Below are 57,671 nucleotides of genomic sequence, written 5' to 3'. Positions count from 1 at the left end.
CATCTTTTCCCTGCTCCAAAACTTCCTGAACCTCTGGACGGTCCATGTGGCTCCCCAAGCTATGTGGATCTTCCTTCGTATCTGCAACAACATGCCCAGACTGATCAATCACCGTAATCCGAGCGTCAATTTTATCCTCGAGCGGTTTCAAATCTGCCTGAATTTTATCTGCATTCTGATCCAAGTCTATATCTTCCAACTTTGTCGTTGTCAGCAAAATTTGAGCATCATCCTGTAATTGGCTTTCCTTCATATTTAAATAAACACTCTTCATCAACTCTCCTGAAAAAAAGCCGACAATCACCATGACAATAAAAAATAAGATAAAAAAAGACAGTCCTATTTTCAGCCATAATTTTTTCATGATTTCACGTTCTCCATCTTATAGCCAAAACCACGAATCGTCTTGATATAGCGTGGTTGCTTCGTATCTGCCTCAATTTTATCGCGTAAATGACTCACATGAACATCCACAATTCGCGTCTCACCAATATAATCATAATTCCAAACCGCATCTAGCAACTGATCCCGCGAGAAAACTTTGCCTCGATGATTCGCCAAATATACCAACAACTCAAATTCTTTCGGCGTCAAATCCAGCAATTCGTCCCGCAAATACACCTCGTAACTCTCCGTCAAAATTTTCAGCTCACCAATCTGTAACGCCCTCTCTTTCTGGGCATCCTCTGGTTCCACATCTGCCGCTTTCCCTGCACTCCTTCGCAAAATGGCCTTAATTCGCGCCACTACTTCACGCGGGCTAAACGGTTTCGTCAAATAATCATCCGCACCAAGCTCCAGACCAATAATTTTATCCAATTCGTCATCTTTTGCCGTTAACATCAAAATCGGCGTCTCCACCTTATCTTGACGTAACTGTTTACAAACCTCAATCCCGTCCATTTCCGGTAACATCAAATCGAGTACAATCAAATCCGGTTTTTCTGACAAAGCAAGTTCATATCCGGTTCTGCCATCTTCCGCCGTCACTACATCAAAGCCAGCCTTTTCAATGTTAAATTGCAGTAAAGTTACAATAGAAGACTCATCATCTACTACTAAAATCTTGGTCAATGCTCTTTCCTCCCCATTCATAACACGCGGCCTTTACAATCCTGCCACAGCTTTGTTACGTACTTTCCTACTAAAATATAGCACGATTTCAGCTTTATCGGTTAGAATACGATCACTCTTAACACAATCTTAAAATTCAGGGTTAGCAAACTACCCATCTCTATCGTAAAAGTTCCACTCTGATACTCTCAAGCAAGTTACTTTATTCTACCATGAATAGTCCAAGTTCGAATGAATCTTCTTCGTAGAGCGCGGTTTGGACAATTCGTGGCTCACCTTTGTTGTCGCGGACTTTTAGTTTGCAGTAAGCTCGGTTTTCGTTTAAAGCTTCGTATAAGTCTTCACGATTTAAGACAGCCTTCCCGTTTACTTCCATAATAACTTCCCCTGCTAAAATTTCCATCCGACTTGCTGGTGTATGCTCCCTTGCCCCCAAAACCATAATGCCGTCTTTTTGTGGCGTAAACTTGAATGCTGCACTTTGCTCTTCGTTACGATGACGGTAGGAAACCCATAGACGACCGCCTATTGCTACTACAAATGCAAGCAAACTAACAACTGGAATCACAATACTTACAACACCTAGAAGTGCGATTAAGATTGATAAACTTGTTACCCGAATTGCAATTTTATGGGTCGCTTCGGCTGGTAATTGTGACTGAATTTGTTGCTGAAAGCCTATAACAATCGGTAATATCATAACTGAAAACGTCTGGTTCCCAATTTGAAAAATCGGCCACCAATCAAAGAGTGCTGCAAAACCTTGTCCTGGAACAAAGCAAAGTAACGGTAATAGCCATAATCGACGTAAACGAAATGCTCCAATCAATTTCCCACGCCCACTTTTTCGAAGCATTGGGGAAGCTTGAGACGCTCCCGAAAACTGAATCAAAAAAGCTTCCACTGCAAGCAATAGCGCCAATACAAACACAAGCGCAATCATGAAATTATCAATATATAAATCCCTAATTGGTAGCATCCGATTCTCAAACGGCGCTAGTGACCAATCAAAATAATACACTGCATAAAAAACCAAGCTCGTAATACCAATTGTATACGCCGTCGAAGCCATTCTGAACAATCCAATCAACAACAAGACAATTAGTACAACATTAAAAATCGCAATCCAACCAATTGTCAAAGAAAATCCTACAAAGCCCACCACAATCGATATAGCCAGCCCAAAAACAATCCCCAACCCAAAGAAGCCTTTTAGCTCTTGCCAGGGTGAATGTATCCGAACGCGAAACGATTTTCGCTCCCACTTGGTACGACTAAACCCTGCAAGAATCGTGATTAATATCGAGACGTATAACGCAGGTTGTACCAGTATACTGCCAATTCCTTTTACAATTTCTACTATGATTGTTTCCATCCCATTCACCTCTTATAGTATCGGGGAGAGTAACCGCGACACCGCCTCTTTTACTTTAATCCAAAATGAGCGCTCAGCATAAATTTCCTCCGTCAGCTGGTAAGATTTCAAAATATCCTGCAAGAAAATGTCCTCCAATTTCTGTGCAATCTTCTTCTCATACATAAACGCATTCACTTCAAAATTCAATCTAAAACTCCGAAAATCCATATTTGCGGTTCCTACAGAGGCGATTTCCCCATCCACGACCATTGTTTTTGCATGAATAAATCCATTGTCATAAATATAAACTTTCGCACCACTTTCAATCAATTCCCCACAATAACTCGTCGTTGCACGATAAACAAACGCGTGATCTGGCTTATTAGGAATCATCAAACGCACGTCCACACCAGAGAGCGACGCAATTTTCAACGCTTCCAGCAAGCTCGCATCTGGAATTATATAAGGTGATTGCAGATAAATCGATTTCTTCGCTGAGTTTATCATCTTAATATAACCGTTCTTAATCTGTTGCCATTCCGAATCTGGTCCGCTTGAAACAATCTGCATACTCGTCTGCCCTTTTCCATGAAAACTAGGAAAATAACGCGTTTGATAATCTAATTTTTGACTAGTCGACGAAGCCGAATTCCAGTCCATAATATAACGCGTCTGCATAGCAAAAACAGCTTTTCCACGAACCCGGAGATGTGTATCGCGCCAATATCCAAAACTATCATCAAGTCCAAGATATTCATCCCCGACATTAAATCCACCAATGTATCCAATTTCCCCATCGATAATCGCCAACTTACGATGGTTTCGATAGTTCAATCGGAAATTTATCAATGGTAGCTTCGAAGGAAAGAACGGCCACACTTTCACGCCACTTTGCTTCAATTTATTCCAAAAAGCTTTCTTCGTTGTTCGGCAGCCCATCGCGTCATAAAGCACACGCACATCTAGTCCCTCGTTCGCCTTTTTAATTAGCGCCTCCTGTAAACGGTGTCCCAGCATATCCGAATGAATAATATAATAAATCAAATGAATGTGATTCTTCGCCTTTGCAATATCTCGTATCAATGCATCAAACTTCTCATGACCATCCGTAAAAATAGTCACTTCATTATCCTGCGTCAAAATCGCGCCGTCATTCACTAGAAGTAAATAAATTAAATCCCGATGTTTCGCCACATTCCGATCGCTAAATGGAAACTCTTGCTGCCTAATCATATTAATCTGATTATCGGTTGACTCCCGCAGCCCAATTTTCTCCTGTCCCTTCCAGTCAAAAATTTTGCGATGTGAGAGCTTCCGGCCAAATATTAAGTATATAACAAACCCCAAAACAGGTATGAAAGTAAGTACAAGTAGCCAAGCCCATGTTGCCGAGGTGTCTCTTCGTTCTAGAAACACCATCACAGCGGCAAAAAACAGATTGATTACTAGTAAAACAATCAGTAATCCCGCAATAATCCCCATAATGAACCTCCCAATAATAATGTACCTTTTAATCATATCATAAATCAGGAGTGAAGTATTGCCTCAATATCAACAAAAAGCTCGACTAACCGTTACTGGCTAATCGAGCTTGATTTTAAATATAAGGAGATGGATCTACAGGAACACCATTTTTGTGTATTTCAAAGTGGAGATGTTGGCCTGTTGATTGCCCAGTTGAGCCCATCATTCCAATACCTTGCCCTTGAGAAACACTTTGCCCGGCAACAACCTGTAAGCTACCTGCTCTCATATGACCGTACAGTGTTTGATAGCCATTGCCGTGATCAATTTCAACAACATATCCATAGCCACCATAACCGCTACCTGGAGCACCAAAACCAGAGAAAACAACCGTTCCGCCTGCTGCCGCATAAATTGGTACGCTCCCGCCAGCCGCAATATCTTGTCCTTTATGCGACTCGTGTTGGCCTGTGACAGGATTCGTTCTATCACTAAATCCAGATGTAAGAATTCCAGCAGCTGGCTTAATGAACATACCAGTTTGAGAACCCGCACTAATAGACGGAATAGAAACTGTTGTCGGCTCTTCTTGTGGTGCTGCTGCAGCTGTTTCTGTCCGCGTCACCGCTTTAGATCTTGCTTTTGCCGCAGCTTCTTTGGCAGCAACTTCTCTTGCAGCGCGTTCTGCACTTGCTTTGCGGGCCGCTTCTAATTGTAATTGTGCTTGACGATTTTTTTCCGCTTGAATGTTTCCAGCTATTGTTTGTTCATTCGCTGCTAACTGGCCTTGTTGTGCTAATAAATCATTCTTTTGTTGCTGCGTTAAATCTTTTTCCGCTGCAATAGCCAAGATTAGCTCATCTTTTTGGCTTTTTTGACTCTCTAGGTTATTTTTAGAAAGCGCGATTTCATTAGATAATTTCTTTAAGTTCGCTAGTTTTGTTTCCGTTTGCTTTTGCTTCGAGTTCAAAGCATCTTCATCTTTTCGCTGATCCGTCATAATATCTTTATCCGCGTTGACAAGCGTAGATACTAATGTCGCTCGATCAATAAAATCACTAAAACTATCCGAATCTAAAAGAACATTCATATATTCTTGACCATTTCCGTTTATTTGGATAGCACGTGCGCGATCCTTCAATAAATTAAGGCGGTCTTCAATACTTTTTTGCAACACGGTGATTTCATTCTTTAATTTACTAACTTCTGCATTAGTCACCGATACTTCTTGTTGCTGTTTTTGTAGCTTCTTATTGGTTTCCGTTATACTTTTGACTAGGCTTTCTAGCTCTGCCGCAGTTGTTTGTTGTTTTCTTTCTAGAACAGATACATCATGATCCTTCTCATCAATATGGCTATCTATATTAGAACGTTGTTGCTGAATCGCTTGTTGTTGTTTTTGTAGTTCATTTAAATCAGCAGCCTTTGCATTAGTTGGAACGAAAGTAAAAAGTCCAGCTGCTACAGTAATTGCAAGGCCATTCGCAAGTAATTTCTTATATGTCATACATTATTTCCTCCTAAATCAAATTCATATATTACTATTTTTACCATATCTCAAGTTAGAAAAAAAGCACCCTCGTAAATAACTATACAAAGGTACTTTTCTATTTTCAAAAATTTTTAATATCATTCAAAATTAGAAGTTAGCTACACGGCCGAAACCTACAAGAGATTGTGCCCAGAAGCCACTTGAAAGGCTATCAATTTTAACGCCATCGTTTTGAGCGTTAATCATTTTGCCTCCACCAATATAAATACCAACGTGAGCAATTCCGCTACCATAGCTGAAGAATACTAAGTCACCAGGTTTTGCTTGGCTTGAGCTAATTTTTGTAGATGCTGCATATTGTGCACCGGAAGTTCTTGGAAGAGATATTCCTGCTGCACGGAATGAATAAGAAGTGAACCCAGAGCAGTCAAATGAACCTGGTCCAGTTGCTCCTAGAGAATATGGTTTACCTAATTGTGCATACGCAGTTGAAATCATTGCATCATATCCAGAACCTGTTGGTGTGGCAATGCTATTGTTTGTAGAACTAGAAGTATTTGATGATGATTTTTTCGCTGACGTATTACTCTCTGATTTAGAGCTATCATCATTTGAATTTGAAGAAGATGCTACTGATGATGAAGATTCAGATGTATTTGATGATGACTCTGTTTTAGTTTCTGTAGCTGCAATCGGTTGAACAGTTGTAGCTTCTTTCGCTGCCGCTGCACGAGCTGCTGCTGCCGCTGCTTCTCTATCACGTTGTGCAACTAAAGTAGATTTCTCTTGTTCTGTTGTTGCTTGTTGTGCTGCTAATTGAGCTACAACAGCTTCTTTCTCAGCTTTTTGGGCTTCGATTTTATTTTGTTGCTCTTCATAACTTGCAATTGCTTTTTGTTGTTTCTCTTGCTCTTTTTTCACAGAAGCAGATTTTGATTTCAAAGCATCTTCATCTTTTTGCTGTTCGTCAAGAATTGCTTTATCAGAATCAACAATTGTGTTTACTGCAGATACGCGATCTACTAAATCACTGAAATTACTAGCTCCTAAAACAACATCAAGGTAAACATTCGAGTTTGAGTTTACTTGCATAGAACGTGCGCGCTCTTTGAGAACTGCTTCACGCTCTTTAATACGTGCATTAATAGCTGCGATATCAGCATTTAATTTCTTTAATTGTTCTGCTGACTTGTTAAAGCTTGCTTGTAGTTCTTTCGATTTCGCTTGCGCTGATTCTAGTTTAGTCACTAACGATGACAAATCAGCTTGTAAATCAGCTTTCTTAGATTTAAGGTCGTTTAGCTTTGCGTCCTTTTGTTGAATATCTGTGTTAACATCCGCAAATGCATTCGTTGTAAAAACTGGTGATAAACTGATTACAGCTGCCATTGACGCAGCGATTAAAGTATTTTTTTTCAAAAGATTTTACCTCCTAAAAAGCTCCCTAGGCTTTTCTTTCATTAAATTTTTTATTATTTTTTAGAATGCGTTCATTTCTCTGATACGCATTTAGTTGTTATACTTTCAAGAATCTACGGATGGAAATTGCACTTCCCCATATGCCAATCAACACTCCGATAGCAATGATTAATCCTGCTATCTCATACATAAATGGAGTTGGCGTCAACAGAGAAAGATTTGTGCCTTCACCAAGTTTCGGATTGACGAAATTGTAAGTGTTAATATAACCTACAAACGTTAATGCTACTGGAACAATAGATCCTAACAGACCTAGCCAAGCACCTTCTAACACGAACGGCCACCGGATAAACCAGTTTGTCGCTCCTACCAATTTCATAATCTCAATCTCGGTTCGACGCGAGTAAATCGCAATCTTAATCGTATTGGAAATCAAGAACATGGCTGTTAACAAAAGGCCAGCACTTAATATGATACCAGCATATCGTCCCCATTTCAAGACATTAAACAATTTATCTACTGTTTTTTCTCCATAGTTCACTTTTGCGACATATTTCATTTTCTGAATCTCGGTTGCAACTTTCGCCGTTTCGCTCGGCTCCTTCGCTTGAACAATGAACACATCGTAAAGTGGATTATCCTGTTCGAATAACTCGAAATCTTTACCATATGTAGAGACTAACTTCTCCATTTGCTCATCTTTTGAAGAAAATGTGACGCTATCTACGCCACTCAGTTGCTCAATGTTGCCCTTTAGCTCATCCTGTTGATCTTTTGTAGCAGTCAATTGAATATGCACGTTAATCTCAACGTCATTTTCTACATCATCTGCTAACTTGTTCATGTTCATCATAATTGCGAAGAACACACTTACCAAAATCAAAGTTACTGTTACCGCACTAGCTGCAGCAAACGTCATCCAACCATTTCGATAAAGACTCTTAAAACTTTCTTTAAAGTGTCTACCTACTGTTCTAAATTTCATAGCCATAATCTCCTTGCTGTTCATCACGAACGATTCTACCGTTTTCAATAGCAATAACACGATGTTTCAGAGTATTAACAATCTCTTTATTGTGTGTCGCCATAACGATTGTCGTTCCGCGATTACTTATTTCTTCAAGGATATTCATGATTTCCCATGAAGTATCAGGATCGAGGTTTCCGGTTGGTTCATCTGCAATTAAAACCTTTGGCATATTGGCTATCGAGCGAGCAATCGAAATACGTTGTTGCTCCCCGCCAGATAACTCATCTGGTAGCATTCTGACTTTGTGTTTCAGATTAACTAGGTCTAACACTTCCATAACACGGTTCTTGATGACTTTGGGATCTTCTTCTACCACTTCCATCGCATAAGCAATGTTTTCATAAACTGTTTTGCTTGGAAGCAATTTGAAATCCTGAAAGACAACGCCAACGTGCCTTCTTAAAAATGGTACTTCACGATTTTTCATACTGAGTAAGTCGAACTTATCAACATTAATCGTTCCCTTGGTCGCCCGCTCTTCTCTGTAAATCATCTTAATAAAAGTAGATTTACCTGCACCACTTGGACCTACGACATAAACGAATTCTCCCTGATCGATCCGAATATTCAATCCGTTCGCGGCTGTAATGCCATTGGGATACTTCTTATACACATCTTCCATAACAATCATATTATCACCTAACTATGCCTTTCTTAAATCAAGTTCGAATAATATAACATGTAAGGTAAGCCCAGATTATGCAGTGAAGATACACCATTTCTATTGAAGTGTGTAAAGTCACAACGCATAATACCATTATAACATCTCAATTTTTCAGGTTCGGGTTAATTACATTACAGTTATATTTCAACCAATGACAAGTTTTATTTTATTCGCAACATACTTATTTACATCTATTTAAATCGACGAAAATCTCATAACTTCTAGCTTTGTAAAAAGACCATAAAAAAACGTGCCACGCTTCCTGCACTGTTTTTGCTACTCTCCTATTGTACCGCGTTTTCCAGTGAATTAATATTACAGGGATATTAAAAATAGTTACAGCGAAATCAATTGGAATAGACCGCTTTTAATATGTAAAGAACCTCTCAAAAACACTTAGTTACTATCTTGTTACACAACTGTTATACAAAAATAGGGTATAGTCCAAACTGTATTATAAAAAAAGCAACATCAACGTAACTAAGTCAATGCTGCTTCTACACTGTATTACTAAATATTAAAGCCTTCCCCCATAACCTCACTTGCACTCATCACAACGACAAATGCGTTCGAATCAATTTCTTTTATGACCCCTTTAAGACGGGAAAATTCTGACTGGGCAATGACACACAATAAAATCTGCCTGTCATCCTCTGTATACCCACCTTTTGCTGATAAACGTGTAATACCTCGATCAATTTGGAATAGGATCGCTTGACGTATTTCATCTTGCTTTTCCGATATAATGAGTACCGTTTTCGACTGATTAAGCCCTACTTGAACGAGGTCAATCGTCTTACTTGTCGCAAACAGACCAATTAAAGCATATAATCCCGATTCGATATCAAAGACAAACATAGCCGCAATAACGACAAACCCATCAATTAAAGCAACACAAATACCTAACGACAAATTCGTAAACTTGTGCAAAATTTGTGCTATAACATCTGTACCTCCTGTGGATGCTTTCCCTCGAAAAACGACTCCGAGGCCTATACCAACAAGAACACCTCCAAAAAGAGCTGCAACAAGAGGTTCATGCGTCCAAACTGTCCAATCTGAAGTTAAATAAACAAACAATGGCATAATCATTGTACCAACAAATGTCTTAATCCCAAACTGATAACCTAGGAAAAATACCCCAGCAAAAAATAACGGAATATTAAATGACCATTGAATATATGCTGGTGTCCATCCGGTTAAATAGTTAATAATCGTACTAATTCCACTCACACCACCAGAAGCAACATGGTTGGGTAACAATAGTACATTAAAAGCTAGCGCGATAATGAAAGCACCTAAAATAACATAGACGTACTCCATCACTTTTGCTAATTTAGGTGACAGTTTGCGTCGTTTGACTGGCTTTATTTCGTTCATTTTGCCACCTTAATCAATCCGTGAACGCAGATATCCATTGATAAATTCATCAATATCGCCATCCATCACTGCTTGGGTATTTCCGGTTTCAACATTTGTACGGTGATCTTTTACCATCGAATATGGGTGGAATACATAGGAGCGTATTTGACTTCCCCAGCCAATCTCTTTTTGTTCTCCACGAAGTTCGGCAAGCTCTTTTTCTTTTTCTTCTTGTTCTTTTTGGTATAGTTTTGCTTTTAACATTTTCATTGCCTGATCGCGGTTTTTTAATTGGGAGCGTTCAGATTGGCATGTGACAACAATCCCTGTCGGAATGTGTGTCATACGGACAGCTGAATCGGTCGTATTAATATGCTGACCGCCTGCTCCGGTCGCACGATACGTATCAATTTTCAAATCTTCTGGACGAACTTCAATTTCGATATCCTCGTCCATTTCTGGCATCACATCACACGATACGAAGGATGTATGGCGACGTCCTGAAGAATCAAATGGAGAAATACGAACGAGGCGATGAACACCTTTTTCTGCTTTTAAATAGCCATATGCATTATGTCCTTTAATGAGCAATGTCACGCTCTTAATCCCGGCTTCGTCTCCTGCTTGATAATCAAGCGTTTCGACTTTGAAATCCTTCTTATCAGCCCACCTCTGATACATCCGTAAGAGCATAGAACCCCAATCTTGTGACTCTGTTCCACCCGCACCTGGATGCAATTCCAAAATTGCGTTATTTTTATCGTAAGGCTCACTTAACATTAATTTCAGTTCGAAATCTGTTAACTTCGCCATAAAATTCGTTAATTCTGTTTCTAATTCGCTTTGCAATTCTTCATCTGCTTCTTCACGCAAAAGCTCTAAACTGAGTTCTAGATTTTCTTGCTCTTTTTCTAACTCATGAAACGCGTTATACGTATCTTTGTAACCATTCGCTTCATTGATGACCTTCTGTGCCGCTTGCTGGTCATTCCAAAATTCTGGATCCAGCATTTGATCCTCTAACTCAGCAATTCGAACTTCTATGCTGTCTAAGTCAAAGAGACCCCCTAAAGTCTTTGATTTGTTGGGCTGTTTTCTCTAGTTCATTGCGAATTTCAGCTAATTCCATTCTGAACACCTCTTTTTCATTTTTCATGCAAATAATGCATCTTTAATAATATAGCATACTTGGCTGAAAACTGCGATTAGTATCTTGACGGCATACAAAAAAACCAGAAAAATTCTGGTTTCAGCGTGTCGACAAACGTTCATCTTCGTCGTTAAAGTCTGCGCGCCGTTGCTCACATACCCAAGTATGCTCCGTGCCAGTGCTCAACTTTGCCTAGGATCTAAGCATTTGTCGACACGCTGAGGTTCGGCGAATAGTTTACGAAAAGTGTTTTTCAACATTCTGAAACCAGAAAAATTCTGGTCTTTGGTTTTCTTATTTTTCTTTACCGTGACAATTTTTATACTTTTCGCCGCTTCCACATGGACATGGATCGTTACGACCGATGTGTTGATCTTTATGAACTGGCTGTTTCTTAGCAACCGGCTTACCTTCATTCGGATCAATAGCATCACCTTTAGCCACTTGTTCTCGCTCAAGGTTTTGACGAATTTCTGCTTTCATGATGTAACGAGCAACCTCTTCATCAATCGAGCTAATCATCGCTTCAAACATTTCAAAGCCTTCTGATTGGTATTCGCGTAAAGGATCAATTTGACCGTAAGCACGTAAATGGATACCATCACGTAAATGATCCATCGCATCGATATGATCTACCCATTTCGTGTCTACTACACGTAGTAATACTACTTTTTGGAACTCATTAAATTCTTCTTCTGGAAGCAATGTTTCCTTTTCATTGTAGGCTTCATTCACTTTTTCCAAAATAAAATCTTGAATATCATTCGTTTCCATATTTTTGATGTCGTCCACACTGATTACGTCTTCTGGAAGCAAGTTCGCCTCTGCAAAATCAATAATCCCTTGTAAATTCCATTCATCGCGATCTTCTTGTCTCGGAGCATTTGATTGCACAACATAGTTCACAACGTTTTGAATCATTGGCTCGATGACAGAACGCAGGTTATTCTCAGCTGTAATAACCGCATAACGCTGTTTATAAATAACTTCACGTTGTTGGCGCAAAACATCATCATATTGAAGTACTTGTTTACGAGAATCAAAGTTGTTTCCTTCAACACGTTTTTGAGCGGACTCAACAGCACGGCTAACCATTTTACTCTGAATAGCTTCGTCGTCCATTCCAAAACGTTCCATCATCGCCTTCATATTATCAGAACCGAAACGTTTCATAAGTTCATCTTCCATAGAAAGATAGAATTGCGTCACACCTGGATCTCCTTGACGACCAGCACGACCACGCAACTGATTATCGATACGTCTAGATTCATGACGCTCTGTACCAATAACAGCTAATCCGCCTGCTTCAATTGCACCTTCACCAAGTTTAATATCGGTACCACGACCCGCCATATTTGTCGCGATAGTGACAGAGCCTTTTTCACCAGCAAATTGGATAATATCTGCTTCTTTTTCATGTTGTTTCGCATTTAGAACACTATGTGGTACGCCTTTACGTTTTAATTTGTTAGAAATCACCTCAGAAGTTTCAATTGCAACGGTACCAACCAATACTGGCTGTCCATTTGCATAACGTTCTGCAATATCTTCTACCACAGCATTAAATTTTGCATCAATTGATGTGTAGATTAAATCGGCACGGTCATCACGAATAATTGGTTTATTCGTTGGTATTTCGATAACGCGCATATTGTAAATATCACGGAATTCTTCTTCTTCCGTTTTCGCTGTACCAGTCATACCAGACAATTTCTTATACATACGGAAATAGTTCTGGAATGTTATCGTCGCCATTGTTTGCGATTCATTTTGAATAGTAACGCCTTCTTTTGCTTCAAGTGCTTGGTGCAACCCTTCACTGAAACGACGCCCTTTCATAATACGACCAGTAAATTGGTCAACAATTAAGACTTCATCGTCCTGTACAACATAGTCCACATCTAGATGCATCGTATAATTTGCTTTCAAAGCTTGCGCAATATGGTGCAATAGCGTTGAACTTTCGATATCAAATAAGTTCTCGACATCGAAGTACTTCTCTCCTTTTGTCATACCCTCTTCAGTCATATATACCGATTTAGTCTTAATATCAACTGTATAGTCTTTCTCAACTGTCAATGTTTCCACAAACGAATTAGCGCGAACATACAGAATAGTCGATTTCTCTGCTTGACCAGAAATAATAAGCGGTGTTCTTGCCTCATCGACCAATATAGAATCGACCTCATCAATTACCGCATAAGAAAGCGGGCGCTGTACCATTTGCTCTTTATAAACAACCATATTATCACGTAAATAGTCAAATCCAAGTTCATTGTTTGTGCTGTACGTAATATCAGCAGCATAAGCTTCACGCTTTTCTTCACTGGAAAGGACATTCAAATTTAGCCCAACAGAAAGACCGAGGAAATTATATAAAACTCCCATCTCTTCTGCATCACGTTGCGATAAATACTCATTGACTGTAACAACGTGAACACCATTTCCAGAAAGTGCATTTAAATAAACCGGCAGTGTCGCTGTTAAAGTTTTACCTTCACCTGTTCTCATTTCTGCGATATTACCTTCATGTAGCACAATACCACCCATTAATTGAACACGGAACGGGAACATACCTAACGCACGCTTTGCTCCTTCACGCGCAACAGCAAACGCCTCTACCAAAAGGGAATCCAATGTTTCCCCATTCTGAAAACGTTCTTTAAATTCTTCTGTTTTCGCACGTATCTCATCATCAGAGAGCTTAGCTGTTGCTTCTGCCAATGCCTCAATCTGATCTGCTTTCTTTTCTAGATACTTAATATCTTTTTTACCAGATTCAAATATCTTTTTCAATAAACCTGCCATGATCTTATTCTCCTCTACTGTTTCTATACTTTCCCTGAAGTTTGAAATCGTCGCGCTCTTCCCATTTTCTGACGCAACTGCCTTATCACAGGCACACTAGTCAATTCTACCATCTTTCGCCTGCCTTTTACAACCTGTTTTCCTGTGAACATTTCGACGCATTTCCTTTGATTCTTTATAAAAGCCTAAGCTATGCGCTTTATCTAAATAAAAAAATAATATCTTTCATTCAATTCTAATCATTCACTTTTTTATTTCTAATTTGAAATTGACAACAAAAGCCGAGATCCCCTTATTTTGGATCCCGGCTTTTAGAGGACGAGTCTAAGTTAATTCGTTTCAATCAAACCGTATTTGCCATCTTTACGACGATACACGATGTTTGTTCCATCGGACTCTGCATCTGTGTAAACAAAGAAACTATGGCCTAATAAATTCATTTGAAGTACGGCTTCCTCACTATCCATTGGTTTCAATGAGAATTCCTTTGTGCGAACAATGTCTAATTCACTATCATTCTCAAATTCATCTGGTGCAGCACTACCGTTTACTTCTGCAAAAGCGAAATAATCATGCTCGGCACCTTTATCTCGGAATTTGCGATTCACTTTTGTTTTGTGTTTACGGATTTGTCTTTCTAATTTATCTACAATTAAATCAATACTTGCATATAAATCCCCGCTCGTTTCTTCAGCACGTAATACTAAATTTTTGAGAGGAATGGTCACTTCAACCTTTGCGTTTTTATCAGAATAAACTTTAAGATTCACATGAACATTAGCATCTGGAGCCTCGCTGAAATAGCGCTCTAATTTGTCGATTTTCTTTTCAACATACTCTCTAATCGGCTCTGTTACTTCAATGTTTTCGCCACGAATGTTATACTTTAGCATAGCAATTCCTCCTTTGAAATAAAACAAATCATACTTTACAAGAAGTGAATGACTCCTTAGATACAGTCTACGTTATAATGTAGCATTTTGCAAACATTTACACGGAGCAAAATTACTATTATCCTAGCGTTTACATAGTCTGTAAGTATGACGCTGTTACTCTATTCATTCCACAAATCTTCAAATACAAACCTAAAATGATTGAAAATTTCGCTTTAACGAAAAATAGTAAGGGAAGATACGCTTTTGGCACCCGCTTCCATGAGTGCATCTGCTGCTAAATGCATGGTTGTTCCCGTTGTATAAATATCATCCACTAGCAATATTTCTTTGGAGTCGATTTGCCCTTTATTTTCTACAAAAAAGAATTGCTCTTGCCCTATTCGTTCCTTTCGATTTTTTTTAGATTGTTTCTCTGTATGTTTTCTTGTTAACGTTATTTCAAATGGGATACCGGCTAGGCGCAACAACCCCTCTGTTTGATTAAATCCACGCTCTTTTCTTCGCTCTGAACTGATAGGAAGCGGTATTGTGACGTCCTTCTTTATCAATCCCCATTGTTTCTGTAACTGTTCTGAAAAAGCTCCGGCAATAGCATAATCACCTCTGTATTTGTAAAGAGTCATCAGCTCTTTTGCGAATTCATTGTACGTGTAACAAGCAATATTTTTTTGTAAATTATTCACTTCCATATCCCACTTTTGGCAATCTGCACAAATCACTAGTTGTTCAAAGCTATCCATCGACCTACCACAGCCTTGGCAAGTGACTCCATAAATTCTGTCCAATCTGGATTCACAGGTAGAACAAATAGCCCGTTTTCTTTCTGTGATTAATAGACTGCTCCAAGAAATATTGGTTAATATCTCTCTGCCACACACTAAGCATCTACTCCTCATCTAGTAACCCCTGACGCTTCCCAAGCTTATTCATCATTTTTATTTGCGAAATAGCTAATGCCATATTTTTAGAAACACCATTATGAAAAAATAGTACATCCCCTCTTGGATATTCAATTTTCCTTCCAGCTCGACCAGATATTTGTACAAGCGCAGATTCTGTAAAAATCCTTCCCTCACTTCCAAAAACGCCAACCTGTACATTGGTAAATGTAACTCCACGTTCAAGAATAGTGGTACTACATAGCAACCGTATAGTTCCGTCACGCATTTGTTGTACCTTCTCCTTCCTCTCCGAATCAGCAGAATGAACGGTTAGTAGTGGTCCAAAACCCATTTTTTCAAGTATTATAGCCACTTGTAGCATTACTTTAATTTCCGGGAAAAATAACAATACTGGACACCCTTCGCTTAATTTTTGTTTTATCCACCGAGTTGTTATTTTCGAAACATTCCCCTTTTGCAAGCCTTTTTTCCAATCACCTATCCATACCTTCTTCGGAACAGGTAGTTGTTTGCGATGATACCTAGCTGGAACTTTCACAAAATTCCGCATTCCTCTATCGCATTCTTTTTGCCACTTCCTGTCCGGTGTCGCTGTGATGAAAATAGAGCAACCTGTACTCAATTGCGCTTTTTGAACCGCATATTCTAAAAATGGATCTTTGGCATATGGAAACGCATCTACTTCATCTATAAAAACAACATCAAACGCCTCATAGAACCTCACTAGTTGGTGTGTTGTTGCAACTACAAAACGCTCTCCATTGTATACACCTGCTGAGTCCCCATATAAACAAACCATGCCCACATCAGGAAACACTTGTTGCAGGCGAGGGAATAACTCTAAACAAACATCAACTCTTGGAGAAGCAACACACAGACGCCCACCGTTTATTAGAACCTCATTCATGCCCTTAAACATCATCTCTGTCTTACCTGAACCAGCGACTGCCCATAAAAGTAAATCTTCCTTGTCTTTAACAGCCTGATGGACCTTATCAGATGCTGCTCTTTGACCTAGTGATAATTCGCCTTTCCAAGCTAAATACGTACTTCTCTGATTCCTAGTACTTGTCGTACTAGGTGAAAAAAATAGTTTGCTGCACTCCGTTATTTTCCCCATTAGAATACAATTTCTACAATATAAACATTCCTCTGTATTACAGCGACTACATGGAGATCTAAAAAACAGTTCCTCTCTATTATTACCACATCTAAAACATAATTTCTTATTTTCAGTAACTCGTATAGCCTCAACAAACTGCATATTATCAGTGTCTGTTAGTTCTTCTTCTATGAACAATCGTCCTTCTATTTTTTTCTGCAATATATTCACCTCGTACATCTATTTATACACGAAATAAAAAAAGTTGCCAGTTACTACATTTCGATTTTCATGCTTTATTCTGTTGTTATTAACGCATATAATAAGCTAATATTCGTCTTTTCACCTTAAATCCATCCTTTTTGTAGCTCTTTTGAACTTTTTTATGCTTTTTATTTTTATTTAGATTTAGAGTATACTACAAAAAAACCTCCTAATTAGGAGGCTACAGCGTGTCGACAAACGCTCATTTTCGTTGTTAAAAACTCCGTTCCAGTGCTCACGTACTCCAGTACGCTCCGCGCTGGTACTCGCTTTTGCCTAGAAACTAAGCATTTGTCGACACGCTGAGGTTTTGCGGAAAATCATGTGAAGTAGTTTTTCTACAGTCTGAAACCTCCTAATTAGGAGGCTGAAGAAGGAGTTTGAATAGGGCAGGGCACTAACTAAGTAGGCCGGTGTCGAGTACTATATATGCGGCCTTACTTTGAACACTCATCGTCGATTAATTAAGGTTATATCCCAATTTCTATTTAATTGTCCATACCAGAGCAAGCGAGCCTTCTCCAAGGTGTGTCGCAATAACTGGACCGAAATAACTAATTTTAAAATCTATATGAGGATGAGCTGCCTGCAACTCCGCTTTCCATGTTTCTGCCTTTTCGTAACAATTGCCATGGACAATATAAGCTTGTTGCGCCTGACCATTTTCCACAGCCTCTGCTAAAAGCCCATCAATCCTGCGAAAAGCTTTTTTCTGTGTCCTGATTTTCTCGAATAAGACAATCTTTTTCTCCTCAAAATGAAGAATGGGTTTAATTTGAAGAACACTGCCAATAATGGCCTGTGCATTAGAGAGCCTGCCGCCTCTTGCAAGGTGGTTCAAATCGTCTACAATAAAATAAGCACCCATAGCATCTCGCATAGCATCTAACTGTTTCAAAACGGCCTCTAATTTCTCTCCTGAGGCTACTAATTCGGCAGCCTTTTCTACTAACATTCCCATAGCCATGCAAGCAATTTCTGAATCATAAGCTACTACTTGAACGCCTTCAACTATATTCCCAGCTGAAACAGCATTTTGATATGTGCCACTAATACCACTGCTCAGATGGATACTAATAATAGTATCGAATCCCTTATCACGCAATTTCTCATACAAAATCATGAAATCGCCTGGCGCTGGCTGAGAAGTCGTTGGAAATGTTTTTGATGCATTTGCAATACTATAGAAATTATTTTCATCAATGTCCCTGTTCTCCACGTAGGACTGTCCATCAACTGTGACCGAAAGAGCCACACTATGAATATCAAACTTATCGATTACTGCTTGGGGTAAATAAGCAGTACTGTCCGTCACGATAGCGATTTTTTCCCCCATAAAGTCACCTCTAATTTAACGATTTTATCTAATGAATACCCAACCATTTTTGATTGCAGTAACAACGGCCTGCGTACGATCATTTACTTTCATTTTTTGCAGAATACTACTTACGTGATTTTTAACAGTCTTTTCACTGATGAAAAGGGTTTCGCCAATACCACGATTACTCTTGCCATCCGTCAATAGTTGAAGAACTTCACATTCTCTGTGCGTGAGAATATGTAAAGGCATCTTGACCTCTGGCTGTTGATAACCGTAAGCACCTTGAGCGTTATTAGTGCTAGCTAAATGACGATATTCGCGCACTAATTTAATCGCTGCTTTAGGATGTATATAGGCTCCACCATCTTCTACTGTTTTAATAGCATCTACGAGATCCTTAGCATCCATCTCTTTCAATAAATACCCCACTGCCCCAGCACGCAAAGCTTCTGTAACAAACTCATCTGTATCATGAATAGTTAAAACCACTACTTTAATGCTAGGAAATTGTCTAACCAACATTTCTGTAGCGTCCAAGCCGTTTACTGTAGGCATATTTATATCCATAAGTACGATATCCGGTCGATATTCGCGCACCTTAGCAACAATGTTTTTTCCATTTTCCGCTTCAGCAACTACTTCAAATGAATCTTCTAATTCTAAAATGCGTTTTATACCTTCACGAAATAATTGATGATCATCTACAATCATGATTTTTACAGTCATAATGAGAAATCCTCCTTTAAAATTGTTATTTTTATATTCGTTCCCATTTTTTATCCCTTTAGTAGCTCAAAAGACTACTTAAAACAATCTATCGACTATATTACTATAGCTCTCTCTGTATCATTTCATGCTTTTCTAGAAGCCATTGTTATTTGCTTTGTTTTGTAGGGCTAAGCGTTCCATAAAAATGCCTAGGCGATAAAAGATTTATCTATCAAAAGTAACAATGGAATTCATTATACCATGAATTTGCTCCCACTTCACCTTTCAAATGTGCTACAAACTCATTTTCTAACTATACATACATTCATTTTTCCGTTAAACTTGTGAAAGAAGGTGACTAAATTAACTATTGGAGGCCTATATGCTAGAAAACTATTTAACAATCAGAGAAGCTGGGCAACACGAAATAATTATTGAGAAATCTAGATTTATTTGTTCTATCATTCGTGCAACTGATGAACAAACAGCTCAAAAATTTGTAACAAATGTAAAGAAATTACATTGGAACGCTAGTCATAATTGTTCCGCCTACCTCATCGGTGAACGTGATCAATATCAGAAAGCAAACGATGATGGGGAACCTAGTGGTACAGCCGGTGTTCCTATGCTGGAAGTTTTAAAAAAGAAACGACTAAAAAACGTAGCTGTTGTTGTTACAAGATATTTCGGTGGTGTTAAGCTCGGATCTGGCGGCCTGGTTCGTGCATATGGTACTGCTGTGAGTGAAACTTGTAATACACTGGGGATTGTTGAACGCTCACTCGCCATGATTATTTCATGCACTCTTGATTATTCATCGCATGCAAAGTTTGGAAATGCGCTAGAAAAAGAAGGGTATCAAATCTCAAACACTACATTCACTGATAAAGTTGTTCTTGACGTGTACGTTGACAGTGCTGACGTAGTTTTGTTCCAAGAATGGGCCATAAACTTGACAAATGGACAAGTTCAGCTACAAAAAAATGGACAAGAATATCGTGAAAAGGATGTCATTTAGATGCTAGTAGATGAACTAAGACTACTACCAACCGAATTTGAAACAGCACACACAAAAAACCAAATGATGACTTGTGATGATGCTCCTCAAATGCTAAAAATATGGTCTGATGATGATGTGACACGCTTTATGAATATTGAAACATTCACCACAATCAACCAAGCTCGTGAAATTATCTCAGCTATACTTCAAGAAGAAACAGCAAATAGGTATGTTATTTTTTATAAAGAAAACAGTGAATTAATAGGTTCTTGCGGAATTAATGAGCTGTGCATAGAAAATATGACTGCTGAAATAGGATATGAGTTGAAGAAAAGCCATTGGGGGTTAGGTATAATGACCGAAATTCTTCAAACATTTGTACACATAATCCAAACTACGACTAACATTCAAGCGTTGAAAGCAAAAGTCGATCCGGAGAACATTGCTTCTATAAGATTATTAGAAAAATTAAGATTTGATTTTGATGAGACGGCAACCGAGTTCGATATGAATACCAAGACGCTAAAAAATATAAAAGTATACAGCCGTGGAATAATTTAACTAAATCGCCATTACATACGACTTATTTTGCCTTATTTTTGATGATTTTAATGTTCATTTACGTCCCTCTTAGGTATAATAGAAAAAAGTGCATTTATTTTTGCAATGTTCTTTACTATAACTTTAAAGCAAACGTAAATTTACTGTAACAAACCAGATTTCTTATCATGGTACAATTGCATCTATTGCATATGCAAATACTTTACTTCGGGATTTAGCTAGAAATTTAATTATAAGGAGAAATAATTCATGCCTATAAACAAAAGCCCAGCTCCAAGAAGCGCAAAGTATAAACGGCGCCGGTTGGTACTTTTTTCAGTCTTGATTCCATTGATGCTAATCGTACTTGCGTGTGCTGGATATGCTACATATTTGTTCAGTTCAGCAAAGCTTGCCGTAGATAGTTCCTATGATAATGTGAGAAGTGGAGAAGCCTCATCACTACGAAATAAGGATGTCGACCCCATCAAAGATAGTTTTTCATTCCTGATCATCGGTGTAGATGACAGTACGAAACGACAAGCGAACAATGGGGGTAGCCCACGTAGCGATGCACTGATACTAGCAACGTTAAATGTTAAAGATAACAAACTTGATATGACAAGCATACCTCGTGATTCTTATGTCCACATAGAAAGTAAAGACGGTAAGACAGATAGATACACAAAAATAAATGCTGCACATGCTTACGGTGGACCAGAGTTAACTATGAAAACAGTGGAAGATTTATTTCAAGTTCCAGTTGATTATTATGTTCGTTTTAATTTTGACGCTTTCCTAGAAATAGTTGATGCTCTTGACGGAGTCGATGTAGACGTACCTGTCGACTTTACAGAACAAAACTCGAAAGACCAAGCAGGAAAGATTACCTTGAAAAAAGGAAAGCAAAAATTGGATGGAGAACAAGCATTAGCACTCTCAAGAACACGCCATATTGATAATGATATCGAACGTGGCAAAAGACAGCAACTTGTCATGAAAGCCATTATTGACAAAGCTACCTCCATAGGCTCTATCAATAAGTACTCCGACGTGATTAAAGCGGTTGGAGATAATATGAAAACAAACATGACTTTTTCACAAATGCTTTCCATTGCTAAATATGGAATGACAAACGATATCGATATGCAGTCTCTCGCACTTAAAGGGGCAGACGCACCGCAAGACGGCGTATACTACTACCAGCTAGATGAGAATTCTGTACAAAGTGTGGCTAATGAGTTCGCCGGACAACTTCAAGGTGTCAACAAACCTTTTCCAAGTGCAATGCCATATAACGAGGAAAACTAAACATAAAGGCGCTAAATACTAGGATTTATCTAGTGTTTAGCGCCTTTATTATGGTCGTTTCCTTCTTATTTTTGATAGTATATTCAAAATCGGACGATGGTTCTCTCCAATTAAACCAATAAACTCTACAATAACCTCTATACACAAGACTAGCAGTACTAATAAAATAACCGCTCCCCAGGTAGTAGAAAATGAAAATACAAATCCAGTGATAGAGAACAAAATCGCCATACAATAAATGAGCAATACGGTCTGCCTTTGGGAAAAGCCTAATGCCATAAGACGATGATGAATATGTGACCTATCTGCCATTGAAATCGGTGTTCGTGCTTTTAATCTCCTTACGATTGCAAAAAAAGTATCGGAAAGTGGAACGCCTAGAATAATTAGAGGAACCAGTATAGATATAAAAGTTACATTTTTAAAACCCATCAATGACAGAACAGCAATCATGTACCCTAAAAATAATGATCCTGTATCCCCCATAAAAATCGTTGCTGGCGGGAAATTATATACAAGAAACGCTAAGATACAAGCAATTAGCATGAACGCTACTGGTGCTACAAATATGTCTTGAAGTAGCAAGGCCATACCAGCAATAGTCAATAGCGCAATAATCGAAACCCCTCCAGCAAGGCCATCCAAGCCATCAATAAGGTTTAACGCATTCACAATAGCAACAATCCAAATAAGTGTAATTGGAATTGCCCAAGCCCCAAAATAAAGCGGCCCCATAAAAGGTATATTGATAAATTCAATCGTTATCTGCCCCCACAATACCACACAAAGCGCTGCGCTAATTTGGCCGACAAGCTTCCAACGAGGTGACAATTCAATGATATCATCAATAAATCCAGTTATCACAATAATCATCGCACCTATATAGACTGGTAAAAAGCCACTTTTGTCAACAGCTAACAATAACATACCTACAGTAAACGCGAAAAAAATGGCTAATCCGCCTAGTGTTGGTGTGATTTTAGTATGAATATGCCGTTCACGAGGCTCATCAACAGCATTTATATAAAAGGCAAATTTGCGAACTAACGGGATAATCAAAATTCCTATTAGAAAACAAATAATCATAATCCATATCTGCAAATTAATTTCAGCTCCATCCTTTAGTTTAAAACGATGTATTCCCGTCGTTTACAATAGGATTCTAGACTTTTTTCGTCTATATCCACTCCAATCCCTGCACGCTTCGGAGTCGTTATTTTACCATTGCTACTCTCGAATTCTTCTGTGATAATATCTTTCTCGAAGTAACGATTAGAAGCTGATATATCTCCTGGAAAACTAAACTCTACTCTCGATGCTAAAGCAATATTGTGTGCTCGACCAATCCCTGCTTCAAACATTCCCCCACACCAAGCGACCATATCATTTTCATTGCAGAACATAGCAATCTTAATCGCTTCTGTGAGTCCACCAACGCGAGCTATTTTAACATTAATCGCTCTGGCACTATTCAGCTTAGAAGCTTGGATGACATCGGCTAATGAACGAATATTTTCGTCTAAACAAATTGGTGTTTGGAGTTGTTTTTGTAACCAAGCATGATCCACTAAATCGTTCACACCAAAAGGCTGTTCTAGCATTGCCAGCTCATATTTGTCCATTTGTTTGAGAACTGCAATATCCTCTCTCCTATAGGCGGAATTAGCATCTACCATCAACAGAAGATCCGGAAATTCATCTCGAATTCGCTTTACAAAGTCTACATCAAAGCCCGGTTTAACTTTCAACTTAACTCTTGAGTAGCCCTCATTCACATAACTACTAACCGTTTGCAACAGCTCATCAGGATTCTCCTTGATGCCTACACTAACACCAACTGAAACATCACTTATTTTACCACCTAAGTACGTAGCTAAAGGCTGGTCAGACATTTTTGCAAAAATATCCCAAACAGCTGTTTCTATAGCGGCCTTTGCCATCTCATTTCCACGAATCGATTGAAAAATTTGATTTACCTTATTTGGTTCTTGAAGCTCAAAATTTTGGAGCAGTGGTAGTAAATGCTCTTTGATTATTAAAACCGCTGTTGCAGTAGTTTCCTCTGTATACCAAGGAGTTGCGAAGGCATCCAACTCACCATATCCCTCTATACCATCGTTTGAGACGAGTTTTATAATGCATAGGTGTTTATCCTTCATAACTCCATAACTAGTCTTAAACGTCTCCTTAAGAGGCATAACAAGATAGTATAGGGTAGCGCTTCTAATAATCATATGAAAATCACCCGTGCCTTCTTTGTTTTTTCATCGCTAACATAAAACGTGGAATCGCTAATGCGCGTTTCCATCGGCTAGGTTGTGATAATATTCGGTATAACCACTCCAAGTTAAACCTCACCCAAAAATCAGGAGCTCGCTTCGTACACCCCGAAAGAACATCGAAACTACCACCAACTCCCATAAATATACCTTTATCAAATTTATCTAAGTGAGTTGATATCCATCGTTCTTGCCGAGGAAAACCTAATGCCAAAAACACAAAATCCGCCTGCTTTACTAAAATATCCTCAGCAATCGCCTCCGAATCAGAAGCGGTAAAATAACCATCACGAGCACCGACAACCTCGATACCCTTATATTTAAATTTCACATGTTCAATTAACTTATCTATAATATTTGGCTTAGCCCCAACAAAATATACGCTCATATTCATTTCATTCGCCTTTTCGAGAAGTCCTAGCATTGTATCATAGCCAGTTACTCTTCCTTTAAGCGGCTTCCCAATACTCTTTGCAGCCTTAACCACTCCAATACCATCTGCAACAATATAATCTGCCTGCTGAATCGCTCGGTTAAATTCCAGATCTTGTTGCGCATGCATTACTATTTCAGGATTAGCCGTCACAATAAATCTCCGCTCTTTATTTACAGCAGCATCAATCAATTCATCCACAAAAGCATTCTGAGAAACATTGTAAAATGGAATACCTAAAATCTCAACAGTCCGTTTCATATGTTCACTCCTATATTTCTCATATCTCTAAGTTTATCATAAATATTCGATTCTTCCTATGCTAAATTATATATTCTCCCACCACTTCATTTATGTACCTACTAGGAAAGCGCAAAAATTCGCGATTGATAAATATCAACCGCGAATTCATAAAATTTCTATTTAGTTTAGAATCTGAACTTTTACAGTTTTAACGCCCCAATTATAACATGCTTGTACGCTGTCTAAATGAACATCAATTTTATGACCTTTAATAGCTCCACCTGTATCAGCAGCAATCGCTTCTCCGTATCCTTCTACGTAAACTTTAGAACCTAGAGGGATGACGGATGGGTCAACAGCTATAACTCTTGGATTATCATTTAAATCAATTCCAGAAGCTGTAATATGCCCCATACCTGGTTCAGCCTTACTATATGCTGTAGCAGTAACAGTTACTTCCTTCGCTACACTTCTAGACGAACTCTTATTTGAGCTTTGTGTTTGCTTACTTGGAGTACTAGTTGTTGCCTTCTGTTGTTTTTGTGGTGCTTTCTCTTGAACTGCTGATGCATCGGATTTAGTTTCTTGCTTTGGTGCAACAGAATCAGAAGTTGTTTCTTTAGACTGAGTACTACCGATATTCAAAGTCTCACCCGCAATAATTAAATCTGACGATAAAGAATTCCAAGATTTTAACTGAGCAACTGTGACATTATTATCTAGAGCAATCTTGCTTAGCGTATCACCGGGTACAATTTTGTATGTACCTGTAGTTGTTTTAGGAGTTTGGTTAACTGTCACTTCTAGTTTTTGATTTGGGAAAATAATGTTTGAGCTTAAATCATTAATTTTCTTCAATTGACCTATGGAGATGTTATTCTCATTCGAAATTTTCCATAGTGAGTCTCCTGGTTGAACCGTATATTCTGCTGCACTAACTTGAGTGGATCCAATCCCAGCTAGGACGACGCCTGCCGCAATTGTAGCTACTGTTTTCTTCATGTAATAATTACCTCCTCGATAACTTCGAGAATAATCGTATCATACGAGCGAACATCATTGGGTTACTAAATCATTAAGGCTACGTAACACACTACTCCAAACCACCTCGTTATGTGTAACATTAGTTAATAAACTATCTTATCTGAATTTTGTATCTATTAAGCATTTAGATTAGTAATAGATAACTTTATTCGCTACACCTTCATTTCAAAGTGTTTTACACTACTTCCAATTTAAACCATTATCGTTAACTAATTTAATTAATTTATGTCAATACATATTATTGGACAATATATACATTTCAAAAGTAACTCTAAATCTCTTGTTTTCTCATAAAACAAGTATTTCTTTTGCCAGTTTTTGAGATGCTATACCATTAATATAACAAGACATTACAATTATTAATGTGTATTCAATTACTCGCTTCCACAGTCATTTCTAAATCATCTTTCTTTCCCTCCTTATTTTTACTTAAAAATCTTATTTTATCCACCAGTACCTCTGTTACGTATACTTTCTTGTCCTCTCTATTCACGTAATTTCTTGTTTGTAATTCACCTTTTATACCTACTAAAGTACCTTTTCGGCAATATTCAACGGTATTTTCTGCTTGTTTTCCCCAAACTACACATGGAATAAAATCTGCCTCACTATCCGATCTACCGCTCCTCCCAAATCGATTCAAGGCTACGGTGATGTTAACAACTCCCTTTTCCTCTGATGTAAAGCGCATTTCTGGATTCTCCGTAAGCCTACCCACCAACGTTACCTGATTAATCATATTCTATTCCTCTTTTCTATATTTAGTGACACAAGCATACTCCCTTATACACTATATGTAAAATAGTCAAAAAAAAGATTTAATTATTTTAAGAAGCTCAAAACCATCTTTCACCTTAGAACAAAATAGAAATTTTCATCTCGAACCTTGCTCAAAAATCAATATTCAAAGTTTCTACATCTTTTGTAGTGCTTTTTTTTATATCAAAAACCTGCTATTCTAATATCAACCTAGAAATCTCAACTATAGAAAAAACCGCAATATTATATTGCGGCCAGCGTGTCGACAAACACTCATTTTCGTCGTTAAAAAATCCGTTCCAGTGCTCTTCTACACTGCGTTTCGCATAACTTCTCACATGGTCGAGGATAAGACTCCCTCCCTGTTTTCAGTCAACGTATTCTAGTACGCTCCGCACTTGTACTTATTTTTGCCTAGAAACTAAGCATTTGTTGCCACGCTGAAATTTGGTCGGACATCACTATGAAGTAGTTTTTCTACAGTCTGACCGCAATATTATATTGCGACAGGTTCTTAACTATTTTATATCGGTTAATGCAAACATTATTTCGGCTTCACAGACTAACTCGTCCTCAACAGTTGCTCTGACATGCGCCTTAGCAATTGAGCCACGTAAACGAAGAATTTCGGCCTCTAGACGTAACTGGTCACCAGGAACAACTTGGCGTTTAAATCTACAGCCATCAATGCCTGCAAAGAGACCAATTTTTCCTTGATTACCTGCTACCTGCATCATGGCAATACCGCTTGTTTGGGCCAATGCTTCTACAATTAGAACCCCTGGCATAACTGGGTATTGAGGGAAATGCCCATTAAAAAATTCTTCATTTGCAGTGACATTTTTGATGGCCACTACTTTCTTTTCCTCTAATTCAATTACCCTATCTACCAACAAAAATGGGTAACGGTGTGGTAATATTTTTTTGATTTCACTAATATCTAACATTTCATACCTCCGAACAATGATACATGAATATTAATTCACCTTTTGGATCTACCTCATTTGTATTAGAAAAGCCGTGCCTTTCATAAAAGCTTCTGGCATATTTATTTTCTTTTGTAAAGCTTAACAGTATTTTTTTGATTTTAAATTGGATCTTTATACACTCTAGCAAATACACTAGAAATTGATGGCCTAACCCTTGTCCTTGATAACTCTTATCAATCATAAAACGATCTAGCCAAATCGCATCTTGTTCATGACAACCATACATTGCAAAACCCACTAGAACGTCATTTGAATAGAGTCCTATAGGGTACCAACCAGCCGTGTAATGAGACTCTACGATAGAGCAGGCATTTGACTCAATAAAGTTTTCTTGGCTTGGATGCACCTTAAGGTTAATGATATGATACCAATTTGATTGGTCTACACGCTCAATTCTGAGAGACAATCTACCACCTCAAACAGTTTTAAATTCTATTTTTCTTAATCCGTGCTGTATTTTCCAATAGTATCCCCGTACCGATTGCAACAGCATCTAACGGATTTTCAGCCAGCAAGACAGGAACTTTTAATTCTTCAGCTAAGAGCTCATCTAAACCATGTAACAACGCCCCTCCACCAGTCAGGATGACTCCACGATCAATAATATCTGCTGAAAGCTCTGGTGGTGTCTGCTCTAATACTTGTTTTGCAGCTTGCACAATAACATGAACAGACTCTCTTAAAGCTAATTCAATTTCTTCGCTAGTTACTGTTATGGTTTTAGGTAATCCAGAAACTAAGTCACGGCCTCTAATGTCCATTGATTCGTGTCTCGCTCCACTAGATGCAGTTGCTACATTAATTTTTAACTCTTCTGACGTTCTTTCACCTATCAGAAGATTATACTGCCGTTTAATATACTGTAGAATATCACCATCCAGCTGATTTCCCGCGAGTTTTACTGATTTGCTCGTTACAATATCGCCCATGGATAAAACAGCTATATCTGTAGTGCCGCCACCAATATCTATAACCATGTTTCCACTCGGTTGGAAAATATCCATACCCGCACCTATCGCAGCTACTTTAGGCTCCTCTTCCATAAACACTTGTTTACCACCACTTTGCTCAGCGGCTTGCCTTATCGCTTTTTGCTCTACCGAAGTGATATTGGTTGGGCAACAAATTAAAATTCTGGGCTTAGAAAAGAAACCTTTTAAATCTAGTTTTTGTATGAAAAAACGTAACATTTCTTGAACAATATCGAAATCTGCAATTACACCATCTTTCATTGGTTTAATGGCTGTAATATTTCCCGGTGTTCTTCCTACCATGTTCCTCGCCTCTGTACCCACTGCCAGAACTTCATTTGTAGTGTTATTAATTGCTACAACAGATGGTTCATTTAATACAATACCTTTTCCTTTTACGTGAATCAGAACATTTGCAGTACCTAAATCTATTCCCACATCTTTTGCCATGATTAATAATGACCCCTTTCTGTGTTGTTTCTATGTATTGCTTCATACTACCTCTTTTGCATTATAGCATACTTCTTTTAACATATATATCTTTTCACCAAAAGGAAAGTGAGAAAGTTTTTTACACATAAAAAAACTAGGCCAATTGCATGACCTAGCATTTTTATTTATTTGGTTGCTACATTCAAATTAGCTTTCTCAGTATTTGGCGTACGCTCAATATCTGCGCCTAGTGCTTTAAGTTTAATATGGAAATTATGGTAGCCTCTATCAAGATACTTTAATTCCGTTACTTGTGTATATCCATCGGCAACCAATCCTGCCAGAACTAGAGCTGCAGCTGCACGTAAATCTGTTGCTGCAACCTCGGCACCTTGAAGCTTAGCTGGACCAGAAATAATCACAGAATGTCCTTCAATTTTCATGTCAGCATTCATCCGACGCATTTCTTCAACATGCATAAATCTATTTTCGAAAACAGTCTCTGTCATAACACTAGTACCAGTGCTTAGCATTTGGATAACCATCATTTGTGACTGCATATCTGTGGGGAAACCTGGGTGTGGCAATGTTTTTACATCCACAGCCTTCAAATTTTTAGGACCGATAACCCGTACCCCATTGTTCTCTTCAATAATTTGAACGCCCATTTCTTCTAATTTAGCAATCAGTGAGCTAATATGTTCTGGCACCATGTCTTCGATAAATACATTTCCTTCTGTAATAGCGGCTGCAATCATGAAAGTACCCGCTTCGATTCGGTCAGGAATAATAGAATGGTCTGTGGCGGTTAGCTCCTCCACGCCTTCAATACGAATAACTTCTGTTCCTGCACCAATAACACGCGCCCCCATTTGGTTCAAGAAGTTTGCTAAATCTACAATTTCAGGTTCTCTTGCTACGTTCTCGATAACAGTCGTACCTTCTGCTAATGTCGCGGCCATCATGATATTCTGAGTCGCCCCAACACTAGGGAAATCAAGATATATTTTGGCACCTACTAATTTTTTTGCAGTCGCTTCAATATAGCCATTTTCAATTCTTACATTAGCGCCCATTGCTTCAAAGCCTTTTAAATGCAAATCAACCGGACGTGAACCAATGGCACAACCGCCCGGAAGTGCTACTCTCGCCGAACCTGTTCGAGCTAATAATGGCCCCATAACAACGATAGAAGCACGCATTTTGCGAACGTATTCGAATGGTGTATCCGACAAAATATCTCCTGTGGCATTTACCGTAACAACATCGCCTTCAAAAGATACATCTGCTTTTAGGTATTTCAAAACTTCATTGATAGTATAAACATCCGATAATTGTGGTACATTTCTTAACGTGCTTGTTCCTTTGCTAGCTAATAAGGTAGCGGCGATAACAGGTAACACAGCATTTTTTGCACCTTCAACTTTTACTGTTCCCTGTAACTTGTTCCCACCACGGACAATAATTTTTTCCAAAACGAACCCCTCCGCGTATTAATTACTCTATTCATATTTGATATACATCACTTAAAATTAATCTTGAAATGCATTCTTATTTTTTCATACTCTGAACATTTTACCATTAATGCCTACCACTTTTCAACACTAATTTTAAGAGAGTTATATCAATTTCGAACATGTATAAATTTTTTAATTAACTTCCAAACATATTACCTATTTGTCTTGCTGAAATAAAATAATCTAAAAAGAAATTGCTAATTGTAACACCTAATGCTACAGCGATTATTAGATACAACACCCTGGCTTGTATTACGTGATCCCGACGTATTAACTTTTCAAAATGGAGCGCTTGGAGTGCCCAAAAAGCAATCACAATAAAAAGTAAGTGCGAAACCATAACGATAATTGCCTGCTGTCCAATAACTGTATACATTTGCTACCTCCAAAAATTTTATCAGCCTCTACTATTCTACCAGTATTATCAGGTAATAACAATTTTTATATGCTTTTTATTTAATAAAGTATTAATGAGCTTGGAGTTATTATCCACTTTTACATGAATTACTCCAAACTCATTATCTTACTTTTTGTTGTATGCGTGAATTCGATTTACTGCTTTTTGAAGAGCTATCTCTGCTTTTAGTTCGTCAACTTGTCTGCTCTTCGCATCTCTTAGTTCATCCTCGGCACGCTGTCTAGCAGCCTCGGCACGAACAATATCAATCTCTTCTTCTCGTTCGGCAGTGTCTGCTAATATGTTTACTTCTTCACCGTTTACTTCCATAAAGCCGCCATTTACAGCAACCCATTCTTCTTTGCCATCATGCTTTAAACGCACCACGTCAATTTTTAAAGGGGCTACTAAAGGAACATGACCAGGTAAAATGCCTAATTCGCCGGCTTTTGTTCTTGCGATGACCATACTTGCTTCACCGCTAAAAACAGGACCATCTGGAGTAACAATACTTACATTTAAAATGCCCATGTGTATCTCCTCCTGCTTTTATTAGACTTCAACGCCCATTCCCTTGGCTTTTTCGATGACTTCTTCAATGCGACCTAATGATCGGAACGCATCTTCAGGAAGGTGATCATATTTACCTGCAAGAATATCTTGGAAACCTTTTACCGTTTCTTTCACTGGCACGTAAGAACCTTTTTGACCAGTAAATTGTTCGGCAACGTGGAAGTTTTGACTTAAGAAGAATTGCACGCGACGAGCACGTCCAACTGCTTGTTTATCTTCATCAGACAATTCGTCCATACCTAAGATTGCGATGATATCTTGTAATTCTTTATAGCGTTGCAATAGTTGCTGTACCTGCGTTGCGACTTCGTAATGATCTTCTCCAACGATATCTGGAGCAAGGGCACGTGACGTTGACGCCAATGGATCTACCGCAGGGTAAATGCCTTGTTCTGTTAATTTACGCTCCAAGTTGGTTGTTGCATCTAAATGGGCGAATGTTGTTGCTGGTGCTGGGTCAGTATAGTCATCGGCTGGTACATAGATTGCTTGAATAGATGTAACAGATCCAACATTTGTGGATGTGATACGTTCTTGCAATTGTCCCATTTCAGTAGCCAGTGTTGGCTGGTACCCTACGGCTGATGGCATACGACCAAGCAATGCAGAAACCTCGGAACCGGCTTGTGTGAATCGGAAAATGTTATCGATGAATAGCAACACATCTTGATGTTCTACATCACGGAAATATTCTGCAATTGTCAAACCAGTTAAGGCAACACGCATACGTGCGCCTGGTGGCTCGTTCATTTGACCGAATACCATTGCTGTTTTTTCAATAACGCCCGAGTCTTTCATTTCAAAATAAAGATCATTACCTTCACGAGTACGTTCACCTACGCCGGCAAACACCGAAATACCACCATGCTCTTGGGCAATATTGTGAATGAGCTCTTGAATAAGTACTGTTTTACCTACACCAGCACCACCGAACAATCCGATTTTACCACCTTTAACGTAAGGTGCTAGTAAATCTACTACTTTAATTCCTGTTTCCAAAATTTCTGTCGTAGTAGATAGCTCATCGAATGTAGGAGCTGAGCGATGAATTTTATTGCGTTGAACGTCACTTGCGATCGGCTCATCTAAATCAATTGTTTCTCCAAGTACGTTGAACACCCGTCCAAGAGTAATATTTCCAACTGGAACTGTGATTGGGCTTTCGGTATCAATAACCGTCATACCTCTTTGAACGCCATCTGTTGAAGCCATCGCAATGGTACGAACAACATTGTCGCCTAAATGGATAGCTACTTCAAGCGTAAGTTTCACACTTTTTTCCTCTTCGGATAGTGCTTTATGTTCAACTTTAAGCGCGCTGTAGATTTCTGGTAAATGATTATCAAACTTTACATCTACAACGGGACCCATAACTTGGATTATTCGTCCTTCAGTCATGCGATTTTCCTCCTCACTTGCTTTTCCCTCGTTGGGAGCTTTTAGGGTGGATAAACGAACCCTCAAATAATTATTCGAGAGCCGCCACACCACCGATAATTTCAGTTATTTCTTGCGTAATCGCAGCTTGGCGAGCACGATTATATTGTAATGATAAATCATCGATAATATCAGTTGCATTGTCAGTCGCGCTTCTCATAGCTGTCATACGGGCAGCATGCTCTGCGGCTTTGGCATCCAAAATGGCACCGAAAATCAGACTCTCGACATATTGCGGCAATAATACTTCTAAAATTTCGCCTTCAGAAGGTTCAAATTCATATGTTGTTAAATCATGCTCTGTCTCATTTTCATGAAACTCCGTGAGTGGCAACAATTTATCGTTCCTAATGGCTTGAGAAATCGAGTTCACGTGATGATTGTAGACGATGAACACTTCATCAAAAACGCCATCTTCAAACATTTGAACGGTATTACGCGCAACATCTTTAACCTCGGCAAAAATTGGATGATCCGAAATGCTTTGTACTTCTAAAACAACATTCATATCGCGGGCTTTAAAAAAGTCTGCGCCAGCTCTCCCAAGAGCGATAATTGCATATTCATCGCTTGAGGTATGCTTTTGTTGAATTTGTTTGTAGACTTCTTTGATAGCGTTGCTGTTATAAGCACCTGCCAAACCTTTATGCGAAGTAACTACGATATAGCCTGTTCTGTGGACTGCTCGTGATACTAGCATTGGGTGGTCTGCGCTGTTTCCAGAAGCAACATGGGTTACAACATCTCGAATTTTCTCTACATACGGGGCATAGGCTCTTGCTTTTTCTTCTGCACGACCAAGTTTGGATGCAGAAACCATTTGCATCGCCTTTGTAATCTGGCTGGTTTTCTTTGTAGACGTGATTCGCTGTTTAATATCTATTAAAGATGCCAAAGATTTTCACCACCTTTGTTTCGTTTGTTCAGCAAAAACTGATTAGGATTCTGAAGGAACAAATGTATTTTTGAATTCTTTAATCGCACTGTCTAATTCTGCTTCGTCTGGTAATGATTTCGTTGTACGAATTGTTTCCAATAGTTCTGGACGGTTATGATCGAACCACGTATTCATTTCACTTTCAAAACGTAGCACATCTGTTACAGGAACATCATCTAGGAAAGAGTGAACCAATGTGTACAGGATTAGGATTTGTTTTTCAACTTTTAGCGGTTTGTGTAAATCTTGTTTTAGAACTTCTACTGTGCGTTTACCACGTTCTAATTTAGCACGTGTTGCTGCGTCAAGATCTGACCCAAATTGCGAGAATGATTCTAGCTCACGGTAAGACGCTAAATCTAGACGAAGCGTCCCAGCAACTTTTTTCATAGCTTTAATTTGTGCTGATCCACCAACACGGGATACGGATAACCCGGCATTTATTGCGGGACGTACACCAGAGAAGAATAAATCTGATTGCAAGAAAATCTGACCGTCTGTTATCGAGATAACGTTCGTAGGAATATAAGCAGAGATATCTCCGGCTTGTGTTTCTACGAATGGTAAGGCAGTGATTGAGCCGCCACCTAATGAGTCATTCAATTTTGCAGCACGTTCTAATAAGCGGGAGTGTAAGTAGAAAACATCTCCTGGATAGGCTTCACGACCTGGAGGACGACGAAGTAGCAAGGAAAGTTCACGATATGCAGCAGCTTGTTTAGATAAATCATCATAAATAATCAAAACGTGCTTGCCGTTATACATGAATTCTTCACCCATCGCAACACCAGCGTATGGAGCTAAGTATAATAATGGAGCTGGTTGAGATGCAGATGCTGTGACAACGATTGTGTAGTCAAGCGCTCCGTGTTTACGCAATGTTTCTACTGCGGTACGAACTGTTGACTCTTTCTGACCAATAGCAACGTAGATACAAATCATATCTTGGTCCGCTTGGTTTAAGATAGTATCGATTGCCACGGTTGTTTTACCAGTTTGACGGTCACCAATGATTAACTCACGTTGACCACGACCGATTGGAACAAGGGCATCGATTGCTTTAATTCCTGTTTGAAGTGGTTCACTAACCGATTGACGTTGCATAACGCCTGGTGCGATCGCTTCGATTGGACGTGTATTCGTTGTTTCGATTGGTCCTAAGCCATCGACTGGTTGTCCTAATGCATTGACAACACGACCGATAAGGGCGTCACCAACTGGGACTTCCATAATTTTTCCTGTACGACGAACTTCATCGCCTTCACGGATTTCAGTATAAGGCCCCAAAATAATGATACCAACATCATTGGTCTCTAAGTTTTGAGCCATACCCATAACGCCGTTTGAGAACTCAAGAAGCTCCCCAGCCATCGCGTTATCCAATCCGTGAGCACGCGCGATACCATCACCAATATAGGTAACTGTTCCGACATCGCTAACTTTTAGCTCAGATTGATAATTTTCAATTTGTTGCTTTATGAGAGAACTAATCTCTTCAGCTTTTATGCTCATCAAATTCACCCCTTGTTACACTGAAAGCCTACAATTTAATTTGTCGCTCCAGGTCTCTTAGTTTAGATTTTAGACTGCCGTCATAGATACGGTTTCCAATAACTACCCGCACGCCTCCTAGAAGAGTCGGATCGATATGATTATGAATATTTAACTCGTTTTTAGCCATTTTTGCTGCAAATGCTTTGGATAGTTCTGCTTCCTCTGTCTTTGAAAGCGGGATAACAGAATAAACTTCCGCATCAGCAATGCCACGAGCATCTTTTACTTTTTGTAAATAGCGATCAATGATAGTTACTAGGTAATCCTCACGTCCTCGGTCGATTAAAAGGAAAATAAAATCTTGCAATATTGGCGTTAAACCGGTAAAAACACTAGCAATCATATTTTTCTTAGCATCGTCTGTCAGCGTTGGATTTTCGATTAGTGTGGTAAAATCGGTATTTTGTTCTATCGATTCTTTCACAACAGCGAGTTCCGTATCGAACTGATCAATTAATTGCTTCTCTTTTGCAACTTCAAAAAGTGCTACGGCATAACGATTCGCAACCTCAAAATCTTTGCTCATTTATCATCGCCTAGCTTTCCGATATACTCTTGTACAAGTGTAGCTTGTGCTTCTTCATCCAAGTTCTTTTCAATAACTTTGGATGCGATTAGCACAGACAAGGAGCCAACTTGTTCACGAAGCGCTTTGATAGCATCTTCTTTTTCGCGAGTAATGTCACTTTTGGCTTCTTCTTTAATGCGTTCACTTTCAGCACGCGCAACTTTAATGATTTCTTCACGTTCCTTCTCACCAAGCTGTTTTGCGTTCTCAATCATTGTTTGAGATTCTAGACGAGCTTGTTGAAGAACTTCTTTTTGTTCTACTAACAGTGCTTCTGCTTGTACACGACTTTCTTCTGCAGAGTCGATTTCCGATGCGATATGCTCTTCACGGGCCTTCATGACATTCATCAAAGGTTTCCAAGCAAAGATTCGGATTAAGACTAACAAAATACAGAATGATATGACGGTAAAAATAACATCACCAGCTGCAAAAGTGGCTGAACCTAGTGCAATATTAAATCCTAGCACGTTCGATTCACTCCTTTCCATCCATTTCACTTTTTATCGTTTCATGTTTTTTGACACATAAAGGAATGGCGAGTTGGTCCCGCCACGTTTTTGATTACTTATTCATTACCATGAACGCGATAACAACTGCGATGATTGGAAGGGCCTCAACTAAACCAACACCAATGAACATGATTGTTTGTAGCATAGAACGTGCTTCTGGTTGACGAGCAACACCTTCAACTGTTTTTGATACGATAAGTCCGTTACCAATACCTGCTCCTAGAGCTCCTAAACCTACGGCGATTGCTGCTGCGATTGCACCTAATGACATAATTAATATCCTCCTCGAATTATCTTCTAAATTATTTTTGTTTATAAAAAGATTATGGGTTTTGCCCCATAGCTCTGACTTTACTTAGATGTGGCGAGTGTTGCTTAGTGTTCGTCACTTACTTTGTGCGACATATAAACCATTGTCAACACGGTGAATAGGTAGGCTTGAATTGCCCCGATAAATATCGAGAATCCTTGCCAAACAATTGCTGGAATAATCGCAAATACGCCAACTACTGGGTTGATATGTGCTAATTGTAAAGCGATGATGCTTAGCAATACTTCCCCTGCAAAAATGTTACCGTATAGACGCAAACCGAGTGTCAATGTGTTGGCGAACTCTTCTACAAGCTTCAATGGGAATAAAAACTTCATTGGGCTGAAATAAGTTCCTACAACGTAATGCTTAACTCCTCTAAGTTTGATTCCATAATAATGAGTCAACCCGATAATGAGCACGGCCAAGGTTAGTGTTACAATCGGATCGGCAGTAGGTGAACGCCACCATACTTCACCACCGACAGCTATTTGCATTGGCAATCCTAACATATTAGCTACGAAGATAAAGAATATCAGCGTAATACCTAATACGTGGAATCTCCCACCAGTTTTCCAGTCCATATTGCTGTTGATAATGCCTTTAACAAAGTCCATCACCCATTCAATAAAGTTCTGTTTTCCTGTGGGACGCATTTGTAGCTTTCTCGTACAAAAGATAGCAATAAATAGTACGATAACACATGTGATTGTGATCATCAGGACATTAGACAAGTTAAATGCCAATTTCCCTAAGTACCATATTGGAAATTCCTCTTCCAATTTGGTTCACCCCTCTCTCTTTTTAAGCGTTTTTCTTCCGGTAGATGGAATAGATAACAAAATCCAAGAAAACCACGGAATAAACAATGCCCAAACCTATCACCATACTATAAATGTGAAAGAAATCCGGTACTTGTGTCGCAATGATTGTTGCAAGTAGAACGCTTCCCATCCTCGCTGTTGTGCCCATGCCATAAAAGGTTCGCTTCTCGGCAATCGCTTTCGTCATGGCTTGTGTACGTCTCATCAACAGCCAGTAGTTAAACCAACCTACAATAATCCCCAGTTTTAGCCCCAAAAAAATATGTACATGTGGGGTTAGTAACCATCCAGCTACACATATACCGACAAAAGCAATGATGTATTTCTGATGACGATGATACATTCCTATTAGTGATTCTAACATTCCGGCAGATGTCCTTTCTTAATGTTATTGGTATTTCTTGCTCCCCGTCTATAAAATGTGACTCGGATTTTAAGACAGAAGTAAGCTTAGAGTTTGTGATTTTCTACACATGACCCATTTGCTAACAAAAAATTAAACACAGCTGTAAGCCTTATCAGTGCGTCAGTTTTTAGCATACAATAGGCAAAAGTAAAAAGTCAATATCTTTTCACAAATTCCGTACCTACTTAATAATAATTTTACCACAATAACATAGCTTCAAGGAAATAATGCGAATTGATTTTTAACATTTTTTTGAAAAATCTTGTAGATTGCTCTGATTTCACTAGTTACAGGTATTATTTGGATTGGATTTCAAAACCATTTTTACTAAATTACACCTCCAAATTTCATGGAAAGCTCAAATTTTGTTTACACTTTCACATTTAATTATACAAAAAAAGCTCTTACCCGATTTGGCAAAAGACTTTCAGCAAGATACGTGGTTGCGAAAGCTTTCTTTCCAGGGAAAATAGCTAGACACGTACAGCTTGAATATAAAGTTATAATTACCCGGCACACTTTGGTCAATTCTGTCCACGTCTTCATGAATGTAAGACGCCGGCGGGATTGAGACAGTGCTGACTTGCAGCAATTATCCCTTTACGCATTTCATGAACAGCTAAATTTCAGGCTTTTTTGTAATAATATTGTTCATCTTAACACAATCTGCTGTAAACCACTAGCAAAAACTAATCTCGTAATGTATCTGTAATAGTGAGGCGCTTCCATTGGCATTTCTTGCTTTTTCATAGTTTTTTAGATGTAAGAAATCACGTATTATCTAACAAAAGACCATCCTCCGCGTCCAATTTTTTAACGAAAGATGGTCTTACCATTATTATACTGTATAATCTGATGGGCGTTCGGTTGTTTTTTTGAAATGGAATTTGATGGCTTCTAAAATGCGCGCGGATGCTTCACCATCACCATACGGATTGTTCGCATTAGCCATTTTAAGATAGGCATCTTTGTTATCTAGTAAGTCGAATGCTTCTTTTTTCAAATCCTCTTTCGCCGTACCGATAAGTTTTAATGTCCCAGCTTCTACACCTTCTGGTCGCTCAGTTGTATCCCGTAAAACTAAAACGGGCACTCCCATTCCTGGTGCTTCTTCTTGTACACCGCCTGAATCAGTGAACACAAGATACGATTTCTTTAAAAAGTTATGGAAGTCGATGGCGTCTAATGGCTCAATAAGATGAATACGTGGATGGCCGCCAAGAATCGCTGTTGCTTTTTCGCGAACGGCCGGGTTCATATGCATTGGGTACACAATTTCCACATCTTCGCGGGACTCTGCTACTTCACGAACAGCTTCAAAAATCCCCTGCATTGGCGCACCTAAATTCTCACGACGATGTGCCGTCATTAGGATTAGTCGGTTTTCTCCTAGCCCATCAAGAATAGGATGATGATAGTCTTCTTGAACTGTTGTTTTCAGCGCATCAATAGCTGTATTACCTGTAACAAAAATAGTATCTGGATTTTTACCTTCTTCTAGCAGGTTCTGTTTAGATTGTGATGTCGGCGAGAAGTGCAGATCAGCCATCACACCTGTCAGTTGGCGATTTGCTTCCTCTGGGAACGGTGAATATTTATTCCATGTGCGCAAGCCAGCCTCTACATGACCAATCGCCGTTTGATTATAAAAAGCTGCTAAAGCCGCGGCAAAGCTTGTTGTTGTATCACCGTGAACAAGAACGATATCAGGTTTTTCTTCTGCGATAACATCATTCAATCCTTGCATTGCACGCGTGGTGATATCAGTCAATGTTTGTTGTTTCTGCATGATATTTAAGTCAACATCTGGCTGCACGTTGAAAATATCTAGCACTTGATCTAACATTTCGCGATGTTGCGCTGTAATAACGACGCGGGACTCGAAAAATTCTTTTTGTTTCTCGAATTCTAAAACGAGTGGAGCCATTTTTATTGCTTCAGGTCGTGTTCCGAAAACACTCATAACTTTAATTTTACTCATAGTTCCCAACCCTTTCTGAAAAAACGAGGAAACCCTTGCTTCCCCGCTTCATGTTTCTATTATTTTGTGCCAAACAAGCGGTCACCAGCGTCGCCAAGTCCTGGGATAATGTAGCCATGTCCATCTAGTTTTTCATCTAAACCAGCTACGAAAATATCTACATCAGGATGTGCCTCTTGTAATGCTTTAATTCCCTCTGGAGCAGCAACTAAACACATAAATTTCATATTTTTAGCGCCACGTTTTTTCAAGCAATCAATAGCCATGATTGCTGATCCACCTGTTGCAAGCATTGGGTCAACTACAATGAATAGTCGCTCCTCTACATCAGATGGCAACTTTACAAAATACTCCACTGGTTCTAGTGTATCGTGATCACGGTATAGTCCGACATGTCCAACTTTTGCAGCTGGGATGAGAGTTAGGATTCCGTCTGCCATTCCAAGACCTGCGCGTAAAATTGGAACGACACCAAGCTTTTTACCTGCGATTGTTTTTGCGGGGGTTTTTTGTAGTGGTGTTTCAACAACTGTATCTTCTAACTCTACATCGCGTGTAATTTCATATGCCATTAAGGTTGCGACCTCGTTTACTAATTCACGAAATGCCTTTGTTCCAGTATCTTTATCGCGGATAATTGTCAATTTATGTTGGACTAATGGATGATCTATTACGTGTACTTTTGCCATTGTATTCGCTCCTTTAAGGTAAATTTCCTTCTCTTATTGTATCAGAGAATCGCGCTTGTGCAAGTATTAAATCGTTTCGCAAAAAATGCTACAAAAAAAGCCTTACTAACAGTTTTGCTAGTAAGACTCCTTATATTTCCTATAATGATGGGTATAATGGATATTCTGCTGTAATCTCTGCTACTTCTTGTCTCACCTCAGCATGCACTGTTTCGTCTTCTAAATTATGCAACACTTTCGCAATGAGTTTCCCGACTCTGGCAATAGCAGCTTCATCAAAACCGCGTGTTGTCACAGCCGCAACACCAACGCGGATTCCGCTCGTCACAAATGGGCTTTCTGTTTCGAATGGAATTGTATTTTTATTTACAGTAAGACCGACATCATCAAGCACTGCTTCTGCTGCTTTTCCAGTCAGACCTAGTGGTTTTAAATCGATTAATAGTAAATGGTTATCCGAACCACCTGTTAGGACAGTCACACCATTCTCTTGTAATGTTTTTGCCAGTTGTTTTGAATTTTTTATAATATTTTCGCTATAGGTCGTGAATTCAGGCTGTAATGCTTCACCAAATGCAACTGCTTTCGCTGCGATAACATGCATTAATGGACCGCCTTGAATTCCTGGGAAAATCGCTTTGTTAAGTTTTGCTTCCCATTCTGCTTTTGCTAAAATCATACCGCCACGTGGACCGCGCAATGTTTTATGCGTTGTTGTTGTTACGAAATCTGCGTATGGAACTGGGTTTTGGTGGTGCCCTGTTGCAACAAGACCTGCAATATGTGCCATGTCCACCATTAAGTATGCGCCAACTTCATCCGCGATTTCACGGAATTTAGCGAAATCAATTGCACGTGGATAGGCACTTGCTCCGGCAACAATCATTTTTGGCTTATGTTCTAGTGCAATTTCACGAACTTTGTCATAATCAATTTGTTTTGTTTCTTCATCCACACCATAGGCTACGAATTTGTATAATTCACCACTAAAATTCGCTGGGCTTCCGTGTGTTAAATGTCCACCATGAGATAAATTCATTCCAAGGACAACATCCCCTGGTTTCAATGTAGCATGATATACCGCCATATTTGCTTGTGCACCAGAGTGAGGTTGAACATTTGCATATTCTGCACCAAATAATTGTTTCGCGCGATCACGGGCTAAATTCTCTACAATATCAACATACTCACAACCACCGTAGTAACGTTTACCAGGATAACCTTCTGCGTATTTGTTCGTCAAAACAGATCCCATTGCTTCCATAACTTGTTCTGTCACGAAATTCTCCGATGCGATTAACTCAATATTATTGCGCTGTCTGCCTAACTCTAACTCAATTGCGTCAAAAACTGCTTTGTCGTGCTTTTGTAGATAAACCATGTGTGGATCCCCATCCTTTTCTCAAATGATTAGTAAAGCTTCGTACATGGTTTAATAATCTCTCATTCCAGCTTAAATTGCAAGTATTTTCGCGCAAGATTAACTAATTCTAAATAGTGAGGTAATTCACAAACATGAAAAGCGGAATCAGCCCGTTAGCTCCGAAAAAACTGGGGCGGCCGCAGGAAAAATCCTCTCTTGATTTTTATGGAGGGCGTGAAGTTTTCGAGGAGCTGGCTGATGGAGCTAGATCTAATGTGAAAAGCAAAATCAGCCCGTTTAGCCTCGACAGAATTTGTTAGAGGGCGCAGGAAAAAACCGGCTTTTGGTTTTTATGGAAAGCATGAATTTTGGTGGGAAATCATGTGAAGTAGTTTTTCTACAGTCTGCACCAAAGGCACCCTCTAAACATCTCATAAGAATCTTCGTGTAATCATTTCTTCTAACTCCGCAAAAGCATACTCATAATCCGCCTTACTGCCACCATATGGATCTGCTACATCAAAATCATAAGGCGAAATCAGCTCCGTTTTTTTGTTTGGAAACTTATCCACAAGAGTACGCCGATGTTGTTCCGTCATCACAAAAATTTTATCTGCTTGTTCCACCAACTCATCAGTCAATGGTTTCGCGATATGATAAGTTGGTAATCCATGCTCCTGAAGCACCTCTTTTGATTGCATCGACATCGGTGCCCCAGCTATTGCTATAATTCCAGCTGAACGAACCTCCCATTCAGGTTTGAACCACTGCAATATTTTTTCCGCCATTGGACTTCTACAAGTATTTCCAGTACACACAAATAAAATTTTCATGCTAACTTTCCTCACTTTGTTTAATATAGCGTCCACCTGCTGCCTTATCAAGACGATTCATTACTGCTTCGCCAATTCCCACTTTCTCAAATGGTTCTGTATAAATAAGTGTCACAGGAGTACGATCAAAATAACGTAATCGGTCATATAATCGGTAAGCAATCTCTTCTGGATGAGCCTTACTCCCAAGCCCTACCATGTATTCTGACTTCCGTAAATGCTCCTCTAATTCATCAGATACTAGTACTCCAACGACCTCTCCGCGCTTTTCTGCTAAATCAATCTGCTTTTGGAAAAATGTCGTATCTCCCTTAACGATTGCTATAGGAGCTTTGGGCGCGTAATGTGTGTATTTCATTCCAGGTGCTTTCGGTGCTTCTTGCTTTGTCATTTCCTTCGTTTCTGAAATAACTGGACCAATCATGGCCTCAATTTCCTCTTGCGAAATGCCTCCCGGTCGCAAAATAGCTGGAGGTTCGAGCGTACAATCAATGACTGTAGATTCAAGACCCACACCGGTTTTGCCAGCAAAGACGATACCAGAAATCCGCCCTAATAAATCTTCAGCTACATGTTCGCCGGATGTCGGGCTCGGCTTTCCCGATCGATTAGCACTTGGAGCTGCGACAGGAATTCCAGCCACAGCCAAAAGTCCAAGGGCAACAGGATGTTCTGGTATACGAACACCAACACTGTCCAAACCTGCCGTCACATTGGTAGCCAGTCGCTCCGGCTGTAGAGGTAAAATAATCGTCAGCGGACCGGGCCAAAACTCTTTCATTAGTTTTTTTGCGTTGCTCGGGATTTTTTGAACGAATTCATGGATTTGTGATTGGTCGGCTACGTGAACGATAAGAGGATTATCTGACGGCCGGCCCTTCGCTTCATAAATCTTAGCTACTGCTTGTTCATTGGTAGCATCTGCGCCAATCCCATAAACTGTCTCAGTAGGAAAGGCTACGGTTTCTCCCGCTTGCAAAAGTTTTGCCACTTCTAGATACGTCTGAATTTCATTCTCCTTTGTTACATGCCAAATCTTGGTTTCCATTAGGATTTGCTCCTTTACATTGCTTTAATCTTATTTTACCGTTTCTGATGCCATTTTTATAGTCTGAGCTTGCTTTATTTAAAAATTAGGACTCTGCTCACCTAGTTATCCCCAAACTGTGGATAATAACTTTGTCAATGTGGATAAGTAATTGTGAATCTGTGGATAATGTGTATAAGTGTGTTGATAACTGGGTTTTAATTATTAAGATTTGATTAAAAAAATTTTTTGCACAAAGTTTTATCCCCAATGTTGTGGATAAATATAGCCAAGAAAAAAGCATCTCTTAGATAGAAATGCTTCTATATCAGTTCATTAGAGCAAATAACCATTCGATCTTTGCCATTTATATCTTGTTTAACAATAACTTTAGCTTGTGGAAAACTTTTTTCTAGCAGTTTTTTCACTGCTTGCCCTTGTGTATAACCTATTTCCATTCCAATCCAAAAACAATTATCCACAATATCTGGCAAATTCTTAATGAGTCGTTCGTAAATTGCTAAACCATCATTTGGCGCGAATAACGCTAGTTCTGGTTCGTTTTCTAGCACATACTTCGACATTTCCACACGCTCAGATTCTGCAATATAAGGTGGATTCGCTAAGATTATATCAAATTTTTCCCCTGTTTTTTGAAAATATTCTACTAAATCGCTGTGGATAAATCGGACATCTGTTTCCAGTCGTGCATTGTTTTGCTCGGCAATTTGAAGCGCTTCTTTAGAAATATCAGAACCAGTAATATCACACGAAGGGAATATTGCTTTCAATGTGATTGGGATAATGCCGCTACCAGTACAGACGTCTAAAATATGCTGGATACGAGTCGGATTTTGTTCGATATACTTTTCAGCCGCATAAACGAGCTCCTCGGTTTCTGGACGCGGAATGAGGACGCTCGGTGTGACATAAAAATCGCGTCCATAAAAAGGAGCCACTTCCAAAATGTACTGAACTGGCTCTCCTCCTATATAGCGCGCGAAATCGTCGTCAAATTGCTTTTTTTCGCTCACGTGCATTTCTCGGTCCAACGACATCCATAGCTCGGAACGTGTCAGACCAAGCCTCGTTTCGATGATAATTTCAGCGATGTTAAGGTCCAAATTGCGAGCGGTCAATTCGGCTTTTGCTTGGTTCAAGACTTCGGCAATCGTCATCTTACATACCATCGCTTAAATGATCGAGACGGCTCGTTTGATCTTCCAAAATAAGCGCATCGATAACCTCATCCAGCTTGCCTTCCATAATTTGATCGAGTTTCTGAATCGTCAAACCAATACGGTGGTCAGTCACTCGGTTCTGTGGATAATTATACGTCCGAATTCGCTCAGAACGGTCACCAGTACCGACCGCAGATTTCCGATGCGTATCATACTCTTCCTGCGCCTCACGCTCAAATTTATCAAAAATACGGGCTCTCAAAATTTTCATTGCCTTCTCTTTATTCTTAATTTGGGAACGTTCATCTTGCATCGAAACAACAATCCCCGTCGGAATGTGTGTCAAACGTACCGCGGACATCGTCGTATTAACACTTTGTCCGCCGGCGCCACTAGACGCAAAAGTATCCGTGCGAATTTCACTATCTTTAATATCAATTTCGACATCTTCGGCTTCTGGCAAAATCGCCACTGTCGCTGTCGATGTATGAATTCGGCCACCTGACTCAGTTTCCGGTACACGCTGTACACGGTGAGCGCCATTTTCGTATTTTAAACGGGAATAGGCTCCAGATCCGTTAATCAATACGATAATCTCCTTATAACCACCAATTCCCGTTGCATTTGCTTCCATTACTTCCGCTTTCCAACCGCGTGATTCAGCGTAACGTGAATACATCCGGAATAAATCCCCAGCAAATAAGGCAGCTTCATCGCCACCAGCAGCACCACGAATTTCCATAATTACATTTTTGTCGTCATTTGGGTCTTTTGGAACAAGTAAGAGTTTAAGCCTTTCTTCCAAGTCCGCTTTTTTGTGTGTCAATTCATTAAATTCTTCTTTGACCATTTCTTTCATATCATCATCGAGTTTTTCATTCATCATTTCACGCGTTTCTGCAAGTCCCGCAGTCACGTCTTTATACTCTCGATATGTCTCGACTGTTTCGGTAATGCTAGATTGCTCTTTGGAATAATCTCGTAATTTTTTTGCGTCGCTAACTACATTCGGGTCGCTCAGCAGCTCATTTAGCTCATCATAACGATCTTCCACGGCTTGTAAACGATCATACATTTAGGTTCACCTCATTTTTTAGTTGTCAAAAATTTAAATTGATGGGTTGGCGTGACATTTTCGGCATACTGGATAATAGCGATCATTACCACCAATCATGATTTGGTCACCTTTATACATTGGTTTTCCTTCCTCATCGACACGCAGTACCATCGTTGCCTTCTTCGTGCAGAACCAACAAACAGTCTTCATTTCTTCAATTTTATCTGCATATAGTAATAAATATTTAGAACCCTCGAAAAGCTCATTTTGAAAATCATTTTTTAGACCGTATGCAATAACTGGGATGTTGAGCCCATCTGCAATTTCTGCCAGTTGCAAAATATGCTTTTTCTCCAAAAATTGCGATTCGTCGAGCAGAACACAATATGGTTTCGGATCTATTTTTGCAACTTCATCATGTAGATTCGTTGTTGAAAATACTGGGATTGCCTCGCGTTTCAAACCAATTCTACTCGAAATCACACCAACTTGATCCCGATCATCAATCCCTGATGTAAAAATAACGACCGGCTTGTTTTGCTCCTCATAATTATGCGCCACTTTTAAAATTTCAATTGTTTTACCACTATTCATCGAACCATATCTAAAGAAAAGCTGTGCCATTCCCTCAAAACCTCTCATTTCCATGTTAAAAACTCTTTTTCATTCTATCATAGCGCGGAAATTGGAACAACAAAAACTACGAGTAAAGCGAAAAACAGTGCTTTACTCGTCGTTTCATTATGAGAATATCGTAGAGCCATTACCTTCTACATTTAGCGAAAGCACGCTGGCCGTTTTATCGAACTCTTCCATAATCTTAATTAAATTCGCAGCTTCTGTCTTTGGCGCAAAAATTAAGATTGTCGGACCTGCACCACTTAGACAAGCTGCATATGCACCATTTGCTTTTGTCAACTTGCGAAGTGGGGCAAGATGCGGTACGAGCTTTGCGCGGTAATTCTCATGCCATAAATCGCGTTCCATCATGTCGCCAGCTAGTTTTAAATCGTTTTGCAATAGTGCCGCTATCATCACATTAGCGATACTGCTCGCTTTGACAGCTTCTTTGTAAGGAAGTTCGGCTGGTAAAACACCGCGACTCTCACTTGTTAGAAGTGCTTCCTGCGGGATAAAAGCGAGTAATGCACAATCTGGGAAAAGATGCCTAACGTAGAAATCTTCTCCATCCAATTTTGCGCCTACAACAAAATTACCTAGCACTGCCGGAGCAACATTATCAGGATGGCCTTCAATTTCCGCAGCAATCTCCACTTTGCGTTCCGGCGTCAATTCTAAATTAGCAAGGATATTGGCAAGTTCAATGCCTGCCACAACAGCCGCAGAACTACTTCCAAGCCCGCGTGCTGCTGGAATATCACAAAGCATTTTTAGATTGTGCGGTGTAAGATTCGGCGCAATAATAAGTGCGGTTTCGATGATGACATTTGACGCGTCCATCGGGATTCCATCACCTAGATCATGCGCAATATGCCATTCTGCTGTAGGCTCCAAAACTTCTAGCGTCAAGTAGAGCGATAGCGCAAGACCGCATGAGTCAAAGCCTGGTCCAAGATTCGCTGTTGTAGCCGGAACTTGGATTCTAATCATTTCGTCACGCCTCCACGTAAATAATCACGCATTGCGTCCACACCTTCTACATGTGAAATAGGAACTTCATGCACGCTCATTGCCGTATCTGGGTCTTTTAAGCCGTTCCCAGTGAACACACATACAACCGTCTCGCCTTGCTTAATCGCACCACTTTTCACATGTTGGATAACGCCAGCCAGCGATGCCGCAGAACCCGGTTCAATAAACACACCGTCTTGCGCCGCAACTTTTTTGTATGCATTTATAATCTCATCATCCGTTACAGAATGAATATAGCCTTTTGACTCATCACGCGCCGCCTCAGCCAATTCCCAACTTGCTGGGTTACCAATCCGAATCGCTGTCGCAATCGTCTCCGGATTCTTAATTGGTGCGCCTTGAACAATCGCCGCCGCGCCTTCCGCTTCAAAACCATGCATCCGCGGTAAGCCAACACCAAAATGTCCATCCCATTCCTTGAAACCTTTCCAATAAGCTGAAATATTCCCCGCATTCCCAACCGGGATCGCAAGCACATCCGGCGCTTTGCCACCTAATTGTTCACAAATCTCAAATGCAGCTGTTTTCTGACCTTCCAATCGGTACGGATTAACCGAGTTAACAAGCGCTACGGCTTCCGTTTTGGCAAGCTCGCGAACCGCATCCAACGCTTCATCAAAATTTCCTTTAATCGCGATAATATCTGCCCCGTACATCACAGCCTGCGCCAACTTGCCAAGTGCTACTTTCCCATCCGGAATCACGACATACGCCTTCATTCCCGCACGAGTAGCATATGCAGCTGCAGCGGCCGATGTGTTACCTGTTGAAGCACAAATAACCGCCGTCGCGCCTTCTTCCTTGGCCTTCGCAACAGCCATCACCATACCACGATCTTTAAACGAGCCCGTCGGATTTAGCCCTTCATATTTGCCATACAGCGTCACGCCAAGCTCTTTCGACAAATTCGGCAATGGAATCAGCGGTGTATTCCCTTCTGCTAAGCCAATTAGCGGTGTATTTTCAGTAATCGGTAAATAATCCTTGTATCTTTTCAGTAATCCTTCGTACATTATTTATCCCTCCACAACTTGATATTTCGCTTCGACTTGCATTTGCGGTTCCAGTTTCACTTTTTCAATCGCTTGTTCCAGTTGCGCTTTACTCGTCGTGTGCGTTACAACAACAACCGTTGCCGTAAATTCATCCAACGGCTCCTGCAAAATCTTATCAAAACCAACTCCTGCTTCCGCAAAAATTTGCGTTAACTTAAGGAATGTCCCCGTTTTATCATCCATGACAATTCGTAAATAATACTTCGAGAAAATTTCTTCCGGCACTGTTTGTTTCGTGTCATGTTTATAACTATTAAATGCATTGCCAGTAGTGCCTAAATTGCTGTTCTTTGCAACCGTAATAATATCGCTGACTACACTCGTAGCTGTTGGCAATTCACCAGCACCCGGTCCATAATACATCGTCTCGCCAGCCGCAGCTCCCGTGACAAAAACCGCGTTATTTTCATTATTCACGCCCGCCATCGGATGATATTTTGGCAAGAGCACAGGGCCAACGCTAACCGCCACTGAGCCGTTCTTCTCCTCCGCTGTGCCAACCAGTTTAATCACGTATTTCAACTGCTCAGCAACTTCCATGTCGCGTGGTGCAATCCCACGAATTCCGACCGTATCCACGTCAGCTAAGTCCACATTCATACCAAACGCCAATCGCGTCAAAATTACCATTTTACGAGCTGCATCAATACCGTCCACATCGTTCGTTGGGTCTGATTCTGCAAAACCTAAGTCCTGCGCCTCTTTCAGAACATCCTCGTAACTCCGCTTATCCGTCTTCATTTTTGTCAACATGAAGTTCGTCGTGCCATTCACGATTCCCATAACTTTCTGAATTTTATCAGCTGCAAGACCGTTCACGATTGTCCGCAAAATCGGAATCCCACCGGCAACACTCGCTTCATAGAATAAATCACATTTATTCGCCTGCGCCACAGCAATCAACTCATCACCATGTAACGCAATTAAATCTTTATTCGCCGTCACAACATGTTTCCCTGCTTTAAGCGCCTGTAAAACATACTCTCGCGCTGGTTCAATACTTCCCATAACTTCCACAACTACCGCAATAGCTGGATCATCTAAAATATCGGAGGGCTCCGTGGTCAAGCTAAATCCTTTCGTCTCGTAACGACGATTTTTCTCTAAGTCGCGCACGAGAACCGTTTTAACGCTCACTTGGTAGCCAGTCATCTGACTAATTTTCTCTGCATGCTCTTCTAAAATGTGAATAACACCACTACCAACCGTTCCAAATCCTAAAATCCCAACTTCTAATTTCGCTTCCACTTGTCAACCTCCTCAGTTATAAACCATGTAATTATGCTTATTATACGCAATTTCCCCCCATAAAGCAAAGGGTTATTTGACATATCAGAATATTCATTTAGGACATTGTTCACAAAAGAGCCACGAACCATCTCCAATTCAAAAAAACAAAAGCACCTGTATCTGGGTCATGCAAGCAATAAGCTAACAATAACTCCAAATTATAGGTGCTTCTTAATTAACGCATCGTGACAAATTCCTCAGAACCCGTTGGATGAATTGCAACTGTATTGTCAAAGTCAGCTTTTGTCGCGCCCATTTTCATTGCAACGGCAAATCCTTGAATCATCTCATCCACGCCTGTTCCAATACCGTGTAATCCGACCACTTTTTCATTGTCTCCAACACAAACCAACTTCATTCGACACGGTTCGCGATGTTCCGTAATCGCAGTATACATCGACGTAAATGAGGACGTATAAACCTTCACCTGTGTTTCACCGTATTTTTCAAGCGCTTCTGGTTCCGTCAAGCCAACCGTTCCAATCGCGGGATGACTAAAAACAACTGTCGGAATTAGATTATAATCTAAATGCTCATTCAACTTACCATTAAACAACCGCTCCGATAACCTGCGCCCCGCTGCAATTGCGACTGGTGTCAACTCAATGTGACCCGTAATATCCCCAACTGCATAAATACCTGGAACCGCCGTGTTTTGGAATTTATCTACCTTGATGTATCCTTTTTTATCAAGTTCGACTGCTGTTGTTGCTAAATTTAACGATTCAGTCACCGGTTTTCTACCAATCGCCCAAATTAACTTCTCTACCGTCTGTGTTCTGCCATCCTCCAAATGAAGCGTCACTGTTCCATCCTCATTGCTAGTAATTTCTTTTGGAATTGCCTCTGTATGAAGTGTCGGCCCCTGTTCCTTCATGACCTCTACCAATGTATCCACTAATAACGGGTCAAAATGGCGTAGCGGTGCATGCTTCCGGACAAACAGGTGCGTCTCCACGCCAAAACCTTGTAACACGCCAGCAAGTTCCACCGCAATGTATCCTGCACCAACAACTGCAACGCTCTTCGGCAACTCCGTCCATTCAAAAAAGCCGTCTGAATCTGTTCCAAAGTTCGCGCCAGGAATATCTGGCCAAGCTGGCTTCCCACCGGTTGCAATCAATATATGATCTGCCGTATAATGCGTACCATTCACCTCAATCGTGTGCTCATCAACAAACGATGCATATCCTTTTAAAATATCTACCTTATTATTATCGAGTCCGCGCTGATAGGAGCCATGAATTCGCTCTATATATGCCTCACGGTTTTCCACCAATTTCGCAAAATTAAAATCCTCTTGCTTCACACTAAACCCGTAGTCAGATGCATACTTGTGCATTGCTTCAGAAATTTGAGCGCCGTACCACATCACTTTTTTTGGAACGCAACCAACATTCACGCACGTGCCACCAAGATGCTTTGGTTCTACAAGAGCACACTTCATACCGTAACTAGCCGCGCGATTCACTGATGAAATTCCGCCACTTCCTCCACCTATCGCTATATAATCATAATGTTCTACCACACGATAACCTCCTCATTTATATCTCTACCTCAATTTTAACCCAAGCAAGATGGAATTGAAAATGTTTGGATTTTGTTATAAGCTTTTATGTTTTTCTTACTTTTTTATCTTTATGCGTAAGACGTATATCCTGATTTACACAAATCGAGCGAAAGCGTTTGGATTTATTGCGCTTGTTGGAAGCCGGAAGCGGAGCGTACTGGTGTACGTGATGACTGAAAGTAGGGAGGGAGTCGTTTCCCCGACCATGCGAGAAGTTATGCGGAGCGCAGTGTAGAAGAACCGGTAGATGGATTAACCGTTCACTGCGTTTACGCTTATATTGAGACTGTAACTCATTGCATGTCGAACAGTCCCAACAATGCGAACGCTTGCCGCCGATTTACCTAGCATAGGCTCAACATATCAAATAAAAAAGCCACCCAAGAGGGTGACTTTTTTATTTGATACCGTATTTCTTGTTGAAACGATCGACACGTCCATCGGCTGTCGCATGTTTTTGTTTACCAGTATAGAATGGGTGAGAATCAGAACTGATTTCGACACGTAGTAATGGATACTCGTTGCCATCTTCCCATTGAATAGTTTCGTTCGAGCCCTTAGTAGAACCAGAAAGAAATTTGAAATCTGTACTAGTATCAAGAAATACCACTTGACGGTATTCCGGGTGAATTCCAGCTTTCATTGTTTTCAACTCCTTCGCCCTGAATCATCTGAAACAGAGTAATTTCTGCACAATTGCACACAGTAAACTCATTATAACAATGCTTTTCTATTTTAGCAAGGCTTATTTTTTAAACATTTCTGTCTGGATAACTTCGAAAAAATCAGCGTTTGTCGGTGTCTTTTTCAAATAACGAATAAAGCGTTCTGACATGTCGAGTGCATCACCTTGAATGGGCATGATTTTGCGAATTTTCCACAATTGTTCCAGGTTCTCCTTTGGAAGTAAGAGCTCTTCTTTCCGTGTTCCTGAACGACGAATATCAATCGCTGGGAAAACGCGGCGCTCGGCCATCGCACGGTCGAGATGAAGCTCCATATTTCCGGTACCTTTAAATTCTTCGTAGATAACGTCATCCATTCGCGAACCTGTATCAACAAGAGCCGTTGCAAGGATTGTCAAACTTCCGCCTTCTTCGATATTTCGAGCAGCCCCGAAAAAACGCTTTGGTCTGTGGAATGCGGCCGGGTCAATACCACCCGAGAGCGTGCGTCCACTAGGAGGGATAACAAGATTATATGCGCGAGCTAGGCGGGTGATGCTGTCCATCAAAATGATAACGTCCCGCTTCTGCTCGACAAGTCGCATTGCTCTTTCTAAAACGAGTTCAGCTACTTTTATATGATTCTCTGGTACTTCATCAAAAGTCGAACTAACTACCTCTGCCTTCACAGAACGCTCAATATCAGTTACTTCTTCTGGACGCTCGTCGATAAGAAGCACGATAAGTTCTGCGTCTGGGCTATTTTCCGTAATCGCATTCGCAATCTCCTTTAGAAGAATCGTTTTACCAGCTTTAGGCGGTGCTACAATCAGCCCACGTTGCCCAAAACCGATTGGTGAAATCATATCAATCATGCGCGTAGAAATTGGATTTTGACCGATTTCCATATGAATTTGGCGATCCGGGTAAAGTGGTGTTAAGCCTGGGAAGTGGACACGCTCTTTAGCGACTTCTGGATTCTCACCATTAACCGCCTCGACATGAAGCAAACCAAAATAGCGCTCATTTTCTTTTGGTGGGCGTACTTTTCCTGAAACTTTATCACCGGTTCTTAAATCGAAACGTCTAATTTGAGAAGCCGATATGTAAATGTCTTCGGAACTCGCGGAATAATTGATGGGGCGCAGGAAGCCAAATCCTTCCGAGGCAATGATGTCAAGAACACCTTCCATGAAAAAGAATCCTTGTTTTTCAGCACTTGCTTTTAGTAACGCAAAGCTGAGTTCTCTTTTCGTGAGCTTGCTATAGTAAGGAATTTTATGTTCCTTAGCAAGTGCATAAATTTCTTTAATTGTCAGTTTTTCCAGATAGGAAATGGATATGTCCGGCATATAATTTGACCACCTTTTGGATTTTTTGTAGAGAGGAATTTAGGAGAGCTGAGGGTAAATTTTTTTGTGACTTACTAGAAAATTTTCAGTCCTAGTGTTTCTTTTTTGATCTACCACCGAACCTCAGCGGAGCAACAAGTACTTATATACTAGGCAAAGCCGAGGAACATTGGAGCGGAATGTACTCACGTACATGAGCACCAAAGCACAGGCTTTAAAGACGAAGATGATTGCTTGTCGTTCCGCTGATGATATTAGACGATTTCTTCGATGTGACTAACTTTGCTAATCTCCGCACCAATGCCTTCTAATTTCTCAATGATGCGCCCGTAGCCCCGTTCAATATGCTCGACACCATGAATTTCAGTTATGCCTTCAGCACGTAGTCCAGCAATAACAAGTGATGCGCCAGCCCGTAAATCAGAGGCCGTTACTGTTGCTCCTTTTAAACGAGATGGACCTGTTATAACAGCAGCGCGACTTTGAAGTTTGAAGCGTCCGCCCATTCTTTTTAGTTCGTCAATATGTTTAAAACGACTTGGGTAAATGGTATCCGTTACGAGACTACTCCCGTGAGCTCCTGCCAATAAGGCTGTCATCGGTTGCTGCAAATCGGTCGGGAAACCTGGATAAGCATATGTTTTAATGTCTACTTTTTTTAACTCGCCACTTTTACCAATATAAGCGGAATCTTCATCCATTTCTATGGATACACCAGCTTCGACAAGCTTGGCCTTCACAGCCTCCATATGCGCTGGTATAATATTTTCAACTTTGATTCCCGAACCAGCTGCGGCTGCTAGAATCATGAATGTACCAGCTTCAATACGATCTGGAATGATAGTGTGACGGCATCCATGAAGGGACTCAACACCTTCAATGCGAATCGTATCTGTTCCGGCACCTTTTATTTTTGCACCCATACTTGTAAGAAGCGTTGCAACATCGATAATCTCTGGCTCTTTTGCCGCGTTTTCGATGACCGTTTTGCCAGTTGCTTTTACTGCGGCTAGCATAATGTTAATTGTAGCTCCTACGCTTACAACATCTAGATATATGCGAGCACCTTTTAATTCCTCGGCACGCAAATAGATAGCGCCTTGCTCGTTTGTAACTGTAGCTCCAAGTGCCTCAAATCCTTTTATGTGCTGATCAATGGGACGGGGACCTAAATAACATCCTCCTGGTAGACCGATAACTGCTTTTTTAAAGCGACCTAGCATGGCGCCCATGAGGTAATAGGAAGCGCGTAATTTTTTTACGTTACCATTTGGTAGTGGTATATCAGTCAATTTAGATGGATCGATTGTTACAGCATCTGTATCTGCTTGAACCGTTCCACCAAGCTCTTCTAGAATCGCATATAATGTGTGTACATCGGATATATCTGGTAACCCTTCGATTGTTACGTCTGAATCGGCCAGAATTGTAGCAGGAATAAGCGCCACAGCACTATTTTTAGCACCATCGACACGCAACGTCCCTGTTAACTCTTTTCCACCTTTTATTACTAATTTCTCAATCATACCGTTCCTTCTTTCTAATTAAAAAGATTTCACTTGTTGATAATTATCCCTGATATTGAGGAAATTTGCAAATATTGAAAAGCTAAAGAAGCCCGTTAGACCCGAAAAAGCTTGGAGCGACCGCAATGAAAACCCGTTCTCGGTTTTTATTGCGGCCGTGAAAGCTTCGAGGGGCTGGCTTCTGAAGCTGGATCCGGAGGCGCTGGTCATGATGCAGTACAATCGATTACATGCTCACTTCGTTCTCATGCATATTGAGACTCTAATTCAGCACACTTCGCTTCTTAAGAGTCTCAACAAAGCTGAAACGGCCCGTTCAGCTCCGACAAAAACTGGAGCGGACGCAGTAAAAAGCCGCTCTTGCTTTTTATTGCGGGTGTGAAGTTTTCGAGGAGTTGGCCGTTGAAGCTGGATCCGGAGGCGCTAGGCATGATGCAGTACATCGATTACATGCTCACCTTGTTCGCATGCATATTGAGGTTCTAATTCAGCACACTTCGCTTCTTAAGAACCACAACATAGACCCGAAAAAGCTTCGAGGGGCTGGCTTCTGAAGCTGGATCCGGAGGCGCTGGTCATGATGCAGTACAGTCGATTACATGCTCACTTCGTTCTCATGCATATTGAGACTCTAATTCAGCTTAACGACGCTTCTTAAGAGTCTCAACAAAGCTGAAAGAGCCCGTTAGCCTCGAAAGAAATTGTTAGGGAGGCGCAATACAAACTGGCTCTTAGTTTTTGTTAGGGTGTGAAAGTTTCGAGGAACTAGTTCTAAAAGCGCCAGACACGAAATAACATATTATATAGGATTCAAAATAGCTCGGCATCATATAGGTAAGACAATTGCTTTCGTTGTGGTGAGGCTGGTGCCAAACGCATCATCGTATTCCTCATCTTACAAATAAAAGGTGCCTCTAACTGCCCAACTTTGCCAATTAATCGAGATCGTTCTGTAATTTTCTTTGTTCTCCCAACTCTAACTTTGCTATAAGCCGCAAATGCTTCTCCTACAGTAGCCATTTTTTGCAAACAGTTTCGCAAAATGATTGCATCTTCCATCGCCTGGCAACCACCTTGTCCAAGATTTGGAGTCATAGCATGAGCTGCATCGCCTACCAATACAACACGCCCTCTCACAAAACTTTTCATAGGTTCTAAATCATATATATCACCACGTATAATTTTATCCGGATGCGTAGCCTCTAGTACGCCACAGATTGGCTTATGATATAATCCAAAGCGTTCCACTAAATGGGTTAGCTCGTATGTTTGATGTGCGATACTATTTTCAGATGCAGCGATTACCGCGAACCAGTATGTCTCCTGATTTGCCAATGGAACAATTCCGATCCTCCCTTTCGTCCCCCAAGTTTCTGTGAATAAATTACTATCAGCATCGTTCGACCAGCCTTCAGCAACGCCACGCCAACATGTATAGTTGGCATAACGCAACGATTGCTTACCAAAAATACTATCTCGTAAAGTGGAGTGAATACCATCGGCGACAATCACATAGTCCCCGGTAACTTCGGATCCATCATCCATTTGCAACGCTACACCTGAATCGTTCTGCGTTATATGATGACATTTTTGCCCCAGTTTGAGAGTATCTTCTTCTAAAGCAGCTAATAAAACAGCCCGTAAATCGGCTCTATGTATCGCATAAATCGGAAATGCATGCTTTTCATCGGCTAATTTTGTGATTGGTTCCCCAGTCTCATCCACAATTGCTATCCCTTTAGAACTAACATTTCCTAGCGCCTTCACTTGTTCTGCTAGCCCCAACTGTTCAAGCGCTGCCATCCCGTTTGGCGCCACCGTAATCCCAGCTCCTACTCGTGCTACTTCATCCACCTTCTCAAAAATTTCTACTTGGAAACCTGCTTGTTGGAGGGCAATTCCAGTCATTAAACCTGCAATTCCACCGCCAATAATTAAAAATTTATCTGCCAATTATAACACCTCACTTTTTGTATACGTTTTCTTTTAAGTTTATCAAAAAATGGGAGACTAGGGTATCGGACTTATGGTATGTCTTTCGGGGGTACATCTACTGCTTTTCTGTTGTATGTTCTTGGTTCGGGGCTCGGTGATAACAGCTTTGGGGATTACATGCTCGCTTTGCTCGCATGCATATTGGTGCTGTGCCTCTGCTCTTTTTTCTGTTGTATATTCGTAGTTCGGGGCTCGGTGATAACAGCTTTTGGGGATTACATGCTCGCTTTGCTCGCATGCATATTGGTGCTGCACTTCTGCTCTTTTTTCTGTTGTATATTCGTAGTTCGGGGCTCGGTGATAACAGCTTTGGGGATTACATGCTCGCTTTGCTCGCATGCATATTGGTGCTGCACTTCTGCTCTTTTTTCTGTTGTATATTCGT

Annotated in this window: 52 protein-coding genes and 2 pseudogenes (1 of these 54 running past the window's edge); 3 read left to right on the top strand and 51 right to left on the bottom strand. The window is 40.1% G+C overall.

All coding sequences use genetic code 11. From position 1 onward, the window contains the following. The 16 genes from pnpS to R8925_RS06040 all read right to left on the bottom strand — a co-directional run. Positions 1-364 carry the 5' portion of a two-component system histidine kinase PnpS gene (gene pnpS / locus R8925_RS06115; RefSeq protein ID WP_430535011.1) on the bottom strand. Its footprint begins 1,409 nt before the window's first position, so only the first 364 of its 1,773 coding nucleotides appear in the window; its start codon is at positions 362-364; its stop codon lies beyond the left edge, outside the window. Next, positions 361-1,074: a response regulator transcription factor gene (locus R8925_RS06110; RefSeq protein WP_430535010.1), complete on the bottom strand. Its 714-nt coding sequence runs from the start codon at positions 1,072-1,074 to the stop codon at positions 361-363. The genes pnpS and R8925_RS06110 overlap by 4 nt, the downstream gene beginning before the upstream one ends. A 202-nt stretch (positions 1,075-1,276) precedes the next feature. Next, the gene (locus tag R8925_RS06105) at positions 1,277-2,449 is read right to left on the bottom strand and encodes a serine protease (protein ID WP_430535009.1); all 1,173 of its coding nucleotides are present in this window, start codon (positions 2,447-2,449) and stop codon (positions 1,277-1,279) included. A gap of 12 nt (positions 2,450-2,461) precedes the next feature. Beyond that, on the bottom strand, positions 2,462-3,913 hold the full coding sequence (cls, locus tag R8925_RS06100) for a cardiolipin synthase (RefSeq protein WP_430535008.1): 1,452 nt from the start codon (positions 3,911-3,913) through the stop codon (positions 2,462-2,464). 115 nt (positions 3,914-4,028) lie between these two features. Then, complete coding sequence (locus tag R8925_RS06095) at positions 4,029-5,402, bottom strand: murein hydrolase activator EnvC family protein (RefSeq protein ID WP_430535007.1); 1,374 nt, start codon at positions 5,400-5,402, stop codon at positions 4,029-4,031. 132 nt (positions 5,403-5,534) lie between these two features. Further along, entirely contained in the window at positions 5,535-6,806 is a 1,272-nt protein-coding gene (locus tag R8925_RS06090; protein ID WP_430535006.1) for a C40 family peptidase, read from the bottom strand. Between the two features lie 97 nt (positions 6,807-6,903). Further along, positions 6,904-7,791 carry a permease-like cell division protein FtsX gene (gene ftsX / locus R8925_RS06085; protein WP_430535005.1) on the bottom strand — a complete coding sequence of 296 codons (888 nt, stop codon included), beginning with the start codon at positions 7,789-7,791 and terminating at the stop codon, positions 6,904-6,906. Then, entirely contained in the window at positions 7,781-8,467 is a 687-nt protein-coding gene (gene ftsE, locus R8925_RS06080) for a cell division ATP-binding protein FtsE (RefSeq protein ID WP_036069037.1), read from the bottom strand. Before ftsE ends, ftsX begins: the two co-directional genes overlap by 11 nt. Before the next feature lie 543 nt (positions 8,468-9,010). Continuing rightward, positions 9,011-9,880: a YitT family protein gene (locus R8925_RS06075; protein ID WP_430535004.1), complete on the bottom strand. Its 870-nt coding sequence runs from the start codon at positions 9,878-9,880 to the stop codon at positions 9,011-9,013. A gap of 9 nt (positions 9,881-9,889) precedes the next feature. Continuing rightward, positions 9,890-10,991 (bottom strand): peptide chain release factor 2 gene (gene prfB, locus R8925_RS06070; RefSeq protein ID WP_430535003.1). Its coding sequence is split into 2 segments (ribosomal slippage): positions 9,890-10,918 and positions 10,920-10,991, totalling 1,101 coding nucleotides; the frame shifts between segments, so codons are not numbered across the junction. Between the two features lie 315 nt (positions 10,992-11,306). Continuing rightward, complete coding sequence (gene secA, locus R8925_RS06065) at positions 11,307-13,820, bottom strand: preprotein translocase subunit SecA (RefSeq protein WP_430535002.1); 2,514 nt, start codon at positions 13,818-13,820, stop codon at positions 11,307-11,309. Between the two features lie 329 nt (positions 13,821-14,149). Then, complete coding sequence (gene hpf, locus R8925_RS06060) at positions 14,150-14,713, bottom strand: ribosome hibernation-promoting factor, HPF/YfiA family (RefSeq protein ID WP_036069044.1); 564 nt, start codon at positions 14,711-14,713, stop codon at positions 14,150-14,152. A 215-nt stretch (positions 14,714-14,928) separates the two neighbouring features. Beyond that, positions 14,929-15,456, bottom strand: coding sequence for a ComF family protein (locus tag R8925_RS06055; protein ID WP_430539412.1), 528 nt, complete (start codon positions 15,454-15,456; stop codon positions 14,929-14,931). A 145-nt stretch (positions 15,457-15,601) separates the two neighbouring features. Further along, positions 15,602-16,942 carry an ATP-dependent helicase ComFA gene (locus tag R8925_RS06050; protein ID WP_488192513.1) on the bottom strand — a complete coding sequence of 447 codons (1,341 nt, stop codon included), beginning with the start codon at positions 16,940-16,942 and terminating at the stop codon, positions 15,602-15,604. 526 nt (positions 16,943-17,468) lie between these two features. Beyond that, positions 17,469-18,320, bottom strand: a complete 852-nt coding sequence (locus R8925_RS06045; RefSeq protein WP_430535000.1) for a DegV family protein — start codon at positions 18,318-18,320, stop codon at positions 17,469-17,471. A gap of 24 nt (positions 18,321-18,344) precedes the next feature. Then, positions 18,345-19,031: a response regulator transcription factor gene (locus R8925_RS06040; protein WP_036087343.1), complete on the bottom strand. Its 687-nt coding sequence runs from the start codon at positions 19,029-19,031 to the stop codon at positions 18,345-18,347. A gap of 364 nt (positions 19,032-19,395) precedes the next feature. On the opposite strand from R8925_RS06040, the gene R8925_RS06035 reads away from it, so the two are divergent. The 3 genes from R8925_RS06035 to R8925_RS06025 all read left to right on the top strand — a co-directional run bounded on the left by R8925_RS06035 (position 19,396) and on the right by R8925_RS06025 (position 21,864). Continuing rightward, positions 19,396-20,031, top strand: a complete 636-nt coding sequence (locus tag R8925_RS06035; RefSeq protein ID WP_430534999.1) for a YigZ family protein — start codon at positions 19,396-19,398, stop codon at positions 20,029-20,031. After that, positions 20,032-20,574 carry a GNAT family N-acetyltransferase gene (locus tag R8925_RS06030; RefSeq protein ID WP_430534998.1) on the top strand — a complete coding sequence of 181 codons (543 nt, stop codon included), beginning with the start codon at positions 20,032-20,034 and terminating at the stop codon, positions 20,572-20,574. A 249-nt stretch (positions 20,575-20,823) separates the two neighbouring features. Next, complete coding sequence (locus tag R8925_RS06025) at positions 20,824-21,864, top strand: LCP family protein (protein WP_430534997.1); 1,041 nt, start codon at positions 20,824-20,826, stop codon at positions 21,862-21,864. Positions 21,865-21,912: 48 nt separating this feature from the next. Here R8925_RS06025 and R8925_RS06020 read toward each other — a convergent pair whose 3' ends face one another. The 35 genes and pseudogenes from R8925_RS06020 to R8925_RS05850 all read right to left on the bottom strand — a co-directional run bounded on the left by R8925_RS06020 (position 21,913) and on the right by R8925_RS05850 (position 57,244). Beyond that, entirely contained in the window at positions 21,913-22,950 is a 1,038-nt protein-coding gene (locus R8925_RS06020) for a glycosyltransferase family 4 protein (protein WP_430539414.1), read from the bottom strand. Positions 22,951-22,972: 22 nt separating this feature from the next. After that, positions 22,973-24,098 (bottom strand): annotated as a pseudogene (menC, locus tag R8925_RS06015) (o-succinylbenzoate synthase). A 7-nt stretch (positions 24,099-24,105) separates the two neighbouring features. Continuing rightward, positions 24,106-24,837: a WecB/TagA/CpsF family glycosyltransferase gene (locus R8925_RS06010; RefSeq protein WP_430534995.1), complete on the bottom strand. Its 732-nt coding sequence runs from the start codon at positions 24,835-24,837 to the stop codon at positions 24,106-24,108. A 162-nt stretch (positions 24,838-24,999) separates the two neighbouring features. Continuing rightward, the gene (locus R8925_RS06005; protein ID WP_430534994.1) at positions 25,000-25,821 is read right to left on the bottom strand and encodes a 3D domain-containing protein; all 822 of its coding nucleotides are present in this window, start codon (positions 25,819-25,821) and stop codon (positions 25,000-25,002) included. A gap of 412 nt (positions 25,822-26,233) precedes the next feature. Continuing rightward, positions 26,234-26,602 carry a single-stranded DNA-binding protein gene (locus R8925_RS06000; protein ID WP_430534993.1) on the bottom strand — a complete coding sequence of 123 codons (369 nt, stop codon included), beginning with the start codon at positions 26,600-26,602 and terminating at the stop codon, positions 26,234-26,236. A gap of 538 nt (positions 26,603-27,140) precedes the next feature. Next, entirely contained in the window at positions 27,141-27,569 is a 429-nt protein-coding gene (fabZ, locus tag R8925_RS05995) for a 3-hydroxyacyl-ACP dehydratase FabZ (RefSeq protein WP_430534992.1), read from the bottom strand. A 1-nt stretch (position 27,570) separates the two neighbouring features. Continuing rightward, a complete protein-coding gene (locus R8925_RS05990) occupies positions 27,571-28,017 on the bottom strand; it encodes a GNAT family N-acetyltransferase (RefSeq protein ID WP_430534991.1) in 447 nt (148 codons plus the stop codon). 19 nt (positions 28,018-28,036) lie between these two features. Beyond that, positions 28,037-29,032 carry a rod shape-determining protein gene (gene mreB, locus R8925_RS05985; RefSeq protein WP_036073465.1) on the bottom strand — a complete coding sequence of 332 codons (996 nt, stop codon included), beginning with the start codon at positions 29,030-29,032 and terminating at the stop codon, positions 28,037-28,039. A gap of 167 nt (positions 29,033-29,199) precedes the next feature. Beyond that, positions 29,200-30,489 (bottom strand): UDP-N-acetylglucosamine 1-carboxyvinyltransferase, encoded by a 1,290-nt coding sequence (gene murA / locus R8925_RS05980; protein WP_430534990.1) that lies wholly within the window; start codon positions 30,487-30,489, stop codon positions 29,200-29,202. Positions 30,490-30,667: 178 nt separating this feature from the next. Continuing rightward, entirely contained in the window at positions 30,668-30,907 is a 240-nt protein-coding gene (locus R8925_RS05975; RefSeq protein WP_036073877.1) for a DUF1146 family protein, read from the bottom strand. A 147-nt stretch (positions 30,908-31,054) separates the two neighbouring features. Further along, complete coding sequence (locus R8925_RS05970; RefSeq protein ID WP_036073875.1) at positions 31,055-31,459, bottom strand: F0F1 ATP synthase subunit epsilon; 405 nt, start codon at positions 31,457-31,459, stop codon at positions 31,055-31,057. Positions 31,460-31,480: 21 nt separating this feature from the next. Beyond that, positions 31,481-32,899 (bottom strand): F0F1 ATP synthase subunit beta, encoded by a 1,419-nt coding sequence (atpD, locus tag R8925_RS05965; RefSeq protein ID WP_430534989.1) that lies wholly within the window; start codon positions 32,897-32,899, stop codon positions 31,481-31,483. Between the two features lie 70 nt (positions 32,900-32,969). Continuing rightward, complete coding sequence (locus R8925_RS05960; RefSeq protein WP_036073869.1) at positions 32,970-33,833, bottom strand: F0F1 ATP synthase subunit gamma; 864 nt, start codon at positions 33,831-33,833, stop codon at positions 32,970-32,972. A 42-nt stretch (positions 33,834-33,875) separates the two neighbouring features. Then, positions 33,876-35,387 (bottom strand): F0F1 ATP synthase subunit alpha, encoded by a 1,512-nt coding sequence (gene atpA, locus R8925_RS05955; RefSeq protein WP_430534988.1) that lies wholly within the window; start codon positions 35,385-35,387, stop codon positions 33,876-33,878. A gap of 28 nt (positions 35,388-35,415) precedes the next feature. Next, on the bottom strand, positions 35,416-35,955 hold the full coding sequence (locus R8925_RS05950; protein ID WP_430534987.1) for a F0F1 ATP synthase subunit delta: 540 nt from the start codon (positions 35,953-35,955) through the stop codon (positions 35,416-35,418). Beyond that, a complete protein-coding gene (atpF, locus tag R8925_RS05945) occupies positions 35,952-36,488 on the bottom strand; it encodes a F0F1 ATP synthase subunit B (protein WP_430539411.1) in 537 nt (178 codons plus the stop codon). Before atpF ends, R8925_RS05950 begins: the two co-directional genes overlap by 4 nt. A gap of 73 nt (positions 36,489-36,561) precedes the next feature. Next, positions 36,562-36,780, bottom strand: coding sequence for a F0F1 ATP synthase subunit C (gene atpE, locus R8925_RS05940; protein WP_036065649.1), 219 nt, complete (start codon positions 36,778-36,780; stop codon positions 36,562-36,564). Positions 36,781-36,884: 104 nt separating this feature from the next. Next, on the bottom strand, positions 36,885-37,601 hold the full coding sequence (gene atpB, locus R8925_RS05935; RefSeq protein WP_430534985.1) for a F0F1 ATP synthase subunit A: 717 nt from the start codon (positions 37,599-37,601) through the stop codon (positions 36,885-36,887). 6 nt (positions 37,602-37,607) lie between these two features. Continuing rightward, positions 37,608-38,007: pseudogene (locus tag R8925_RS05930) on the bottom strand (ATP synthase subunit I). Between the two features lie 880 nt (positions 38,008-38,887). Next, a complete protein-coding gene (gene wecB / locus R8925_RS05925; protein ID WP_430534984.1) occupies positions 38,888-40,030 on the bottom strand; it encodes a non-hydrolyzing UDP-N-acetylglucosamine 2-epimerase in 1,143 nt (380 codons plus the stop codon). 59 nt (positions 40,031-40,089) lie between these two features. Continuing rightward, complete coding sequence (upp, locus tag R8925_RS05920) at positions 40,090-40,719, bottom strand: uracil phosphoribosyltransferase (protein ID WP_430534983.1); 630 nt, start codon at positions 40,717-40,719, stop codon at positions 40,090-40,092. 139 nt (positions 40,720-40,858) lie between these two features. Beyond that, entirely contained in the window at positions 40,859-42,100 is a 1,242-nt protein-coding gene (gene glyA, locus R8925_RS05915; protein ID WP_430534982.1) for a serine hydroxymethyltransferase, read from the bottom strand. A gap of 413 nt (positions 42,101-42,513) precedes the next feature. After that, positions 42,514-42,915, bottom strand: coding sequence for a low molecular weight protein arginine phosphatase (locus R8925_RS05910; protein WP_430534981.1), 402 nt, complete (start codon positions 42,913-42,915; stop codon positions 42,514-42,516). A gap of 1 nt (position 42,916) precedes the next feature. Then, on the bottom strand, positions 42,917-43,963 hold the full coding sequence (locus R8925_RS05905) for an L-threonylcarbamoyladenylate synthase (RefSeq protein ID WP_430534980.1): 1,047 nt from the start codon (positions 43,961-43,963) through the stop codon (positions 42,917-42,919). Between the two features lie 302 nt (positions 43,964-44,265). Then, entirely contained in the window at positions 44,266-45,120 is an 855-nt protein-coding gene (gene prmC, locus R8925_RS05900) for a peptide chain release factor N(5)-glutamine methyltransferase (RefSeq protein WP_430534979.1), read from the bottom strand. A 1-nt stretch (position 45,121) separates the two neighbouring features. Further along, on the bottom strand, positions 45,122-46,198 hold the full coding sequence (gene prfA, locus R8925_RS05895) for a peptide chain release factor 1 (RefSeq protein ID WP_430534978.1): 1,077 nt from the start codon (positions 46,196-46,198) through the stop codon (positions 45,122-45,124). Between the two features lie 33 nt (positions 46,199-46,231). Continuing rightward, positions 46,232-46,804 (bottom strand): thymidine kinase, encoded by a 573-nt coding sequence (locus R8925_RS05890; RefSeq protein ID WP_430535041.1) that lies wholly within the window; start codon positions 46,802-46,804, stop codon positions 46,232-46,234. A 117-nt stretch (positions 46,805-46,921) separates the two neighbouring features. After that, positions 46,922-47,788 (bottom strand): homoserine kinase, encoded by an 867-nt coding sequence (thrB, locus tag R8925_RS05885; RefSeq protein WP_430535040.1) that lies wholly within the window; start codon positions 47,786-47,788, stop codon positions 46,922-46,924. Beyond that, positions 47,788-48,846, bottom strand: coding sequence for a threonine synthase (gene thrC, locus R8925_RS05880; RefSeq protein ID WP_430534977.1), 1,059 nt, complete (start codon positions 48,844-48,846; stop codon positions 47,788-47,790). The genes thrB and thrC overlap by 1 nt, the downstream gene beginning before the upstream one ends. Positions 48,847-48,849: 3 nt before the next feature. After that, on the bottom strand, positions 48,850-50,136 hold the full coding sequence (locus R8925_RS05875; RefSeq protein WP_036069979.1) for a homoserine dehydrogenase: 1,287 nt from the start codon (positions 50,134-50,136) through the stop codon (positions 48,850-48,852). 217 nt (positions 50,137-50,353) lie between these two features. Continuing rightward, positions 50,354-51,706, bottom strand: coding sequence for a glutathione-disulfide reductase (gene gorA / locus R8925_RS05870; protein WP_430534976.1), 1,353 nt, complete (start codon positions 51,704-51,706; stop codon positions 50,354-50,356). A gap of 439 nt (positions 51,707-52,145) precedes the next feature. Then, complete coding sequence (locus R8925_RS05865; RefSeq protein WP_036065627.1) at positions 52,146-52,391, bottom strand: type B 50S ribosomal protein L31; 246 nt, start codon at positions 52,389-52,391, stop codon at positions 52,146-52,148. Between the two features lie 102 nt (positions 52,392-52,493). Continuing rightward, the gene (gene rho / locus R8925_RS05860; protein ID WP_430534975.1) at positions 52,494-53,765 is read right to left on the bottom strand and encodes a transcription termination factor Rho; all 1,272 of its coding nucleotides are present in this window, start codon (positions 53,763-53,765) and stop codon (positions 52,494-52,496) included. Positions 53,766-54,019: 254 nt separating this feature from the next. Next, positions 54,020-55,291, bottom strand: coding sequence for a UDP-N-acetylglucosamine 1-carboxyvinyltransferase (gene murA / locus R8925_RS05855; protein ID WP_430534974.1), 1,272 nt, complete (start codon positions 55,289-55,291; stop codon positions 54,020-54,022). A gap of 810 nt (positions 55,292-56,101) precedes the next feature. Continuing rightward, complete coding sequence (locus R8925_RS05850; protein ID WP_430534973.1) at positions 56,102-57,244, bottom strand: FAD-dependent monooxygenase; 1,143 nt, start codon at positions 57,242-57,244, stop codon at positions 56,102-56,104. Positions 57,245-57,671 lie beyond the last annotated feature (427 nt).

It is taken from the genome of Listeria rocourtiae subsp. hofi, from assembly GCF_963575615.1.
In the GTDB taxonomy this organism is placed as follows: Bacteria; Bacillota; Bacilli; order Lactobacillales; family Listeriaceae; genus Listeria_A; species Listeria_A hofi.
The sequence above is the reverse complement of the archived record's forward strand: the minus strand, read 5'-3'. Positions and strand labels throughout refer to the sequence as shown.

Bases quoted from the DNA above. Each gene is read 5' to 3' on its own strand.
- R8925_RS06105 (WP_430535009.1), bottom strand. From the start codon at position 2,449: ATGGAAACAATCATAGTAGAAATTGTAAAAGGAATTGGCAGTATACTG.
- cls (WP_430535008.1), bottom strand. From the start codon at position 3,913: ATGGGGATTATTGCGGGATTACTGATTGTTTTACTAGTAATCAATCTG.
- R8925_RS06095 (WP_430535007.1), bottom strand. From the start codon at position 5,402: ATGACATATAAGAAATTACTTGCGAATGGCCTTGCAATTACTGTAGCA.
- ftsX (WP_430535005.1), bottom strand. From the start codon at position 7,791: ATGAAATTTAGAACAGTAGGTAGACACTTTAAAGAAAGTTTTAAGAGT.
- ftsE (WP_036069037.1), bottom strand. From the start codon at position 8,467: ATGATTGTTATGGAAGATGTGTATAAGAAGTATCCCAATGGCATTACA.
- R8925_RS06075 (WP_430535004.1), bottom strand. From the start codon at position 9,880: ATGAACGAAATAAAGCCAGTCAAACGACGCAAACTGTCACCTAAATTA.
- secA (WP_430535002.1), bottom strand. From the start codon at position 13,820: ATGGCAGGTTTATTGAAAAAGATATTTGAATCTGGTAAAAAAGATATT.
- hpf (WP_036069044.1), bottom strand. From the start codon at position 14,713: ATGCTAAAGTATAACATTCGTGGCGAAAACATTGAAGTAACAGAGCCG.
- R8925_RS06055 (WP_430539412.1), bottom strand. From the start codon at position 15,456: ATGGATAGCTTTGAACAACTAGTGATTTGTGCAGATTGCCAAAAGTGG.
- R8925_RS06045 (WP_430535000.1), bottom strand. From the start codon at position 18,320: ATGGGGGAAAAAATCGCTATCGTGACGGACAGTACTGCTTATTTACCC.
- R8925_RS06040 (WP_036087343.1), bottom strand. From the start codon at position 19,031: ATGACTGTAAAAATCATGATTGTAGATGATCATCAATTATTTCGTGAA.
- R8925_RS06035 (WP_430534999.1), top strand. From the start codon at position 19,396: ATGCTAGAAAACTATTTAACAATCAGAGAAGCTGGGCAACACGAAATA.
- R8925_RS06030 (WP_430534998.1), top strand. From the start codon at position 20,032: ATGCTAGTAGATGAACTAAGACTACTACCAACCGAATTTGAAACAGCA.
- R8925_RS06025 (WP_430534997.1), top strand. From the start codon at position 20,824: ATGCCTATAAACAAAAGCCCAGCTCCAAGAAGCGCAAAGTATAAACGG.
- R8925_RS06020 (WP_430539414.1), bottom strand. From the start codon at position 22,950: ATGATTATTTGTTTTCTAATAGGAATTTTGATTATCCCGTTAGTTCGC.
- R8925_RS06010 (WP_430534995.1), bottom strand. From the start codon at position 24,837: ATGAAACGGACTGTTGAGATTTTAGGTATTCCATTTTACAATGTTTCT.
- R8925_RS06005 (WP_430534994.1), bottom strand. From the start codon at position 25,821: ATGAAGAAAACAGTAGCTACAATTGCGGCAGGCGTCGTCCTAGCTGGG.
- R8925_RS06000 (WP_430534993.1), bottom strand. From the start codon at position 26,602: ATGATTAATCAGGTAACGTTGGTGGGTAGGCTTACGGAGAATCCAGAA.
- fabZ (WP_430534992.1), bottom strand. From the start codon at position 27,569: ATGTTAGATATTAGTGAAATCAAAAAAATATTACCACACCGTTACCCA.
- mreB (WP_036073465.1), bottom strand. From the start codon at position 29,032: ATGGCAAAAGATGTGGGAATAGATTTAGGTACTGCAAATGTTCTGATT.
- R8925_RS05975 (WP_036073877.1), bottom strand. From the start codon at position 30,907: ATGTATACAGTTATTGGACAGCAGGCAATTATCGTTATGGTTTCGCAC.
- R8925_RS05970 (WP_036073875.1), bottom strand. From the start codon at position 31,459: ATGGGCATTTTAAATGTAAGTATTGTTACTCCAGATGGTCCTGTTTTT.
- atpD (WP_430534989.1), bottom strand. From the start codon at position 32,899: ATGACTGAAGGACGAATAATCCAAGTTATGGGTCCCGTTGTAGATGTA.
- atpA (WP_430534988.1), bottom strand. From the start codon at position 35,387: ATGAGCATAAAAGCTGAAGAGATTAGTTCTCTCATAAAGCAACAAATT.
- R8925_RS05950 (WP_430534987.1), bottom strand. From the start codon at position 35,955: ATGAGCAAAGATTTTGAGGTTGCGAATCGTTATGCCGTAGCACTTTTT.
- atpF (WP_430539411.1), bottom strand. From the start codon at position 36,488: ATGGAAAGGAGTGAATCGAACGTGCTAGGATTTAATATTGCACTAGGT.
- atpE (WP_036065649.1), bottom strand. From the start codon at position 36,780: ATGTCATTAGGTGCAATCGCAGCAGCAATCGCCGTAGGTTTAGGAGCT.
- wecB (WP_430534984.1), bottom strand. From the start codon at position 40,030: ATGAGTAAAATTAAAGTTATGAGTGTTTTCGGAACACGACCTGAAGCA.
- upp (WP_430534983.1), bottom strand. From the start codon at position 40,719: ATGGCAAAAGTACACGTAATAGATCATCCATTAGTCCAACATAAATTG.
- glyA (WP_430534982.1), bottom strand. From the start codon at position 42,100: ATGGTTTATCTACAAAAGCACGACAAAGCAGTTTTTGACGCAATTGAG.
- R8925_RS05910 (WP_430534981.1), bottom strand. From the start codon at position 42,915: ATGAAAATTTTATTTGTGTGTACTGGAAATACTTGTAGAAGTCCAATG.
- R8925_RS05905 (WP_430534980.1), bottom strand. From the start codon at position 43,963: ATGGAAACCAAGATTTGGCATGTAACAAAGGAGAATGAAATTCAGACG.
- prmC (WP_430534979.1), bottom strand. From the start codon at position 45,120: ATGACGATTGCCGAAGTCTTGAACCAAGCAAAAGCCGAATTGACCGCT.
- prfA (WP_430534978.1), bottom strand. From the start codon at position 46,198: ATGTATGATCGTTTACAAGCCGTGGAAGATCGTTATGATGAGCTAAAT.
- R8925_RS05890 (WP_430535041.1), bottom strand. From the start codon at position 46,804: ATGGCACAGCTTTTCTTTAGATATGGTTCGATGAATAGTGGTAAAACA.
- thrC (WP_430534977.1), bottom strand. From the start codon at position 48,846: ATGTACGAAGGATTACTGAAAAGATACAAGGATTATTTACCGATTACT.
- R8925_RS05865 (WP_036065627.1), bottom strand. From the start codon at position 52,391: ATGAAAGCTGGAATTCACCCGGAATACCGTCAAGTGGTATTTCTTGAT.
- rho (WP_430534975.1), bottom strand. From the start codon at position 53,765: ATGCCGGACATATCCATTTCCTATCTGGAAAAACTGACAATTAAAGAA.
- murA (WP_430534974.1), bottom strand. From the start codon at position 55,291: ATGATTGAGAAATTAGTAATAAAAGGTGGAAAAGAGTTAACAGGGACG.